At 61.9% G+C, this 40834-nt stretch carries 37 protein-coding genes and 2 pseudogenes; 18 read left to right on the top strand and 21 right to left on the bottom strand.

What is annotated here, in order from left to right:
* Window positions 1–802: 802 nt before the first annotated feature.
* Window positions 803–1967: cadherin domain-containing protein (locus ASD99_RS35520; protein WP_413813949.1), on the bottom strand; the 1165-nt coding region annotated here is incomplete at its 3' end.
* A gap of 928 nt (window positions 1968–2895) precedes the next feature.
* A complete protein-coding gene (locus tag ASD99_RS34920; RefSeq protein WP_244497868.1) occupies window positions 2896–3243 on the bottom strand; it encodes a hypothetical protein in 348 nt (115 codons plus the stop codon).
* Window positions 3244–3639: 396 nt separating this feature from the next.
* Between ASD99_RS34920 and ASD99_RS34915 the strand changes: the two genes are divergently transcribed.
* Complete coding sequence (locus ASD99_RS34915; protein WP_244497867.1) at window positions 3640–3870, top strand: helix-turn-helix domain-containing protein; 231 nt, start codon at window positions 3640–3642, stop codon at window positions 3868–3870.
* On the opposite strand, the gene ASD99_RS22540 is transcribed toward ASD99_RS34915, so the two are convergent.
* Window positions 3867–4064 carry a helix-turn-helix transcriptional regulator gene (locus ASD99_RS22540; protein WP_057144961.1) on the bottom strand — a complete coding sequence of 66 codons (198 nt, stop codon included), beginning with the start codon at window positions 4062–4064 and terminating at the stop codon, window positions 3867–3869. The two genes, ASD99_RS34915 and ASD99_RS22540, sit on opposite strands and share 4 nt — an antisense overlap.
* A 130-nt stretch (window positions 4065–4194) precedes the next feature.
* Window positions 4195–7242 (bottom strand): Ti-type conjugative transfer relaxase TraA, encoded by a 3048-nt coding sequence (gene traA, locus ASD99_RS22535; RefSeq protein ID WP_057144960.1) that lies wholly within the window; start codon window positions 7240–7242, stop codon window positions 4195–4197.
* Between the two features lie 172 nt (window positions 7243–7414).
* Between traA and ASD99_RS22530 the strand changes: the two genes are divergently transcribed.
* The 7 genes and pseudogenes from ASD99_RS22530 (at window position 7415) to ASD99_RS32645 (ending at window position 11904) form a co-directional block, all read left to right on the top strand.
* Complete coding sequence (locus ASD99_RS22530) at window positions 7415–7741, top strand: conjugal transfer protein TraD (RefSeq protein ID WP_057144959.1); 327 nt, start codon at window positions 7415–7417, stop codon at window positions 7739–7741.
* A 1-nt stretch (window position 7742) separates the two neighbouring features.
* Window positions 7743–8006 carry a conjugal transfer protein TraD gene (locus tag ASD99_RS22525; protein WP_057144958.1) on the top strand — a complete coding sequence of 88 codons (264 nt, stop codon included), beginning with the start codon at window positions 7743–7745 and terminating at the stop codon, window positions 8004–8006.
* 138 nt (window positions 8007–8144) lie between these two features.
* A complete protein-coding gene (locus ASD99_RS22520) occupies window positions 8145–9104 on the top strand; it encodes a hypothetical protein (RefSeq protein ID WP_200951030.1) in 960 nt (319 codons plus the stop codon).
* Window positions 9105–9167: 63 nt separating this feature from the next.
* Window positions 9168–9320, top strand: a pseudogene (locus ASD99_RS34910) (transposase); the annotation flags it as partial.
* On the top strand, window positions 9287–10357 hold the full coding sequence (locus ASD99_RS22510) for an IS3 family transposase (RefSeq protein ID WP_244497872.1): 1071 nt from the start codon (window positions 9287–9289) through the stop codon (window positions 10355–10357). The pseudogene ASD99_RS34910 and the gene ASD99_RS22510, both read left to right, overlap by 34 nt.
* 435 nt (window positions 10358–10792) lie before the next feature.
* A pseudogene (locus ASD99_RS22500) lies at window positions 10793–11308 on the top strand (SDR family NAD(P)-dependent oxidoreductase); the annotation flags it as partial.
* Window positions 11309–11607: 299 nt separating this feature from the next.
* A complete protein-coding gene (locus ASD99_RS32645) occupies window positions 11608–11904 on the top strand; it encodes a helix-turn-helix transcriptional regulator (RefSeq protein WP_082583392.1) in 297 nt (98 codons plus the stop codon).
* On the opposite strand, the gene ASD99_RS22495 is transcribed toward ASD99_RS32645, so the two are convergent.
* The 6 genes from ASD99_RS22495 to ASD99_RS22470 all read right to left on the bottom strand — a co-directional run bounded on the left by ASD99_RS22495 (window position 11858) and on the right by ASD99_RS22470 (window position 18070).
* Window positions 11858–13114, bottom strand: a complete 1257-nt coding sequence (locus tag ASD99_RS22495) for a tyrosine-type recombinase/integrase (RefSeq protein ID WP_057144955.1) — start codon at window positions 13112–13114, stop codon at window positions 11858–11860. The genes ASD99_RS32645 and ASD99_RS22495 overlap by 47 nt on opposite strands.
* Window positions 13115–13406: 292 nt before the next feature.
* Window positions 13407–14969 carry a glutamine-hydrolyzing GMP synthase gene (guaA, locus tag ASD99_RS22490; protein WP_057144954.1) on the bottom strand — a complete coding sequence of 521 codons (1563 nt, stop codon included), beginning with the start codon at window positions 14967–14969 and terminating at the stop codon, window positions 13407–13409.
* A gap of 55 nt (window positions 14970–15024) precedes the next feature.
* Window positions 15025–15690, bottom strand: coding sequence for a 5'-methylthioadenosine/S-adenosylhomocysteine nucleosidase (locus ASD99_RS22485; RefSeq protein WP_057144953.1), 666 nt, complete (start codon window positions 15688–15690; stop codon window positions 15025–15027).
* Between the two features lie 4 nt (window positions 15691–15694).
* Complete coding sequence (locus ASD99_RS22480) at window positions 15695–16153, bottom strand: PaaI family thioesterase (protein WP_013530371.1); 459 nt, start codon at window positions 16151–16153, stop codon at window positions 15695–15697.
* Window positions 16154–16251: 98 nt separating this feature from the next.
* Complete coding sequence (locus ASD99_RS22475; RefSeq protein ID WP_056588591.1) at window positions 16252–16704, bottom strand: TspO/MBR family protein; 453 nt, start codon at window positions 16702–16704, stop codon at window positions 16252–16254.
* A 76-nt stretch (window positions 16705–16780) separates the two neighbouring features.
* A complete protein-coding gene (locus tag ASD99_RS22470) occupies window positions 16781–18070 on the bottom strand; it encodes an RsmB/NOP family class I SAM-dependent RNA methyltransferase (protein WP_056588475.1) in 1290 nt (429 codons plus the stop codon).
* Window positions 18071–18387: 317 nt separating this feature from the next.
* Here ASD99_RS22470 and ASD99_RS22465 point away from each other — a divergent pair, with 317 nt between their 5' ends.
* Window positions 18388–19065, top strand: a complete 678-nt coding sequence (locus tag ASD99_RS22465) for an MIP/aquaporin family protein (RefSeq protein ID WP_057144952.1) — start codon at window positions 18388–18390, stop codon at window positions 19063–19065.
* A gap of 118 nt (window positions 19066–19183) precedes the next feature.
* Here the strand turns inward: ASD99_RS22465 and ASD99_RS22460 are convergent, their stop codons facing one another.
* Window positions 19184–20653: a PLP-dependent aminotransferase family protein gene (locus tag ASD99_RS22460; protein ID WP_057144951.1), complete on the bottom strand. Its 1470-nt coding sequence runs from the start codon at window positions 20651–20653 to the stop codon at window positions 19184–19186.
* Between the two features lie 98 nt (window positions 20654–20751).
* Here ASD99_RS22460 and ASD99_RS22455 point away from each other — a divergent pair, with 98 nt between their 5' ends.
* The 5 genes from ASD99_RS22455 to ASD99_RS22435 all read left to right on the top strand — a co-directional run bounded on the left by ASD99_RS22455 (window position 20752) and on the right by ASD99_RS22435 (window position 25783).
* The gene (locus ASD99_RS22455) at window positions 20752–21870 is read left to right on the top strand and encodes a Gfo/Idh/MocA family protein (protein ID WP_057144950.1); all 1119 of its coding nucleotides are present in this window, start codon (window positions 20752–20754) and stop codon (window positions 21868–21870) included.
* Entirely contained in the window at window positions 21867–22766 is a 900-nt protein-coding gene (iolE, locus tag ASD99_RS22450) for a myo-inosose-2 dehydratase (protein WP_056588462.1), read from the top strand. The genes ASD99_RS22455 and iolE overlap by 4 nt, the downstream gene beginning before the upstream one ends.
* 173 nt (window positions 22767–22939) lie before the next feature.
* On the top strand, window positions 22940–23836 hold the full coding sequence (locus ASD99_RS22445; RefSeq protein WP_244482872.1) for a sugar ABC transporter substrate-binding protein: 897 nt from the start codon (window positions 22940–22942) through the stop codon (window positions 23834–23836).
* 55 nt (window positions 23837–23891) lie between these two features.
* Window positions 23892–24989, top strand: a complete 1098-nt coding sequence (locus tag ASD99_RS22440) for an ABC transporter permease (protein WP_056588455.1) — start codon at window positions 23892–23894, stop codon at window positions 24987–24989.
* Complete coding sequence (locus ASD99_RS22435) at window positions 24989–25783, top strand: ATP-binding cassette domain-containing protein (RefSeq protein WP_057144949.1); 795 nt, start codon at window positions 24989–24991, stop codon at window positions 25781–25783. The genes ASD99_RS22440 and ASD99_RS22435 overlap by 1 nt, the downstream gene beginning before the upstream one ends.
* 46 nt (window positions 25784–25829) lie before the next feature.
* Here the strand turns inward: ASD99_RS22435 and ASD99_RS22430 are convergent, their stop codons facing one another.
* Entirely contained in the window at window positions 25830–26408 is a 579-nt protein-coding gene (locus tag ASD99_RS22430; protein ID WP_057144962.1) for a hypothetical protein, read from the bottom strand.
* A 100-nt stretch (window positions 26409–26508) separates the two neighbouring features.
* Here ASD99_RS22430 and ASD99_RS22425 point away from each other — a divergent pair, with 100 nt between their 5' ends.
* A complete protein-coding gene (locus tag ASD99_RS22425) occupies window positions 26509–27417 on the top strand; it encodes a LysR substrate-binding domain-containing protein (RefSeq protein WP_057144948.1) in 909 nt (302 codons plus the stop codon).
* Between the two features lie 46 nt (window positions 27418–27463).
* Here ASD99_RS22425 and ASD99_RS22420 read toward each other — a convergent pair whose 3' ends face one another.
* The 5 genes from ASD99_RS22420 to hisS all read right to left on the bottom strand — a co-directional run bounded on the left by ASD99_RS22420 (window position 27464) and on the right by hisS (window position 34324).
* Window positions 27464–28567 (bottom strand): calcium:proton antiporter, encoded by a 1104-nt coding sequence (locus ASD99_RS22420; protein WP_056588442.1) that lies wholly within the window; start codon window positions 28565–28567, stop codon window positions 27464–27466.
* A 136-nt stretch (window positions 28568–28703) separates the two neighbouring features.
* The gene (locus ASD99_RS22415; protein WP_056588439.1) at window positions 28704–30476 is read right to left on the bottom strand and encodes an AMP-binding protein; all 1773 of its coding nucleotides are present in this window, start codon (window positions 30474–30476) and stop codon (window positions 28704–28706) included.
* Between the two features lie 195 nt (window positions 30477–30671).
* Window positions 30672–31373 (bottom strand): ATP phosphoribosyltransferase, encoded by a 702-nt coding sequence (gene hisG, locus ASD99_RS22410; RefSeq protein ID WP_056588831.1) that lies wholly within the window; start codon window positions 31371–31373, stop codon window positions 30672–30674.
* Window positions 31370–32491: an ATP phosphoribosyltransferase regulatory subunit gene (locus tag ASD99_RS22405; protein WP_057144947.1), complete on the bottom strand. Its 1122-nt coding sequence runs from the start codon at window positions 32489–32491 to the stop codon at window positions 31370–31372. The genes hisG and ASD99_RS22405 overlap by 4 nt, the downstream gene beginning before the upstream one ends.
* Before the next feature lie 243 nt (window positions 32492–32734).
* The gene (gene hisS, locus ASD99_RS22400; protein WP_057144946.1) at window positions 32735–34324 is read right to left on the bottom strand and encodes a histidine--tRNA ligase; all 1590 of its coding nucleotides are present in this window, start codon (window positions 34322–34324) and stop codon (window positions 32735–32737) included.
* Window positions 34325–34579: 255 nt separating this feature from the next.
* Here hisS and ASD99_RS22395 point away from each other — a divergent pair, with 255 nt between their 5' ends.
* Window positions 34580–34834 (top strand): hypothetical protein, encoded by a 255-nt coding sequence (locus ASD99_RS22395; RefSeq protein WP_057144945.1) that lies wholly within the window; start codon window positions 34580–34582, stop codon window positions 34832–34834.
* A gap of 29 nt (window positions 34835–34863) precedes the next feature.
* On the opposite strand, the gene ASD99_RS22390 is transcribed toward ASD99_RS22395, so the two are convergent.
* Window positions 34864–35502, bottom strand: coding sequence for a DNA-3-methyladenine glycosylase I (locus ASD99_RS22390; RefSeq protein WP_057144944.1), 639 nt, complete (start codon window positions 35500–35502; stop codon window positions 34864–34866).
* 215 nt (window positions 35503–35717) lie between these two features.
* Between ASD99_RS22390 and ASD99_RS22385 the strand changes: the two genes are divergently transcribed.
* Both ASD99_RS22385 and ASD99_RS22380 read left to right on the top strand, forming a co-directional pair.
* On the top strand, window positions 35718–36452 hold the full coding sequence (locus ASD99_RS22385; protein ID WP_057144943.1) for a L,D-transpeptidase: 735 nt from the start codon (window positions 35718–35720) through the stop codon (window positions 36450–36452).
* A 269-nt stretch (window positions 36453–36721) separates the two neighbouring features.
* A complete protein-coding gene (locus ASD99_RS22380) occupies window positions 36722–37642 on the top strand; it encodes a bifunctional 5,10-methylenetetrahydrofolate dehydrogenase/5,10-methenyltetrahydrofolate cyclohydrolase (RefSeq protein WP_056588849.1) in 921 nt (306 codons plus the stop codon).
* A gap of 15 nt (window positions 37643–37657) precedes the next feature.
* On the opposite strand, the gene glcF is transcribed toward ASD99_RS22380, so the two are convergent.
* The 3 genes from glcF to ASD99_RS22365 form a co-directional block, all read right to left on the bottom strand.
* On the bottom strand, window positions 37658–38983 hold the full coding sequence (glcF, locus tag ASD99_RS22375) for a glycolate oxidase subunit GlcF (RefSeq protein ID WP_057144942.1): 1326 nt from the start codon (window positions 38981–38983) through the stop codon (window positions 37658–37660).
* An 11-nt stretch (window positions 38984–38994) separates the two neighbouring features.
* A complete protein-coding gene (locus ASD99_RS22370; RefSeq protein ID WP_056588856.1) occupies window positions 38995–40200 on the bottom strand; it encodes an FAD-binding protein in 1206 nt (401 codons plus the stop codon).
* Between the two features lie 76 nt (window positions 40201–40276).
* Window positions 40277–40741, bottom strand: a complete 465-nt coding sequence (locus ASD99_RS22365; RefSeq protein ID WP_057144941.1) for an endonuclease domain-containing protein — start codon at window positions 40739–40741, stop codon at window positions 40277–40279.
* Window positions 40742–40834 lie beyond the last annotated feature (93 nt).

Raw genomic sequence — 40834 nt, 5'->3', positions numbered from 1 at the left:
ACACCTCCGGCGGATCCGCCGGAGGTGTCGCCGGTCAGCGAATAGGTCACCGCCGGTCCGTTGACGTCGGTCGAGGCCGCGGTGACGCCAACGGTTGAGCCGTTGGCCGCACCCTCGGCGACCGTGTTGGCCGCSGCRTTGCCGTCGGTCGGCGTCGAGGGCGCCACGTCGGTGACGGCGATGGTGAAGGACTGCGAACTGGTGAGGGTGCCGTCGCTGGCTTGCGCGGTGACGGTATAGGCGTGGCCCGCCGCGGTCTCATAGTCGATCTTGCTGGCATCGGCGACGGTGACCACGCCGGTCGCGGCGTTGATGGCGAAGCCTCCGCCGGAGGTGTCGCCGGTCAGCGAATAGGTCACCGTGCCGCCATTGACGTCGCTCGACGAGGACGTCACCCCNTAGTCGATCTTGCTGGCATCGGCGACGGTGACCACGCCGGTCGCGGCGTTGATGGCGAAGCCTCCGCCGGAGGTGTCGCCGGTCAGCGAATAGGTCACCGCCGGTCCGTTGACGTCGGTCGAGGCCGCGGTGACGCCAACGGTTGAGCCGTTGGCCGCACCCTCGGCAACCGTGTTGGCCGCGGCATTGCCGTCGGTCGGCGTCGAGGGCGCCACGTCGGTGACGGCGATGGTGAAGGACTGCGAACTGGTGAGGGTGCCGTCGCTGGCTTGCGCGGTGACGGTATAGGCGTGGCCCGCCGCGGTCTCRTAGTCGATCTTGCTGGCATCGGCGACGGTGACCACGCCGGTCGCGGCGTTGATGGCGAAGCCTCCGCCGGAGGTGTCGCCGGTCAGCGAATAGNGCGCGGTGACGGTATAGGCGTGGCCCGCCGCGGTCTCATAGTCGATCTTGCTGGCATCGGCGACGGTGACCACGCCGGTCGCGGCGTTGATGGCGAAGCCTCCGCCGGAGGTGTCGCCGGTCAGCGAATAGGTCACCGTGCCGCCATTGACGTCGCTCGACGAGGCCGTCACCCCGACCAGYGTGCCCACGGCCGCACCCTCGGCGACCGTGTTGGCCGCAGCGTTGCCGTCCGTCGGCTGCGACGGCGCAACGTCGCTCACCGCGATGGTGAAGGTCTGGGTGCTTATTTCACCGTGCCCATCGTTCGCCTGTACGGTGATCGTGTGGCTGGTCGCCGTCTCGTAGTTGAGCAGCGCGGCATTGGCGACCGTCACCACGCCAGAGGTGGCGTTGATCCCAAACCGGCCGCCGGCATTGTCGGTCAGGCTGTAGGTGACTGTGTCACCGTCAGCATCGGTTGCAATCGCCGTGATCCCGACCGTGGCGCCATTGGAAGCGCCTTCCGAGACACTACCGCCGACGGCTCCGTCGCTGTCAGTCGGCGTCGAGGGCGCGTGATTTGTTGTTCCTTGTTCGTTGAGAACTACAATCTGCTCAATACCGGTGATTTTGAGATCGAGCGTCTTGAAAGTGTAGCTCGAGCTATCGGCCTGGCCAGTTTGCGCGCTGATGTGTGCCGGAAGCCAAACGTTTTTGACGTAAGCGATCTCTGCCGCAATAGCCGTGTCGGTGAACTGAGCTGCGCTCAGCCAGATCTGCAGAGTGTCGACGTCGGGTGTGGACCCAGTCTTACCGAGTTGCACCGCGCCGTTTCCGCCATCGTAGGAATCATAGCCCGAAAAAGTGCTCCCGCCCAGCAGGGTTTGAATAGGCACGATCCCGTTGGTGATCTGGTCTGTTCCAGAATACAGCGTCCCACCTGTTACTGTCTGGGTGGAACTCGTGAATGTGCTGCCAAGGCGATACTGGTTTTCATAGGCCTTATAGATCAGCGTGTCCGACCCTGACCCGCCAAGAACAGTGTCAAAGCCGCTACCACCATTGAGGATATCATCGCCCGATCCGCCATTCAGACGATCGTCTCCAGCGCCTCCGGATAGTATGTCGGCTCCGCTGCCGCCAACCAGATTGTCGTTGCTGCTTGTGCCAACAGTCGAAGCCATTTTCATCCCCCTGGGGACGGACGCACTCGGCGCCCACCCTTTTGGCCGCACGTGACGGCCGACAACCCCATGCCGAAGCCTTTCATGGCATTCGGCGCTCAGTTAGGTGAGGTGGGAGTGACCTTGCACCAAGCCGCGACCCCTCGCTCCGGCCCGCGGCTGCCAGCATAAGCATGACTATCCACAGACAGGTGGTGGCTCAATGGTGACAGCTACTGCGGCTATGATCGCCGCTTTGCGTTCCTACCCCAGTAGCGCCATCACTCGTTGTTGCCGGTCGGGAGATGTTAACGCTACCCTAATATTAGGAGATTATTAACTTTGCAGATGCGCGCGTCAACGTGCAATCGAATGAAGGGTTAATGACAGTACTCGTACTTGTACGAGCATGCTTCTTAATTGCGCTTCGGGACCTGACCATCGGCCCTACGACAGAGACCGGACTTGATGCATCATCATGATTCGTCGGGAAATGCCCTTGAACGCCCGCTTCCGGCGCAACCAGGATCTCCAGTTTGACGGCCGCATGTCAGCATCGTGATGACGAGCGACGAGCAAAGAGGCACGTCCAATCAATCGTGCGCAAGGCGCAGAATCGCCCGGTCGGGCGCCTTGCGCAAGACCCGCTGACGGGACTTCACTACCATTGCAGTAACAGCTTGCGACGGGGCAAAAAATAGCCGGGGGCCTCTTACCCAAACGATAGCAGTCGGCAGGATGGTTGCCAGCTATCAAGCATCCCAAGAAAACGGAGCTCCTCCATGCCTCGCAAGACGCGCTCGTGCGCGAGACAAGGTATTCGGCACAATGGGCGCCCGTAAACAGGATGGTAAGGCGTGCTATTGGGACATAGTTCGCCCTGATCCGCTACTCTGGCTCAACCTGTCATAACGAACAACTCTGGTTCGCACGGTGGACAAAAGGACTTCTATCCTGAGCTGATGTCAACGACAGGCGCCTCCCCCAAGCGCAGATACGAGGCCTGCTTTTTCAGACCGACCAGATCGGTCGCTATCTCCTGATAGAGCCTACAGTCCGCGTGAACGACTGATCGATCAGGTCGTTCGAACGGCAAGCGCCCGACGATTTTTTTCAAATCATCAAGCACCGAAGCAATATGCGGCCAGGGGAAGTCTGTTGGATCGTCGATGTCGCGATCCGCGCCAGCGATGATTTCGAGCTTGGCGACGATGCCAAGAAGCGACCGCGCTTGTATGTGGGGGAGTTTGTCCTGAGCTTTAGAGCCGCAGTTGTGGCCTCTACCTCCGCTTGGCAAGCGATTGAATAACCGACCTTCTCATCTATCCCTTCTGGGTCTGCAGCGTCGAGAACGCGCCTCTCTAGGCGCTGCTGAAGTCGGCAGAGGACGTGCGAAACGTGCTCTGCCCGCAACCAGCCTCGCATCAGCAGAATTGCTGGGTCTGTATCCTCCAGATGTCCAGGCTCACTTGCGGTCTGCCGATCGCGGCGACTGGTCGTGACGGAAGGCAAAGTCGTGCTATTGTCGGAATCAGCCATGATCCGAGCTCCTAACAGCTTGGGGCGTGGCAAGGCTGCTGAGGGTGGTCGTAACACCATCAGCAGCCGCAGTAAGCGACTCCCATAATCGTATCAGGGTTACGATATCTCAAGTGACGATGCAGATCAACGCAAATCGTATCGACGTTACGAAATGAACGTCATCCAGTGCAAGATGGCGCGCGTTGCCCTTGGGTGGGGGACGAGAGACTTGGCTCGAAATGCCGGGGTCTCACCTGATACGGTTGCCCGCTTTGAGCGGGGAGAACAACTAAAGGGGACGACCGTTTCTGCACTACGGAACACATTCGAAGCAGCGGGAATAGAGTTCATCCCAGAGAACGGCGGCGGGCCGGGTGTTCGTCTGTCTCGCAATCAGAGCTAACGCTCTGTTCGCCATGCAACGGGATCTCCGACCCATCGGTTGATATCGGATTCACGCCAGCCCGCCCCGTTGACACTGATCTTGATCTGCGCAGGGAACGTGCCTTCGGCAATCTTGCGATAGATGGTCGAGCGGGACAGGCCGGTCCTGGCAAGGACTGTTTTGAGGCGTATGATACGATCCGGCTCGGGCATAGCTTGCCTGCTTCTCAGTGGTCGTTGCTGGTATCTACTGGGACAGACAGGACGGACCGAATGCTGGACGCAATCAGGTTTGTCGCTTCAGCCGGCTGCGGCGTGAAAACGGCGGCAAATCGGAGGGGTGTCAGAGCCCAAGGCCCCGCCCCTTACCGATGCCATGGCTGAATGCCAGTTCCGCACCGAGGCGCCGGCCGGAGTCGATGTTGATACCAAGCTCACGCTTGCGGTTCGCAAGGAGGGATTCAAGCTGCGGATCGCGTTCAAGGCTCCTGGCCATATCGGACATGGCTGAGCGCGTTGACTTATAGCCGGCCATGTCGCCGGCCTGATATTGCTCCCGTCCCGTCCGGTCGAGCTTTTGCCAGCGTTCGACGAAACGGTCGGCGCGGCGGCCCGGATCGATGTCCATCCCGGTGCGGATTTCCGTTTCAAGCTGGAGAGCAAGCACGATGCGGCTGACGCGGCCGGCGCCCGCCTCGCGGACAAGTCCGGGATTTTTCACATAAGCCGCTTCGGCATCGCGCCAGCCATGCGGCCGAACCTTCTCGAAAGCGTTGCGCGCATCTCTCAATTCGCGCATGTGCTCGGGACTGCCCTGTCCGTCCGAATTTCCAGTACTGAGGATTGCGTCGATAGCGCGCGCGTGACGCACGAGCGCCTGGGTGCGGGCTCGGCGCATTTCTGCTTCTGGGTTCCCCAGCACATGCGTGTCGCGCTGCGCTCCCCCAGCAAAAGCTTCTCTTCCAGGCGCGGCGCCAACATCTCCGATCTGCACCCCAACATCTTCCCTTCCCGGCCCGCGCCCACCTTCCTGGCCGGGCTCGCCGTCTCCGGGCGAGCGCAACCCGTCCAGCAGTCCGCCAATCCTGTCGCGCAGCTTGTCTGGAACGATCCGACGCACAATCTCGACCACACGCTGTCGGAAGGTGATGCCGCGCCGCTCGGCATAGTGTTGCGCCGGGTCGATCTGCTCGTAATCCGACGCCATGTCCTTGGCGCGGTCCCGTGACAGCGTACGGTCCAGCCGCTCCCGCGTACTGAAGTCGTCGCCACCATAATGCATTTCCATCCCATCTCGATGCCGCGACAGTGCGACGTAGCTGCCATGCGCATCCATGCCCGGCGTGGCGAGCACATGGGTGCGGTCAACCGTCATGCCCTGAGCTTTGTGAATGGTCGCGGCATAGCCGTGGTCGATGTGCGCGTAGTCCTTCAGCTCGAACCGCACTGCCCTGTCGCCATCGGTGCGCACGGTCATGCTCTGTGCGCTGACTTCTTCCACGATGCCAAGCGTGCCGTTCTTGACGCCGAGCCCGCGCTCGTTGCGCAGGAACATCACCCGGTCGCCGCTGGCGAAGGCGCTTGTACCTCGTTCCACATTCACGTGAACCTCGTCGCCGAGATCGCCGGCAGCGCGCATGCGCTCGCGCGCCGCCTGGTTCAGGGCACGCACCTCGTCGTTTGTGTGGGTGAGGATGATCCGGCTTGCCTCTGGATGTGCCTGCCTGTCGCGATCCCAGCGCTCGACGAGTTCACCTCGCGCCTCATTGCGCGTTGCAGCCTGATGCACCATGCCTTGCGTGTCGTAGGCGCTGATCGCAGCTCCGATCCTGCCGGATGCCAGATCGCGCGTCGCATCGCGCTGCCAGTCCTCGCGCTGCCGGCGCACCTGGCCGATTTCAACGCCGCCGTGTCGCTCGTGGATAGAGCGGAATGCAGCGCCGGCTTCGATCGCCTGCAACTGCTGCGGATCGCCGACCAGCACTACCTTCGCGCCAACGTCCGCCGCATGGGAAAGCACGCGCTCCAACTGGCGCGTGCCGACCATGCCGGCCTCGTCGATCACTAGGACATCGCGCGCGTTGAGCAGATCCCTGCCCTGTCCCCAGCTATGCTCCATGCTGGCGATGGTGCGTGACGAGATGCCCGATCCGCCTTCCAGATTCTCGGCGGCAATGCCGGAGAGTGCCGCGCCTCTAACCTCGTAGCCCGCCGCTGCCCATGCCTGGCGCGCAACGCCCAGCATGGCGCTCTTGCCCGTTCCGGCAAAGCCGACAACGACACCAAGACCGCGGCCGTCGGTGATGTGCGCAAGCGCATCGGTCTGCTCGTCTGACAGGTCAAGCCCGCGTTGCGCAGCCCGCGCCAGTGCTGCCTCGCGATGTGCCTCACTCACCGCGTGGCGGTCGTCCAAATCGATACGCTCCGCCGCGCGGTGAAGGCGCTGTTCGGTGTCGATCATCTGCCTTGTGGTGAAGCGATCTTCGCCGCGCCTGTCCTTGCCGAGCTCGACCAGATCGGGTGCGTTGCCGATGGCTCCCACAACATCGTTGAACTGCTCCATCCCATCGCTGTGGCGATGCGCAAACTTCGCAATGTCTTTTCGGGTGAAGGTCGATTGCTGATGCGTGATGGCATCGAGCGCCACGGAGGGATCAGCAATGATGCGCGCGCCATTGTTGCGCGCAATCTCGCGGTGCAGTTCGGCGCGATCTGCTTCGATGTCGCCAGCGGCAAGGCCGCTGCCCTCAATGCGTTGCGCCGGCGCACCAATCTGGGTCTGCGGCTCGAGCGCAATGCCCTGCGCTTCCAGACTGCGATGATCGATGCGGGCGTCGATATCGAGTTCGGCCAGGCGCTCATTGGCCAACTCCGCCCATCGCTCGCGCCATCGCTCGACCAGCTGGGTAGCGTTCCAGTCTCGAACCTTGGCGCCAAAACCATTCTCGTCGACGGACCGCATGGTGAGCATGACATGAGCATGCGGCTTGGGACTGCCATCTTCTGCCCTGTCCCAATGGACATTGAGATCGGCGACCATGCCCTTGCTGACAAACTCAGCCTGCACGAAGTCGCGCGCCAGTTCGATGCCTTGCGCCTGGCTGAGTTCACGCGGCAGGGCAAACTCGACCTCGCGGGCAAGCTGGGCATCCTTGCGTGCCTCGAACGCCTCGACATCATTCCACAGCCTCTCGCGGTCGCTCCAGGCTTCGGGTGCATTCGCAGGCAACATCACCTCGGAATGGACGACGCCGCGCTTGGCTGAAAAGTCATGGCTTCGATCAATGCGCTCGTCACGCAACCGCGACGCCGAGCGGTAGGCGGCCGACGCGACAGCGCTTGAGCCTGCCTTGCGGCCAATGATCTTGACGTGAAGATGATAGATCGCCATCGCGACCGGATCATTTGCACGGCAAAGCGTACGTCGGCACGACGTATAAGCGCGCCCTCCCTCGAAAAATTCTCGGGATGGACCAGCCCGTCCCGGGCTGTCTCGGCAACCCTGAAGCCTTCCGGCAAGCTCTCACCTATCATCGCTGCATCGACAATCAATGGAGACAGCTATGCGTAAACCACGGGACTTCGACGCCGAACTGAAGGCGCTGGAAGACAAAGCGCGAGAGCTCAAAACGCGAAAGGTGCAGCAACTTGGCGAACTGGTGATCGCTACCGGCGCCGATCAACTCAGCACCGATGAACTTGCCGGCGCGCTGGTCGCACTCGCCGAAACGAAAGACGCGGCAAAGCGTGAGGCATGGGCCAAGCGTGGGGTGATGTTTTTCGAGAGCCGGCCCCGGCGAACTCCTTCGGCATCTCAGCGCAACCCGCGCGGCGCTCCAGCGCAACCGGGCAGCGCGCAATCGCCGGCAGGCGGCACAGGCTCGCAATGACATGCGCACCTGGCAGGTCGAGCGTCGCAAGCGCACCCGACATCTGATCGAACTTGGCGGTCTTGTCTTGAAGGCAGGCATCGTTGAACTGACCAATGACGATCGCGCCACCATATACGGCGCGCTGATCTGGATCGCCGCCAAGCTGCAGAGCGATGAAGGTGAGCATGCGCAAGCCCTTTCGGCCGCGAAGGGAAACCAGGCGTTCGATGCGGAACGGCTTGATGAGACCGGCGAACAAGCGGTGATCGGCGAGCGGCGGTGATGCAATGCTCCACCTGCTTACACCGAGCCAACAACCGTTCAGTGCGAAAATTGGGCATTCACACTGACAGCGGGTTCAACGCATGTGATCTGGCGCCGACGAGACAGCGCACCCTTCACTGGCTTTTGGTGCCGACAGGTGGCAGAGAGAGTGTTCTGCGGTCCTTCACACGTTCGCGAAGCTTGCCAGGCGCTCGGTGGTCGTCAGACTTGCCAATCCATTCGGAAAAACGCGAAAATTGTGTTCGACGGGCACGAACTCGACCCTACCTCGTCAATCGCGAACCAGAAAGAGTTTGAGCCAGTATCGGTCATCTGCCCCAATCGGAAAGTCGAGAATCTGGCCCTACGGGTTATCGAATGGAAACACAGCATCGGTGGCAGGAAAATCCATCTCGGCGGGGAGGCTGGAGTAGTGCTTGGGTCAATAGCGGCCAGCGTGACAGCACCGCATTTCGAGTTTTCGGCATACGCTTATGCGCCCTTCTTTCAAGAGATGGCTGACGCCAATCTGCTGGAATTCGATGATCTGAACGACGTCGACTACCTGCGGGTGCTGGAGCATATCCGCGATACCCTTGGGGACTACTTTCGGGCGCGGCAGGCGGAGCGTTCTGGCGGACTGATTCAGGACCTGAAGGATGCTGGGGTCTATCCATACGAAGGTGAACCGAAATCAGACGTCGAGATCCGCGAACGGCAGGTGTTCGACATCGCCACTCACGCGGTGTCGTCCTATTCGCGCGACTTCAAGCGGGCCGATGATCCGCTGAAGAAGATCACATTGGGGTTGCTGCGTGAGGCGGTACGGCACAATCCGGAGGCCATCCACCATATTCTGCATCATGTTTTCAATCTGCCGAAGAATCGGCAGGATGAGTTTTCCAACCTCCTCTATCGGACGAACCTCGGCAACATCATCTCAGCTTCGACTCTGATCTCCGATCGGATCGTCGCGCTTGAGGTCCTGAAAGGAATGGTGTTTAGCCTCAAGCATCGTACATCGATCAAGGAGCGTGGCGAATTGGACGTTCTGGTCCAGAGCAACACGTGGATGTTCGGCGAGAATTTTCACATCACGCTTCCGGAAGCCGGATGACCTGCCACGGGTAATTTCCTCCATCTGAGATTAGAGTCCGGGCCTTGATTGAAGGACGGACTGATGAAGAGAAAGCGATTTACGGAAGAGCAGATCATCGCGGTTCTGCGTGAGCACGAGGCGGGAGCGAAGACGGGCGATCTGGCCCGCAAGCACGGGATCTCCGAGGCGACGCTGTATAACTGGAAGGCGAAGTATGGCGGGATGGATGTGTCCGACGCCAAACGGCTGAAAGCCTTGGAAGACGAGAACGCGAAGCTGAAGAAGTTGCTCGCCGACCAGATGCTCGAAGCCTCGGCACTGCGCGAGCTTCTGTCAAAAAAATGGTAGGGCCCGCCGCCAAGCGCGAAGCCGTCGCGCATCTGCAGGCCGTCATGGGCCTATCGGAGCGTCGGGCCTGTTCCTTCGTCTGCGCCGATCGCAAGATGATCCGCTACCAGTCTCGCCGACCGCCAGAGACGGAGCTGCGTGGTCGGCTGCGTGACCTCGCCAACGAGCGCCGACGCTTCGGCTACCGGCGGCTGTTCATCCTGCTCAGGCGCGAGGGCGAGGCATCTGGGGTCAACCGTATCTACCGTCTCTATCGCGAGGAAGGTCTGACGGTGCGCAAGCGCCGGGCAAGACGGCGAGCAGTCGGCACGCGGGCGCCGATCCTGGTCGAGGCAAAGCCGAATGCGCGCTGGTCGCTGGATTTCGTCCATGACCAGTTCGCCTGCGGCCGGCGCTTCCGTGTGCTCAACATCGTCGACGACGTGACACGCGAATGTCTGGCCGCGATTCCGGACACCTCGATCTCCGGCCGTCGGGTTGCTCGCGAGCTGACGGAACTGATCGCCCAGCGCGGCAAGCCCGGCATGATCGTCTCCGACCACGGCACCGAGTTCACCTCGAACGCCATCCTTGCATGGCCGAAGGATCACGGGATCGGATGGCACTACATCGCGCCGGGCAAGCCGATGCAGAACGGTTATGTCGAATCCTTCAACGGTCGCATGCGCGACGAGCTCTTGAATGAGAGCCTGTTCTTCGGCCTCGACCACGCCCGCAGCGCCATCGCCGAATGGCGGGAGGACTTCAACACCGCGAGGCCGCATTCCTCGCTCGGCTACCAGACCCCGGCGGCCTATGCCGAGGTCATCACCGCAACCGGCTCCGACGCTGTGCTGATGGAAGGCTCCACGTCTTCGCCGGTTGCTCAACCCGCGCCCCACGGCGTAACAGAAACGGTCGAGGCTCTAATCGCCGTTGGATGAAACTTCAGTGGCAGGTCACGCCATCAAAAGCGTCTTGCTGGACGGAGTAGTCCCAGCAGCGCGCCGGATCGGCCGAAAGGGTCAGCACTGCGCTGCACGCGCTCGCCAAAATCCACATTTTCATCAGATCACCCCACTTATCGCCCAAGGCGTCTGATACCAAACTCCATCGTGCGCGCTGCATCAAATGTGAAGCGAGCGGAAATTTCCAACAGCCTTTTGAACGAACAAATGCTATGTTATTGCTCGCTAATAATTCTAGAATAAAGCTCTACTACTTGCCCTGGGCACGCTTGATTGAGTTGATCGATGCCAGCGCACATATACTAAGGGAACGCGCGTCCTTGCGCCTCTGAAGCGCTCAGCCGAATTTGCCGATGTGCTCACCCCGGCCGTAGCCGGGCTGTCCATCGCTCCACCGCAGCGAGGTGATAGCTGTTCGACGTGAACGTCTTCGGCGTTTTCCGCGTGACCAACGCGGTGTTGCCGGCAATGCGACGCCAGGGAAAGGGCAGAATCGTCAATTTGAGTTCGGTACAGGGGTTCATCCCCGCTCCCTATTTCGCGCTTTACTCATCGACCAAACATGCCATCGAGGGCTATTCCGAATCGCTCGATCATGAATTGCGCCCGTTCGGCATTCGCGTTTCGCTGGTGGAGGCCGCCTATACCCGCACGTCATTCGAGGACAATCTCGCCGCCCCCGATCAGTTGCTTGATGTCTATGATTCCGCGCGCGCCGGCATGGCCATGGCCGTGCGCAAAGCAATGGCAAAAGGCGATACGCCCGAAGTGGTGGCCGAGACTGTTCTGGCCGCTGCGATCGATCCCGCACCGAAAAGACGCTATGCGGCGGGGAAAATGGCGCGCCAAGTCAGTTTCCTGCGCCGTTTCGTCCCCGCGTCCGCATTCGATAAAAGCCTGCGAAAACAGCTCGGGCTGTCGGTCTGACGATTTCGGCCGCGGGCAATTCAAAATGAAATCCTCATCCAAGACAACGGAGCCGGAACTGCCGATGCGACGAGTGGGGGGAAAGGCGGTAGCGCTCTATCGCAACCCACCCCCGAACGACGCCCCTTCACTGCATTGCAAAATAGGCAGTCGTTCTGCTATTTCAGTGGAAAACATCAGCGTAGGTGAACCGTCCTTCTCGCAGGTCGAAACCGCCGATAACGCGACACCTCGGCTGAAGCTCTTTTCTCATCGAAGACGATCACCTTCAATCTCGGCTCATTGTCGAGGAGCTCGAGATGGCCCGACCGCAGGAACAACCCCTGAACCGTACAATCCGAAGGCAGCAACTGCGCGAGATGGTGCCGCTTGCGGACAGTACTATCTACGCGATGGAGCAGCGCGGCGAATTTCCGCGACGTTTTGCTTTGTCCCCGAGATGCGTGGTCTGGGATCTGAGCGAGGTTCAAGCATGGCTCGCGGCGCGCCGGTCAAAGCCAATCCTGCGCGCTCCCAAACCGGACTTGCAGCAGCGTCGAGCCCGGCCGCTCAGAGAGCAGGATCAGGTTCCAGGAGCGGCATCGACGGCGGGATGAGCGTCGGGACGTGCTTCTTGCCACCGACCCAGGCGTCTATGATATCCGACCATTCCTGCATCATGTGGCGACGCTGCGCCTCATACTCGGCCTTGTTGTAGACCCCTCGCGATGAGCGTCCGTCCTCGTGGGCCAGGCATTTCTCGATCCAGTCGCTGTTGAAGCCAAGCTCATTCAACAGAGTCGAGCCCGTTCGCCGCAGGTCATGAACCGTGAACGGCTCTAGAGGCAGCCCATTAGCCCTTGCCCGTTCGACCACCGCGTAAGTGATCCGATTGAACGTGGCGCGCGACATCGGAGCATCCGCGTCGTACCTCGATGGCAGCAAGAACTTGGAATTTCCGGCACAGGTCTTCAAGGCGATCATGATGTCCAGCGCTTGGCGAGACAGGTAGACGTTATGCGCCTTTGATCGCTTCATGCGTTCCTTCGGGATCGTCCAGACCGCGTTTTCGAAATCGACCTCCTCCCACACCGCGTCTTGCAGCTCGCTCTTGCGCACCATTGTGAGCAGGTAGAGCCGCATTCCCAAACGGATGGTGGGAAGTGTGGCGATGTGCTCAAGCTGTTTCAGCATCACGCGAATTTCCGATGGCGAAAGCGAGCGGTCCTTCGGCACGAATGTAGCAATCGATGCAGGCCCAACGTCATCAGCCGGGTTGGCGACCTTCTCCCCGTGGAGAATCGCAAAGCCGTAAATCTGCTTCAGGATGTCTCGTACGTGGATAGCGGTCGCCGGAGCACCACGTTCGACAATGCTGCCGCAGTGGGCTCTAAGATCGTCCGGAGTGATCTCCGTCAGTAAGCGATTGCGCCAGACCGGTAGAAGCTCTCGCTCGAAGATGGAGCGCCGCATGGCGCGCGTACTGTCGGCCATCGGCGCGGCAGTGAGCCACTTCTCTCCGAACTCGCCAAAATTCTTAGCCTCTTTCAGGCGGCGCTTCTCGCGCTGCTTCTCGATCGCTGGCGACCGTCCTTCTCGGATGAGGCGCTTTGCGTCCAGGCATTTCTCTCGCGCGAGCGCGAGCGAGATTCCGTCTCGTCCATATCTGCCTAGCTGCACCGTCTCTCGCCGTCCATTGAGCCTGTAATCCAGCAGAAAAGAGATCGTGCCACTCGGCATGACTTTCACATACATGCCGTCACGGTCCACAACTTTGTACATTTTCTGTTTTGGCTTCAGCCACTTAAGGGCAGTATCCGTCAACATGCCTATTTCCTCGCGAAAAGTACCGTCGGTACAATTTTGAGGCTTCTCGGCAGAAAATACCTTATGCTTTCAGCGCGTTAAGGCAAAAAAAGTACCGTCATGAGCCTCGGTGGTCGTGACGGTACTTTGAAAACTCGGAGGAGGCAAGACGCCGGGGGTCCGTCAAGCGGTCCGTCACGGCCAAGCTCTGCGTGCCGATTGTCGCTGAATGTCCCTGAAAGGATTTATATTTGTTTTCAGTTGGTTACGTCGCATATTGGCGTGTTTTCGGCGGCGTTTGAGTAGGCCTGAATCACTCCCACTCGATTGTTCCCGGCGGCTTCGAGGTGACGTCGTAGACGACGCGGTTGATGCCGCGGACTTCGTTGATGATGCGGGTGGCTGCAGCGCCGAGGAAGGCCATGTCGTAGTGGTAGAAATCCGCCGTCATGCCGTCGACCGAAGTGACGGCGCGTAGCGCACAGACGAACTCGTAGGTGCGACCGTCACCCATCACGCCGACCGTCTGCACCGGCAACAGCACGGCGAAGGCCTGCCAGATGGCATCGTAAAGGCCGGCCTTGCGGATTTCGTCGAGATAGATGGCGTCGGCCTCGCGCAGGATCTCCAGCTTTTCGCGGGTGATGCCGCCCGGGCAGCGGATGGCAAGACCGGGGCCCGGGAACGGATGGCGGCCAATGAAGCTTTCGGGCAGGCCGAGTTCTTTGCCAAGCGCCCTTACCTCGTCCTTGAACAGTTCGCGCAGCGGCTCGACCAGCTGCATGTTCATGCGCGCGGGCAGGCCGCCGACATTGTGGTGCGACTTGATCGTCACCGACGGGCCGCCGGTGAACGAGACGCTCTCGATGACATCGGGATACAGCGTGCCTTGGGCCAGGAAATCGGAGCCGCCGAGTTTCTTGGCCTCTTCCTCGAACACCTCGATGAACAGCCGGCCGATGGTCTTGCGCTTCTTCTCCGGGTCAACCTCGCCTTCCAGCGCCGAGATGAATTTTTCGGAGGCATCGACCAGGATCAGCGGCAAATTGTAATGCTGGCGGAACATCGCCACCACGCCGGCGGCCTCGTCCTTGCGCATCAGGCCGTGGTCGACAAGGATGCAGGTCAACTGGTCGCCGACCGCCTCGTGGATCAACAGCGCCGCGACGGAGGAATCGACGCCACCCGACAGCGCGCAGATGACCTTGCCCTTGCCGACCTGCTTGCGGATCGTCTCGACCGCGTGCTCGCGGTAGGCGCGCATGGTCCAGTCGCCTTCGATGCCGGCGATGTTGTGGACGAAGTTCCTGAGCAACCGGGCACCATCGGGCGTATGCACCACCTCTGGGTGGAACATGATGCCGTACATCTTGCGCTCGATGTTGCCGAAAATGGCGAAGGGCGAGCCTTCCGACTTGCCGAACACTTCGAACCCCTTGGGCAAGGAGATGACGCGGTCGCCATGGCTCATCCATACCTGATGACGCTGGCCGGGTGCCCACAGGCCCTCGAACAGCGGGCTGTCCTTTTCGATCTCGACGAAGGCGCGGCCGAACTCGCGATGGTCGGAGCTTTCGGCGACGCCGCCCATCTGCACGCACATGGCCATCTGGCCATAGCAGATGCCAAGTACCGGCACGCCGGCGTCGAAGACGATCTGCGGCGCGCGCGGGCTGCCAATATCGCTGGTCGAAGCCGGGCCACCGGACAGGATGACGGCTTTCGGATTGATGCGCTTGAACGCCGCTTCGGCCGACTGGAACGGCACGATCTCGGAAAACACGCCGGCCTCGCGGATGCGGCGGGCGATGAGCTGGGTAAACTGGCTGCCGAAATCGACAATCAGGACGGTGTCGGGATGATTGGCTGTTTTCATGGCGAGCGTTTAGAGAAAGAAATGAGTCGGCGCAATGGGTTGCGAGGCCTGACTTTCAGACTCGTCTTGCATCGTCACGAGACGGTTCCGTCCGAAGCGCGCCCGAGCCAATAGCCTGTTCGAGCCTTATGACGGCGTCCGCCAGCTTCGCGTCGATGACATGCAGATATTCGGTCCAGTCGCCCACGTGCCTGAGATCGGCCGCGCCGTCGGAGATGCCGCGCAGCCCGACCAGCGGGATGTCGAACAGCTGGCAGGCGCGCAGGCAGGCGAAGGTCTCCATGTCGACCATTTCCGCGGCGATCGCATCATAGGCCGCACCGGTGATGATTGCGCCGCCGGTCGACAGCGTCGCCTGCCTGATTTCAGGAATCCTAAACGGCAGCGGCACCGTCACCGGCAGATCGAGAAACGGGGTCGCCCCTTTCTCGAAACCAAGCGGCGAGGCGTCGATGTCGCGGTAGCTGACCGAAACGGCCTGGTAGATTTCCGTCTGCTCCAGCGTCCGGCTGCCGGCTGAGCCAAGTGAAACGACGAGATCCGGCAGCGCCTTCTCCGATTTCAGCCAGGAGAGTTCGACACCCAGCCTGACGCCTGCTTCGACCGGACCGACGCCTGTCATCAATGGCGTGAACAGCTGTTTGAGGTGCGGGCCATATTCTGCCTGCACCGCCATGACGAAGAGGACGTCCTTGCCGCCAATTCGCACAACGTTACCCATCAGATCAACCTTCTATGCCGTCGCGGCCAACCACCGTCATCATCGTTCCGGTCATCGTCGCGATCAGCTTGGCCTCGCCATCCGCGGCGAAGGCATAGGCCTGGCCATCGGCGACGATGATGGTGCGGCCGGGCTTGGTCACCGAGCCGCGAAACAGGAAGCGCTCACCGCGGCCGGGCGCCAGCAGATTCACCTTGAACTCGATGGTCAGCACGCCGGAATTTTCCGGCATCAGCGAGAAAGCGGCATAGCCGCAAGCCGAGTCCAGCGCCGTCGAAATGACGCCGGCATGGAGGAAGCCGTGCTGCTGGGTGAGTGCTGCTGAATAGGGCATCTCGATCTCGATGATGCCGGGCGTCACCAGCGTCAGCTCGGCACCGATCGTGGCCATCGCCTTCTGCCGCGCGAAGGAGGTCCTGACGCGATCTTCATAGTCCGGGGCGGGTACGATCTTTGCTGCCATGGCCGCTGCCTTCCTTTACGCGGATAAGCTTATTGCAGAGGCATGGGCGGCAGGCAAATGCTTTTGCTGCACTGCAACAAAACGATCCAAAGGCCGCCCTAGTTCAACCAGAGAAGCGAAGCGTTGAGCAAAGTGGCGAACGCCACCCATGCCGCGTATGGCACAAACAGCCAGCCGGACGGCCGGTCGCGGTTCCAGACCCTGGCGATGAACAGGACGATGGTGGCGAGAAGAAGCACGATGACAAGCAGAGCCGGCCCAATCATCCTGGCGCCGAAGAACGTTGGCGACCACAAGAAATTCAGGACAAGTTGGGTGCCCCAGACCTTCATCGCGGCCCCCGTGGACTCCCGCTGCCATGTCCGCCAGCCGGCCACGGCGATCAGCACATAGAGCAGTGTCCAGGCCGGTCCGAATACCCAGTTCGGCGGGTTGAAGGGCGGCTTGGCCAACGACGCATACCATTCGCCCGGCAGCGTCGTGTAGCCGATCAGCAGGCCTCCTCCCAACACCACGATGAGAAAGAGCAGAAGCGACAGATATCTTTGCAAGGATTCCCCCATTGATGGGCGGCCCGACGCCGCGCATCTGCAACTGGAGCGCAGTCGTCGCCTGTCAACGGCAGCGTCAGTTTGCCCTACGCAACGCACAGAAGAAAAACCCGTCGGTTCCGCTAAGCGCCGGCGACAGGGAGATGTCGCCTTTGGCACCGATGCGTGCGGCTGCCTCATGGCCGGGAAAACGGCTGTCCCAAAGCGCGCGATGATCGACCGGGACAAAACCGCTGTTGCGGTCCCGGAAGGCCGCCACCTGCTCGCCATTCTCCTCGTCGAAGACCGAACAGGTGATGTAGACCAGCAGGCCACCGGGTTTGACATAGGCCTTGGCCGCATCGAGGATCGCCAACTGCTCGCCCTTGCGGGCATCGAGCTGTCTTTGCGTCAGCCGCCATTTGGCATCGGGACGGCGCCGCCAGGTGCCACTGCCGGTGCAGGGCGCGTCGACCAGCACAATGTCCATGTGATTGCCCAGCTGGGCGAGTTCGGCTGGCTTGGTGACGATCTGGACATTGCGGTTTTCAGAGCGGCGAATGCGGTCGAAGATCGGCGCCAGCCGCGCCTTTTCGGCATCGTGGGCAAAGATCTGGCCGCGGTTGTCCATCGCAGCCGACAATGCCAACGTCTTGCCGCCGGCGCCGGCGCAGAAATCCAGCACCTGCATGCCGGCTTCGGCCCCGGCAAGGGCTGCCGCGATCTGCGAGCCTTCGTCCTGGACCTCGAACCAGCCTTTCTGGAAGGCCGGCTCCGCCTGGACGTTCGGGTGCCTGCCGTCGCCGTCGATCGGCGGGATGCGGATGCCGTGCGGGGCTATTGCAGCGGGTTTCGCCCCGGTTCCCGTCAGTTCGGCCAGCACCTTGTCGCGATTGGCCTGCAAGGTGTTGACCCTGAGATCGAGCGGCGGGCGTGTCGCCAGCGCCGCACCCTCGTCGACCCAGCCGGCACCAAAGGCTCGCTCGAAAAGCGGCGCGCACCAGTCAGGAACATCCGCCCGCACCGCGTCCGGCGCATCGGCAAGCCGGCGCCCGGCGATTGCCTGAAGCTCAGCGGCGGTCAGCAGCGGCGGTGCGAACTTGTCGCCATCGAGCGCGTCGTTGAGCGACTGGGCCGTCTGGCCCCATTCGAGCAGCAGCGCGCCGAAGCCGATGGCGCGCGGCGTGTCCTCGCCCAGCAGCCAGCCGGCGGAACGCTTGTGGCGCAGGGCGTCATAGACGATGTTGCCGATCGCCGCACGGTCGCCGCCGCCGGCGAAGCGATGCGACAGGCCCCAATCCTTCAGCGCGTCCGCCACCGGCCGGTGGCGCCGGCCGATGTCTTCCAATACTTCGATGGCCGCTGCCAGCCGTCCGCCCAGTCGCATTCGTCATTCCATCAAATCGAGCACGTGATCTCTGAGCCTGCTCTTAGAGCCTTTTAGGTCTGGATTGAACCCCGCTTCCGTCCAGCGATGATGAGGCCCCTAACCGGCCAAAAACCGACCGACCAGTAAATGTCCTCGACCCGTAACAGCAGATCGACCAATAGATGACGGGTCTCTAATGTTCGCAACGACCGAATACAAGCACGCAATCTGGCAAAGCTGCTCTGCTTTCCAAGTTTTTCGCCAGGTAATACTCTTGCCGACATGATTCGCGGCGCGGAAAACGCGGACCGGCGGATCGACACGAGGAGAGGGCAATGAAGACTTATCTGGCGGAAGTTCTAGGCACATTTCTATTGGTGTTCATCGGTACTGCTTCTGTGGTGACGGGCGGCTTCGGCGGTGCGCTGCCGCTCGGCCAGGAAGGCATCGGTCTGGCGTTCGGCATCGGCCTCATTGCGGCGGCCTATGCGATCGGCCCCATTTCGGGCGCGCATCTCAATCCGGCGGTGACGCTCGGCGTCTTTCTTGCCGGCCGGCTGCCGGCCAAGGACGTCGTCCCTTACTGGATCGCACAGATCATCGGCGGCGTCCTTGCTTCGCTGGCATTGTGGATCATCGTCTCCGGCCAGGTTGGCGGACACACCACCGGCTTCGGCGCCAATGGCTGGGACGTGACGAAATGGGGTGTCAGCTCGGCATTCCTATGGGAAGTGATCGGCACCTTCACGTTCGTCACCGTGATCCTGGGCGTCACGGCTGAAAAGCACTCGACGGCGTTCGCCGGGCTGGTCATCGGCCTGACGCTGGCGGGGTTGCACTTCGCCATCATCCCGGTGACGGGTACGTCGCTCAACCCGGCCCGTTCGATCGGTCCCGCGCTGTTTTCGGGAAGTGCCGCGATCGGCCAGCTCTGGCTCTTCATCGTCGCACCGCTGATCGGCGGCGCTATTGCCGGCGTCGTCGCCAAGGCGCGCATCTTCGAGAAGGACTGAGCTCCGAACGCTCGGGCATCGAAAGGCGCGGGTCAGGCCCGCGCCTTTTTTGTTGGCGATAGACCCATCTAATTCTCGCCAAAGGCTCGGCCTCAAAACAATGATTAGTCTCGGCATTTTACCCGAGATCAGGTGTTTTTGAGAAACAGGTTTTCAGCAGGGTCCGAAATTTCTGCATAGTCTTTTCGGTTGTCTGCGCATCGGCAGCCGCAAAGCCCATGACAAGACCGTTCTGTTTCGTGCCATGACGGTACTGAATCGACAAGGCCGATACATTGATCCCGTGCTGGAGCGCCGCCTCGGCAATCGACGTGTCGTTACATCTCTCGCGGAAAATGCCGACAACCTGGATGCCGGATTCGGTGGCGTGGAAATCCAGCCATTCTCCGAGATATCTCTGCGAGCTTTCCAGGAAGAATTGCCGCCTTTCCGAGTAGAGACGCCGCATGCGTCGAAGATGGCGAGTAAAGTGCCCCTCGTTCATGAAGTCGGCCAGTGCTGCCTGGGTAAGCAATGGGGCAAACTGGCCGGTCACGCTCAGCGCCGAGACGATAGTAGGGTCTATGGCCTTGGGCGCCACCAGAAAGCCGAGGCGCATGGCTGGAAACAGTATCTTCGCGAAGGTGCCGACATAAACCACGCGATTTGACGCGCCGATGCCCTGCAGCGCAGGAATCGGCTGTCCTTGAAAGCGGTATTCGCCGTCATAGTCATCCTCGATGATCCATGACCGCCAAGTCTCGGCCATGTGCAGGAGATTGAGCCGCTGTTCCATCGGCATGGTTATGCCGAGAGGGTGATGGCAGGAGGGCGTCACAAAAATCATGCGCGGAATGACAGGCGGTGGGTCAAGGTCCCACCCTGCATTACTCACCCGCAGCGGGGCCAGTTTCGCTCCCGCCGAGACGAAAGCCGAACCCGCGCCGTAGTATCCTGGTTCCTCCATCCATACCGTGTCGCCTTCATCGATCAGCAGCCGGGCCAGAAGATCGAACGCCGACTGGGCACCATTGGTCACGACGATCTGTTCGGGGCTGCACTTCACGCCCCGCGAAGCCGTGAGATAGCGAGCTATGGCTTCGCAAAGAGGGGGATAGCCTTTGACGTGATAGGTTCCGAAAAGGTCGATGTGCGCGAATTTTGCACGGCGACTGAGCAGCTTGGACCAGGTGTTGAAAGGAAAGTTATCCGGGTCCGGCATGCCGGGGTGAAATGCCAGCATACCGGGCCGGCCATGATGGTAGGGTTGGGCAAGCATGATCTGCCCACGCAAGGATATCGGGTTCTCGTCCGCTGCCGAGACATGTTCCTGCACGGCCGAACGGGTTGGTAGATCCATCACCACCGAGGGCGTGCGCGGCCGCATGGCCAGGTAGCCTTCCAGCGCCAGTTGGTCGCAAGCAGCAATCACGGTGTTGCGGCCAACGTGCAGATCCCGCGCCATAACCCGTGTCGAGGGCAACGCGTGACCGCTCGGCAGCACGCGGTGCTCGATCAGATCACGCAACTGGACATACAGCTGCCGATGCAAATTGGCGGGGCTGTCGCGATCCAGTGAAATGCCGTCGATTGGAAAACTGGTCTTCACTGTGGTTCCAAAAAATCAAAGCGATCTGGTTCTAACAATGGAACCAAAGCAGTCCTAGGCTCAAGAAAAATGCGATCAGGTTCAGATGGGGCTGACCGATGCAATGCATAAGGGTGGGTGTGATCGGTGCCGGTGGCGTTGCCCAGGTCGAACACATTCCAAATCTGCTCAAGTTGCACCGGCAGTTCGAGGTCCTCGGGGTCTATGATCCGTCGCAGAGAGTCCGCGCCTTTGTCGAAGAGGAGTTCGGCCTCAGGACATTTGCCGAGCTCGATGAGCTTCTTGCCATGCCGCTTGACGCCGTAGTCATAGCTTCGCCGGATGCGTTGCACCTGGAACAGAGTCTCGCTGCCCTCGCCAGGGGCCTACACGTCTTCTGCGAAAAGCCGCTTTGCTACAGCGCCGAGGACATTGACGAATTGATCGCCGCCAGGAGCCGCGCCGGAACGGTGCTTCAGGTCGGCTACATGAAGCGTTTCGATCCGAGCTACGAAGCGGCACTGAAAATGCTGCCGGGCACGGCGCAAGCGCTTCGCTACGTTTCGGTCGAGGCCAATGATGCCGACGCGTGGCCCTTCGTACGTCACCACTCCACATGCCGGGGGGAAGACGTCGCGGCGATGTTGATTGCCTCGACCGCCGCCAAGCAGCGCGAGCAAGTGGAGCGCGCCTTGCCCGGAATAGACGACGCCGACGCCTTTCGCGGCTTCGTTGGCGCTTACTGTTCGTCGATCGTGCACGACGTGAACGCCATCCACGGGTTGCTCGACGCGCTCGGAGTCTCGGACGGCGAAATTGTTGGTGCCTCGCTTTTTGCCAAGGGCGGAGGCGGCCAGGGTGCCGTACGGCTGCTCGACGGCCAGGCGCTTTGGAACATGGTGCACCTGGCCGTACCGGGACTAGCCGACTACCGCGAGCGCATCACTCTCTACTTCGACGACGCCTCGCTGGAACTGGAATTCCCCTCGCCTTATCTCAATCACCAGCCGACGCGCCTGACCCTGCGCACAAGTGACGGCCACACCCTCTCCAGCCGGGAGATTCGAAGCGGCTACGAAGAGGCGTTTGTCGAAGAGTTGAAAGGCTTTTGGTCGGCGATCGTCGAAGGCACGCCGGTGCGCAACACGGCCGAACACGCTCGTCGCGACATGGTGCTTCTGGTCGGCCTCGCCCGGCATCACCTTGCCCAACTCAAGCAATCAGGAGTTCGCCCGTGAAGGTTCGCATCGGCATCAATCCGATCACCTGGACCAACGATGATGTGCCGGAACTCGGCGGCGATACGCCACTCGAGGTCTGTCTTAGCGAAACCAGACAGGCCGGCTATTCCGGGACCGAGCTTGGCGGCAAGTTTCCGCGCCGGTCGGCTGAACTGAAGCCGATCATGGAGCAGTATGGACTTGCCGTGATCTCCGGCTGGTATGATGGCCGTTGCGACGAGAAGGACGTCAGCGCGGAAATGGATGCGATCACGCCACATCTCCAGCTTCTGAAGGATATGGGATCGACCCATGTCGTCTATGCCGACACCTCGCGGGGGCGCCACAATGCCATTTGGGGGCCGATCTCGCAGCGCCCGGCTCTTGGCCCTGAAGAGTGGCCGGCCTACGGCAGAAAACTGACCGCACTGGCCGAGAGAATGGCGGATTTCGGCGTGCGCATGGCCTTTCATCACCATATGGGGACCATCGTCGAGACCGATGCCGAGGTGGGCTCGCTGATGCGGCAAACCGGCGAGGCGGTCGGCCTTCTCTACGACACCGGCCATTCGATGTTTTCAGGCGGCGACCCGCTGGCTTTGATCAAGGCGCATGTCAAACGCGTCGTGCATGTGCATTGCAAGGACGCGCGCAGAGCCGTCCTTGATCGTGCCCGCGCAGGCGACATGAGTTTCATGGGCGCGGTCATGGAAGGTATCTTCACGGTCCCCGGCGACGGGTTCATCGATTACCCGGCCATTTTGCGGGTGCTTGCCGACAACGGTTATAGTGGCTGGATGGTCGTCGAGGCCGAGCAGGATCCCAACAAGGCCAACCCGCTGACCTATGCGACAATGGGATTCCAAAATCTCTCGCGCATGGCCAGGCAAGCCGGATTTACCGTCATGGAATGATCGAGGCCGCGATGCGGCCTCCAAGGAACCAGTGCTGATGAATGAAACTGGACTGAAGGGGCAACTGGACTGCCGACCGTAACTGCGGCGGCGGAAAACAAACAGGAGGTTCTATGTTTTCGCTCGCGAAATTAATAAAGCCTGCGCTCGGCCTTTTGGCCGGCGTCATACTGATGACAGCGGCCACGAGCCTCGCGGCCGCCGACGATACGCGCGTGGTATTTGTGACCCACGGCCAGAGCGGCGATCCGTATTGGTCGGTCGTGAAGAACGGCATGGACGACGCGGCCAAGACCCTGGGCGTCAAGGCTGAATATCTGGCGCCCGAAACCTTCGACATGGCCAAGATGGCGCAGATGATAGACGCCATTGCAGCCTCGAAGCCTGACGGAATGGTTGTTTCGATCCCCGACGCGGCGGCTCTGTCAGCGCCGGTCAAGAATGCCATTGCCGCCGGCATCCCGGTCATCGTCATCGATTCCGGTGGCTCCAAACTGACGCATGACCTTGGCGGCCTGCTGTTCATGGGCCAGGACGAGTTCCAGGCGGGCGTCATGGCGGGCGAGCGCATCAAGGCGCTCGGCCTCACCAAGGCAGTCTGCGCCAATCACGAAGTGGGCAATTCGAGCCTTGATGACCGCTGTGCCGGCTTCGCCAAAGGTCTTGGTGTCGATGTTCCGGTGATGAACGGCGTCATTGACCCGACTGAAATGAAAAACCGCGTGATCGCCTACATGACTGCCCATGGGGATACGCAGTTCGTTCTCGCAGTCGGCGCCAGCGGTGCCGAACCGACGCTGGCCGCGCTCGATGAAATGGGCCTTGCGGGCAAGGTGAAAACCGGCACATTCGACCTGTCTCCCACGATCCTGCAGGCCGTGGTTGCCGGCAAGATGGAATGGGGTATCGACGCCCAGCAATATGCCATGGGCTATATACCGGTCGCCATGTTCGACCTTTGGAAGAAGTACAAGATCATGCCGATCGCCGACTATCCGACGGGGCCCGGCTTCGTCTCCAAGGATACCGCCGCCTCGGTCATCGAGCTGGCAAAACTGGGCAAGCGTTGACAGTTCGCGGCCGGGCATCAGCCCGGCCGCCTTCACTGACGAAGGTAACGCATCCATGACTGCAGAGCTTCGCGACGAGCGGGTCCGCTCCGTCTCCCGTCTGAGCCGTCTTCTCAGCAGGCCGGAGCTTGGCGCGGCGGCCGGAACCGTTCTGGTCTTCGTGTTCTTCGCCATCACCGCGGGGAATACCGGGCTTTTCAGCGCCAAGGGCATCATCAATTTCCTCGAAGTCTCGGCCCAACTTGGCATTCTCGCCGCGCCCGTTGCCCTTTTGATGATCGCGGGTGAGTTCGACCTGTCGGTTGGCTCGATGATCGGGTTTGCCGGAATCCTGATCGCCATCCCGTCCGTGTTCTGGGGCTGGCCGATCTGGCTTTCCTTGCTGTTCTGCTTTGCGGTTTGCGGCGGCATCGGGGCGCTGAACGGGCTCGCCGTGGTCAGAACCGGATTGCCCTCCTTCATTGTGACGCTCGGAAGTTTGTTCATGCTGCGCGGCCTGACACTCGGTCTCACGCGCGGCATATCCGGGCGAACGCAAGTTTCAGGCGTGCACGAACTAGCCTTGAACGATCCCCTCAACAGCCTGTTCTCGGGACAGGTATTTTCCGGCCCCATCGCCTGGCTTTCGGACATCGGCCTGATTGGCAAGCGTGCGGACGGCCTGCCGTCGATCTCCGGCATCCCGGTGTCCATCATCTGGTGGATCGTATTGACTTTGGCCTGTACCTGGTTGCTGACGCGCAGCCGCTTCGGCAACTGGATCTTCGCCGCGGGGGGTGAGGCCAATGCCGCGCGCAACCTCGGCGTGCCGGTTGCACGCACCAAGATCACCCTGTTCGTCATGACGGCCATGGCGGCCGCACTCTTTGCGGCGATCCAGGTTCTGGTCACGGGCTCGGCCGACACGCTACGCGGCACCCAGAAGGAATTCGAGGCCATCATTGCCGTCGTCATCGGCGGCACGCTTCTTACCGGTGGCTACGGATCGGCCATAGGCGCCATGTTCGGGGCGCTGATCTTCGGCGTGGTGCAAATGGGCATCTTCTACACCGGCATCGACACAGACTGGTTCAAGCTATTCATGGGTGCCATGATGGTCATCGCGGTGCTGTTCAACAGCTATGTGCGTAATCGCGCCATGAGGAGCCGGTGATGGCCGAGCCCTATGTCGAACTGAAATCGGTCAGCAAGTATTTTGGGTCGGTCGTTGCGCTGAAGGACGTGTCTTTCGATGTACGTCCCGGCGAGGTGCATTGCCTGCTCGGCGACAATGGTGCCGGCAAGTCGACGCTGATCAAGACGCTATCCGGCGTCTACACCCCCGACGAAGGGGAAATCCGCGTACAGGGCAAGCCTGCAAGGTTTGCCTCGCCGGCCGATACGCGCAACAGCGGCATTGCCACCGTCTACCAGGACCTCGCCCTCGTGCCGCTGATGAGCGTGGCGCGAAACTTTTTTCTGGGGCGCGAGCCGATGCGGAAATTCGGACCGATCCGACAGTTTGACACCGAGTTCGCAAACCGCACCGCGTATGACGAGCTGGCTGCGATGGGAATCCAGCTGCGCGATCCCGAGCAACCCGTCGGCACGCTTTCAGGCGGCGAGCGTCAGTGCCTGGCTATCGCCCGCGCCGTCTACTTCGGCGCCAAGGTTCTTATCCTGGACGAGCCGACGTCGGCGCTGGGAGTCCATCAGGCATCCGTGGTTCTGAAGCTCATCATGCAGTCCAAGGCGCGCGGCATCGGAGTCATCTTCATTTCCCACAACGTTCACCACGCCTATGTGGTTGGCGATCGCTTCACGTTGTTGAAGCGCGGCAAAAGCACTGGCACTTACGCAAAAACCGAAATTGATCGTGATCAGTTGCTCAATCTGATGGCGGGTGGCAAGGAACTGGTCGATCTGGAGCAGGAACTGACCAAAGCGGCCAAAAGCACGCCGACCTGAGGCGTCCCGCCGGTCGTGTGCCAACTTGCCTGGCAGACTCGATCCCTCAAACATCACAGTTGAAAAGTTCGACGGCGTCCGCCGGCCGGGCGTCGGGATGGTCAGGAAGCAGCCCTTTGTCCACGATGGCTTGGGTCGCGTTCTGGTGAGGACGTAGCAGAAAATAGAATGCGGCAATGTGCGTGATCATCAACAGCGGCACGTAGATGATCGGGATCGCGTAGGCGGCGCCCAGCTGCTCCGCGTGTGCAGGAAGGCCGACCTCGATGGCGTGGCAATAGTCGATGACGAGCTCGACTGTCCCGACGAGATTGAAGGCGACGACGAACAGCCAGAAGAGCCGAGGCAGCCTCACCGTGAGCAGCGCCAGCATGGCCAGCAGACCTGTAGCGAAGTCACCGTAAGCGGCAGACACGGCGAAATGGGCTGGGAGATCGGGGCTTACGACGCCCGGCAGGATGAAGACGAGCCCGAAGAAGCGGAAGCTGTGCAGAGTTGCGATGGTACGTTGCGCCGCGACCCGGTCCATCGAACTCAGCCACGGCAGACCGTACGCGCCGAAGCAGAGAAGCCACGCGATGTAGCCTAGAACGAGATGGGTTTGGAACACCATTTCCGTGGACATTTGACCTCCTGTCAGCAACTGGCTCAGGCCGTCCAGCTTCAATCGGTTACCTCTAAGCCAGCTTCCATAGTTCGACTAGGCGGTGTAATCACAACAACCTATGAAGCAGGACTACACAGTCCGACACGGTGCGCTGGAGGGCGTCGAGGTGTTCCTGGCAGTCGCCAGGCGCCGCAACTTCCGCCGTGCCGCCGCCGATCTCGGCGTGACGCCGTCCGCCGTGAGCCAGGCGGTGCGCACGCTGGAGGCCCGCATGGGTGCGGCGCTGTTCGTGCGCACGACACGAAGCGTCGGTTTGACCGAGGCTGGTCAGCGGTTCCTCGATCGTGCGGGCCCTGCCTTCGAGGAACTCGTCGCGGCAGGCGAGGCCGCGCGTGATGTCGGCCAACGGCCGACCGGCCTGCTACGCCTGTCCGTACCCCGCGCCGTCGTGCCGTTGATCCTGGAGCCGATGATCGCGTCATTCTGCCAGGCCTATCCCGAGATCGAACTGGAGATCGCCGCGAGTGACGAGATGGTCGATCTCGCGGCCGGCGGGTTCGATGCCGGCATCCGCCTTGGCCAGTTCATCGCGCCCGACATGGTCGCGGTGCGGCTGACGCCGTCGTTCCCGTTCGTGGTCGTCGGCAGCCCGGACTATCTCGAGCGCCACGGCAGCCCCGAGCATGTCGAGGATCTGCGCCACCACGCCTGCTTGCGCTTGCGCCGTTCGAACGGCGCCATCGCGCCCTGGTCCTTCGTCGACGGTAACGGGGAGGTCGAAGCGATGGTCTCGGGCCCACTGATCGCGCACGACTACCCGACGCTGCTGGGGGCCGCGATGCAGGGCATTGGGCTGGCACAGACGCCTCGACCCGTCGCCGAAGGTCCGATCGCTCAGGGAAAACTCAGATCGGTGCTGGACGGCGTCGCCGCCACCACGCCGGGCGTCTTCCTCTATCATCCCGGCAAGCGCCAAGTCCTGCCGAAGCTGCGCGCCTTCATCGATCACCTCAAATCCGCGGTCTGAGGTAACGAAGGATGCCGCCCCCGGCGCTTCGCTTACACCAAAGCTCTCATGGTATAAATATCAGAAATGCATAAGTAAAAAATACTACAAGATGGACCATTCCGGTCAAGAACGTCGTTCTTTCAGTGCTGAAGCTTACATTGCATATGAAAAGCGCCAAGACCAAAAGGACCGCATCAGCAGCCGGCAGCCCCAGGGTCAGTCCTCTCCCCGTCAACAGGCTGGCGGCTGCGACTCCCGGTATGGTCAGGCCGATCGTGGCGCAAGCCGAACCCATCGCGACATTCAAGCCGCGCTGCAGCTCGTTCTTGAGTGAAGCGCGCACCGCCGAAATGGCCTCCGGCATCAACACCAGCCCCGCGATCATTGCCCCCACAATGCTGTCAGCCTGCGTCACCTGGTAGGTAACGAGCGTATCTTCGACGCTTGCCGCGACCTGCTCGGCGAGCATGACAATTCCGATCAGGCCGGCCATCAGCAACAGAGCGCTGGCAGAGATGTTCTCGTGAGGGGCAGCGCGCACCGAAACGTCGTGTGGTTGTCCCTGGATAAAGTCCTCCCGGTGCCGAACAGTCTGCGCGAACACGAAGCTTGCATAGAGCAGCACTGAAAGGACGCTGACGAAACCAAGTTGGGCTGCCGAAAACGTGCCGGGATCCGTGGTCTGGGTGTAGGTCGGCAGAATAAGCGTCATGACGGTCAGCGCGATCAGAACCGCCAGATAGGCACTGGTCCCTTGCCGCAGGATGGCCTGCTTGCGATGACGCCAGCCACCAAGCGCGAGACACATGCCGACAACGCCGGTGGATGTGATCAAAACCGTCGAGAAGACGGACTCCCGTGCCAGCGTCGGGTTGTTCTCTCCATGCAGCATCATGGAAACAATGATCGACACTTCGATTGCCGTGACGGCAAACGTCAGCACCAGCGTGCCGTACGGCTCCCCTACCCGCCGAGCTACCGCCTCGGCGTGGTCGAGCACCACGAAAATGGTGACGAACATGATCGCACTCGACAGCGCACCGACAAGGATTCTGGCGTTCAGCGAACCCTGGTCCACCGACAGCCCGCTGGCTCTGACCGCGACAGCCATCGCCAGCGCAGTGATGGGCATCGCGTAGGAAATCGCCGATCGTCCGAAACCAGTCATTCAAGCCCCCCATGTGTTTCTGCGAACCTTCCGGAAAGCCTGTGGGGAGCGCCTCAGCCAATGTCATCGCAAAGCCGGCAAGCCCATCGCCCGGCGTTCGACTCCGGCAAACGACACCATCGAGGCACCCTGCCCCTCACGCAGTCTTCTGCGTCACCAGCCCCAATTCCTCGACCATCGCATTGCGCATCAGGAATTTCTGCGGCTTGCCGGTCACCGTCATCGGCAATTCGGTGCGGAAGCGGATGTGGCGCGGAATCTTGTAGTGGGCGATCTGGCCGGCGCAGAAGTTTTTGATCTCCTGTTCGGTGGCGATCTGGCCGGGCTTGAGCACGATCCAGGCGCACAGCTCCTCGCCATACTTGGTGTCGGGAATGCCGAACACCTGCACTTCCCTGACCTTGGGATGGCGGTAGAGGAATTCCTCGACCTCTCTGGGATAGACGTTCTCGCCGCCGCGGATGACCATGTCCTTGACCCTGCCGACAATGTTGCAATAGCCCTCGGCGTCGATGGTGGCGAGGTCGCCGGTGTGCATCCAGCCGTCGGTGTCGATCGCCTCGCGGGTCTTCTCTTCGTCGTCCCAGTAGCCCTTCATCACCGAATAGCCGCGCGTACAGAGCTCGCCCGGCGCGCCGACGGCGACGGTGGCGCCATCGGCATCGACAGCCTTGACCTCGACATGCGGATGGATGCGCCCGACGGTCGAGACGCGCTTTTCCAGCGGGTCGTCAACGCCGCTCTGGAACGAGACCGGGCTGGTTTCGGTCATGCCGTAGGCGATGGTCACCTCTTCCATATGCATCAGCGACACCACCTTCTTCATCACCTCGATCGGGCATGGCGAACCGGCCATGATGCCGGTGCGCAGGCTGGAGAGATCGAAGGATGAAAAATCCGGATGATCGAGGAGTGCTACAAACATGGTCGGCACGCCATAGAGCCCGGTGCAGCGTTCCTGAGCCACCGCCTTCAACGTGGCGCCGGGGTCGAACCCCTCGCCCGGGAAAACCATGGTCGCCCCTTTCGACACGCAGCCCATCGTCCCCATCGACATGCCGAAGCAATGATAGAGCGGCACCGGGATGCAGAGCCGATCATCGACGGTCAGCTTGATGGCCGAGGTGACGAAATTGCCGTTGTTGACGATGTTGCTGTGGGTCAGCGTCGCGCCCTTGGGCGCGCCCGTAGTGCCTGACGTGAACTGGATGTTGATGGCATCGCCGGGCTTCAGCCCCTCCGAGATGCGGTCGAGGCTGTCATGCTCGTCGCGCCCGGCCATGGCCAGCACATCACCGAAATTGAACATGCCGGGCGAGTTCTCATCACCCATGCGGATGACGATCTTCAGCGCCGGCAGTACTTGCGCCTTGAGCTTACCGGGCGTGGCCTTGGCGATCTCCGGCGCCAGCGTCTCGATCATGCCGAGATAATCTGAGGTCTTGAATTTGGCCGCCGTGACCAACGCCTTGCAGCCGACCTTGTTCAAGGCGTATTCGAGTTCGGTCAGCCGATAAGCCGGGTTGATGTTGACCAGGATCAGGCCGATGCGGGCGGTGGCGAATTGCGTCACCAGCCATTCCCAGCGGTTGGGCGACCAGATGCCGACGCGATCGCCTTTTGCGAGGCCCAACGCCAGGAAGCCGGCGGCCAGCGCGTCCACCGTGTCCGACAGTTCGCTCCAGGTGAAGCGCTTGTCCTGGTCGACGAAGACGGCGGCGTCTTGCGTGGCGTATTTGCTGGCTGTGTCGGAAAACAGTGCGGGAATTGTCTTGTCGAGCAACGGCATCGTGAGCTCGCCTGAGACATGCGCCTTGCCGTCGACGGGTGCGACGAAGGTGCCGCCATTGCGCGCTCCGCGGCCGCGCAAATTGGTGGCGTTCTTCAGCTCGTCGAGATTGACTGGCATCGCTCTCTCCTCCCGGGACTGGCCGAGCCTATCAGCCTCCCGGGGTGGAGGAAATCCCGTCGATGGTACTGGACGATCCCCTCCCCCTTGAGGGGAGGGTGCCGAGCGAAGCGAGGCGGGTGGGGTCGTCTCACGTCGAGCACGGCCGCAACGACCCTCCCGTCCATCCGCCTTCGGCGGCTGTCCACCCTCCCCTCAAGGGGGAGGGAGGGCGCTCATCTTCGCAGCAATGTCGCGCAACAGAGCCTCATCCGTTGCCGACCGCGTCTTCCTTGACGCCACGAGACAGGCCTGCGAGCGCAGGACGAGGCCATCGCCCAGCACCTTGAGATGATTGGCGCGCAGCGTTGAGCCTGATGTGGTGATGTCGACGATGACATCGGCCAGTCCCGCCGCCGGCGCCCCTTCGGTGGCGCCCAAGCTCTCGACGATACGGTAGACCTGGATGCCGTGCTTCTGGGAGAAGAATTGCTGGGTCAGCCGCCAGTATTTGGTGGCAATGCGCAGTCGCCTGCCATGGCGCTGGCGGAAATCGGCGGCGACGTCGTCGAGGTCGGCCATGGTGTCGACATCGAGCCACATGTCGGGCACGGCCACCACGACATCGGCATTGCCGAAGCCGAGACGGGCGACGATTTCGGCGCGGGTCTCCCAGTCGGCGAGGTTTTCGCGCACCAGATCCTCGCCGGTGATACCGAGATCGACCGCACCCTGGCCGATCTCGCCGGCAATCTCGGAAGCCGACAGGAACGCCACTTCGACATTGTCCAGGCCCTCGACGCGGGCGTGGTACTTGCGCTCGTCGCCGGGCAGGCTGACGGCGAGCCCTGCCTTGGCCAGCACGTCCAGCGCCTGTTCCTTGAGCCGGCCTTTCGACGGAACTGCCAGCGTGATCATGGCCTCGTCTCCCGCAACGCCTCGATGCGGTCGAGCCAGACGGAAAAGCCGACGCCGGGGATCGGCGTCTTCGCGCCGAGCAAGGTCAGCAGCCGGTCATAGCGGCCGCCACCGGCCAACGGTCGGTCGCCATTGTCAGCCGCGATTTCGAAAACCAGGCCGGTGTAGTAATCGAGCGGACGGCCGAAAGCGGCGTCGTAACGGATTTTTCCAGCCGGCAGGCCATGCGTCTCGATCGCCCTGGCGCGGGCAGCGAATTTCTCCAGCGCGGTATCAAGCGAAAGCCCGGCATCGCTGGCGAAGGAATCCAGCGCCTGGGCCGCGCCATCGAGTGGCACGTCGATCGCCAGAAAACCCTTCAACGCCGCGAAGGCCTCGTTCGACAGCCGCACACTGCGCAATTCGGCTTTCTCGATCAGCCGTCGGGCGATGTCGGACGGCGCGCGTCCGGCGGAGGCCGAAAGGCCCGCCTCTTCCATGCCACTGGTGATGTGCGCGGAAAGACCGTCTAGGTCACCGTCGAGGACAAGGGCAGCGACTGGTCCGGAGAGCTGGCTGTTGCGCGGCGGATTAGCGAGATCGGCGAGTGCCGCCTCAAGCATCGGCACCGAGCCGAAAGCGCGGGCAAGGCGCATGCGCCAGCCGCGCGGCAGGCCAAGGGCGGCCAGCACAGCCTCGAAAATCGTCTGGTCGCCAAGCGTGACCGCTAGCGCCTGGCCAGGCAGCACCAGCGACAGCAGCGCGTGGGCGTCGGCCAGCGAGCGGGCATCGGCCTCGGCGGTGTCGCGGTCGCCGAGATCCTCGATGCCGGCCTGGAAGAATTCGTTGCCGCCTTCGCGGCGCTGGCGAAACACCTCGCCGAGATAGGAATAGCGGCGCGGCGTGCCGGCCTGCGAACTTATGTGATCAAGGCAGACCGGAATGGTGAATTCCGGCCGCAGACACAGCGTCTGCCCGGTCTCGCTTTCGGTAAGGAAAATCCGGCGGCGCAAATCCTCGCCGGCCATGTCGAGGAACGGGTCGGCCGGCTGCAACACGGCAACCTCGACCGCATGCGTGTTGCGGGTAGCGAAGAGGTTTATGATGTCGGCTGATATGGCGGGGTAGCGGGAGGTCAATTTGGCCTCCGTATCGAACGACCCACTGGTTTGAGATCAGCGGGTCGACTTAAGGTCGGCGCTCTACGGCGCCCCCCTCTGTCCTGCCGGACATCTCCCCCACGAGGGGGGAGATTGGATGTCGCGACGGATTTCGCCAATCGCCTACGTTGCAAGAAAAGCGAGGCGGATGAAACGGCCAATCTCCCCCCTCGTGGGGGAGATGTCCGGCAGGACAGAGGGGGGCGCGACAGAACCCGGCCTCTACTTGCCACGCGCCCTCTCCTCAGCCTGCGCCGCCAGGATCTTCTTCACTTCCACGACCAGTTCGCCCTCCGCCACCGTCACCTGTGCCGGGCGCGCGGCGCGCCATTCGGCGTTGTCCGTGATCTCTGCTGACATGCGCGCGCCTTCGATCAGGTCCTTGATCTGCAGCTCGCCCTTGGCGCGCTCGTCACCGCCCTGAATGATTGCGACTGGGCAGCCGCGCCGGTCGGCATATTTGAGCTGCGCCTTCATGCCGGCGCCGCCGAGATACATTTCCGAGCGGATGCCGGCGGCGCGCAGCTCGCTCACCATCTTCTGGTAGCGGCCGAGGCTGTCGATGTCCCTGTCCATCACCAGCACGACGACCGGCGCGATCACATCCGAGGCGTCGAGCTTGCCGAGGTTCTTCAGCGCCGTCATCAGTCTGCTAACGCCGATGGAAAAACCTGTCGCCGGAACCGGTTCGCCACGAAAGCGCGAGACGAGGCCATCATAGCGCCCGCCGCCACCGACCGAGCCGAAGCGCACGATCTGGCCGTCCTCGTTGGGGATTTCGGCCAGCAGCTCGGCCTCCAACACAGGGCCGGTGTAATATTCGAGACCACGCACGACGGAGGGGTCGATGCGGATTCGGTCAGAGCCGTAGCCTGCCGCTCGTACTAACCTGCGAATATCCTCAAGTTCTTGCAATCCTTCCTCGGCGATACGCGGAAGAGATTCGAGACCCAATATCTCAAGGATATACCTTTTATATACGTCAATCGAAAAAGGCTTCCTCCATCCCCTGCTAAAGAATTTATGAACCCTCTCAAGTCTATTTCTACGCTCAAAGAACCAAGGCTTGATCAAAGTTATCGAGCTAATCACCGCGTTATTTGCGGAGGTTGCAAGACCAGCTCCTTTTGTGATGTCCCCACTTTCGTCAAGACGACCAACGCCAAGCAATTGCTGAACACCGAGTGGCCCAAACTTGTCTAACTTGTCCATTGCCCGCAGCACTATCAGCTTTCGTGCCGCGCTTTCGTCCTCACCAAGGCCGATCGCCTCCAGCACGCCGTCCAGCACCTTGCGGTTGTTGACGCGGATGACATAGTCGCCGCGCTTGATGCCAAGCGCTTCCATGACGTCGGCCATCATCATCGCCATCTCGGCGTCCGCGGCCACGCCCGGCGTGCCGATCGTATCGGCGTCGAACTGCATGAACTGGCGGAAGCGGCCGGGACCTGGCTTCTCGTTGCGGAAGACCCAGCCGGAGCGATAGCTGCGATAGGGTTTTGGCAGCCGCTCGTAATTCTCGGCGACAAAACGCGCCGTCGGCGCGGTCAGGTCGTAGCGAAGCGACAGCCACTGGTCATCATCATCCTGGAAAGAGAACACGCCTTCGTTCGGCCGGTCCTGGTCGGGCAGGAATTTTCCAAGCGCCTCCGTGTATTCGATCAGCGGCTGGTCGGCCGGTTCGAAGCCGTAGAGCTCATAGACCGAGCGGATCGTCGCCATCATCTTCTCGACGGCGCGGATGTCTTCGGCGCTGCGGTCGGCAAAACCGCGCGGCAGTCGCGCTTTCGTCTTTTCCGATTTGTCGGCCATGAGCTGGAGTCTTTTTTGTTGGATAAATGCGGACTTGTTTCGAGTGCGCGTGTCCTAGCCGAAGCGGCTTTGTGCGGCAAGGCCGCCGAGGTGCACCCATCTCCACTCTCTCGGCAAGATGGGCGCGGGCGCTCGCCTTCGTTTCGGTCGCCTCTGAAACAAACCGCACCGAAACGAAACAATCCCGCCATGAGCGCGGCATCGTGCCGACACAATCGCAAGAGATAACCGCGCCGAAATGAGGGGTTCGCGGCCATGCCCAGCACAGCAAGATTCCATGCCATCGACAGCGATGCAGGCGAATTGCCAGCGCGCCTGCGCCCGGCCGACATCCACGCTCCGAAAATGGTCAGCCAGGCTGCCGGCCCGTTCGAAGTACCCGCCGACACCGGCAAGGGTCCATCCATGCGCGACGCGTTGATGACCGGTCTGCTGGTGATCTATCCGACCGTGGCCACGGTGGTGGCGATCGTCGCCGGGCTGATGCTGGCCAGCGCCAACGGCACCTGAAATTACCCGCTTCGCCGGAAGCAGGGAGGCTACTTCGGCCTTTTGAAGGCTTTCCGCTCCTTCTCGACCTCTTTGCGGCAGACGCAGCCATCGAGGTGGTCGTTGACCAGACCCATCGCCTGCATGAAGGCGTAGACCGTAGTCGGCCCCACGAAGCTCCAGCCGCGCTTCTTCAACTCCTTCGAAATCCGCACCGAGACCGCTGTGGTCGGGTTGGCGCGCAGATGGGCGAGATCGACGATTTCGGGCCGCTCGTCCTTGCCGGGTTCGAACTTCCAGAACCAGGCGGCCAGCGAGCCGAATTCATCGGCCATCTCGCGGGCGCGCTTGGCGTTGTTGATGGTCGAGACGATCTTGCCGCGATGACGGATGATGCCGGCATTGCCGAGCAGGCGCTCGACATCCTTGTCGGTGAAGGCGGCGACCTTGTCGAATTCGAAATTGGCGAAGGCCTCGCGAAAATTCTCCCGCTTGCGCAGGATGGTCAGCCACGACAGGCCCGACTGAAAACCTTCGAGACAGATCTTTTCAAACAGCCTGCGGTCGTCCGCCACAGGCCGGCCCCATTCATGATCGTGGTAGTGCAGATAGTCGGGCAGATTGCCGTGCCAGAAGCAGCGCGCGACACCGTCTGGACCGGCGAGCAGGCCGGTGTTTTCCTTGTCCATAAGCCAAAATCCGTTCGTTAACGCGCTTTTGCGCTGCATTTACTGCGGCTTTACCAGATTCCTGAACCCGGCGGTAACCACACCAAAAGGTTTACTGACACTTGCGCATTTTACGCATTCCGATTCATGTTTCGGTTGCTGCTTCCACGCCAATGATCGCCGAACCGGGAGGACGTTTCCACCCGTTTTGTGTTCGACGATCAAGGTGCGTTCCGATGAAGACCGTTCTGTTTCCCGTGCTCGGCGCGGTGGCTGTGTTTGCCGCCGGCGTCACGCCCTCCACCGCCGGCGACCGCTATGCCGACAGGCCACCGGTGATGGTGAGTCCCGACCTTTCCGCCCCCTGGGTGCTGCAACTTGGCCATGCGCCCGGCATCGTGCGGCAGAACCGCCAAGTGGTGCAGCAGCAGCGCCTGCGTCCGGCGCGGCCCGACCGGGTGCAGACGGCTGCGGTGCAGCCACCGGCCAAGCGCATGGTCATGCGTCCGCAGATCAATCCGATCTACCTGCCGCAGGAAGTCGCCTATGACGGCGCGCAGAAGCCGGGCACGATCGTCATCGATACCACGCAGAATTTCCTCTATCTGGTCGAGAAGAACGGCAAGGCGCGACGCTATGGCGTCGGCACTGGCAAACCTGGCTTCGAATGGTCGGGCACGCACAAGATCACCAACAAGCGCGAGTGGCCGGACTGGCGTCCACCGGCGGAAATGATCAAACGCGAAGCCGCCAAGGGCCGCTATTTGCCGACCTATCTGGCCGGCGGCATGGAGAACCCGCTCGGTGCCCGTGCGCTCTATCTCGGCACGACCGAGTACCGCATCCACGGCACCAACCAACCGTGGACGATCGGCGGCGCGGTGTCATCGGGTTGCATCCGCATGCGCAATGAGGACGTTGTCGACCTCTATGAGCGGGTCAATGTCGGAACCACGGTCGAGGTGATATAATAGTTCTTGCGAATCACTTGGCCGGCAAAGCAGTCCGCTTTTCGAGGCCAGTCTGAGATAACGGGGGACGGGCCGTATGGGGATGCGGCCAGTCAGGAAGGGCAGCACGGGAAACCGCGCTGCCCTTTCCGTTTTGATCGGAGCCTGACGGTTAGCGACACAATGCCAGAGAGACACGTCGCGCAAGAGGCATGACGGTTCGCTTTCATGCTGCCCTTGCCGATGTTCTTTTGCTATGTCGGCGGCAACGTTCCATTAAAGAGTCCACCATGTCCCTGTCCGAAGACAGCCGCTATCTCAAGGGCGGCCCGGTTGCCCAGCGCATCATCGCCGCTGTGCGCGAAGATGCCGCGATTGCCAAAGCCGAGGGTTTTCCGCCCAAGCTGCTCTCGATCACCGTCGGCGACACCAATGCGGTGGATGTCTATGTGCGCAACCAGCGCTCCAAGGCGCAGCTGGCCGGCATTGATTTCGAGGAACGGCGCTTTCCCGCCACCGTCACCTCAGGCGAACTGGAAGCGGCGATCCACGGCCTGAACGCCGATCCGCGCGTCACCGGCATCATCATCCAGCGGCCGGTTCCCGCTCATATCCCGGTCAGAATGCTGCAGGCGGCGGTGCATCCGCTCAAGGATGTCGAAGGCATGCATCCGGCTTCGATCGGCAACATCGTCTACAACCAGCTCGACCTCGCCCCCTGCACGGCGGCCGCGTCGGTCGAGTTGCTGAAGGAGACCGGCCTCGACCTCAAGGGGCTGGAAGTCGTCATCGTCGGGCATTCCGAAATCGTCGGCAAGCCGATCGCCTTCCTGTTGATGAGCGAAGGCGCAACAGTGACGGTCTGCCACCACATGACGCGATCGGTCGCCGCTCATGCAAGGCGGGCCGACGCGCTGTTCGTCGCCGTCGGCAAGCCACGGCTGATCAAGGCCGACATGGTCAAGCCGGGTGCTGCCGTCATCGACATCGGCATCAATTCCGAGATCGGGCCTGACGGCTCCAGCCGGATCGTCGGCGACGTCGACACCGAAAGCGTGCGCGAGGTCGCCTCCTGGATCACCCCGGTGCCGGGTGGCGTCGGCCCGATCACAGTAGCCATCTTGCTGCGCAACACGATGGTGGCGCTCAGCCGGCAGCGCGCGCTTTACGAGGCGACCTACGGCACAATCGACCGGCTCGCGGCGGAGTAGCGCCGGACGGGCGCCCTATTCCGCGGCGATCAAGTCCCCTTCCAGAATACCTTCCGGCTTCGGCCCGCCATAGGCCCAGTCGAGCAGCTTGATCGTGTGCGCCACCGGCAGCTTCGCCGCCGAGGCGATCTGCGTGATGCAGCCGATGTTGCCGGTGGCAACGATCGACGCGCCCGTCGCCTCGATGTTTTTCACCTTGCGGTCGCGCAGCTTTGCCGAAATCTCGGACTGCAGGATGTTGTAGGTGCCGGCCGAACCGCAGCACAGATGCCCTTCGCGCGGCTCGCGCACGATGAAGCCGGCCTTGGCCAGCAACTCCTTCGGCTGGCGAATGATCTTCTGGCCGTGCTGCATCGAGCAAGCCGAGTGATAGGCGACCACCACGCCGGGCTTGCGCACCGGTTCGGGCAGGTCGAGACCCGAGAGATATTCGGTGATGTCCTTGGCTAGTGCCGAGGCGCGCGCGGCCTTGTCGGCATAGGCCGGGTCGAGCCGCAGCATGAAACCGTAGTCCTTGATGGTGGTACCGCAGCCGGACGCGGTGATGACGATGGCGTCGAGCCCGCCCTGCTCGATGGCGTGTGTCCAGGCGTCGACATTTTGTCTGGCCGAGGCAAGGGCGGCTTCATCGCGTCCCATGTGATGGACCAGCGCGCCGCAGCAGCCTTCGCCCGGCGGCACCACGACCTCGACGCCGAGTCGCGTCAGCAGCGAAATCGTCGTGTCGTTGATGGCGGGATCGAGCACCGACTGCGCGCAGCCGGTGAGGATAGCGACACGGCCTTTTTTCGTCCCCTGCCCGGCATGGATGCCAGGTGAAGCCATCGGCGAGGCCGTCGGGATCGCGGCCGGCGCGAGCCTGAGCATTGCGCTGAGCGGTTTCAGCGCCGGAACCTTGTCGAACAGGCCAATGAACGGCTTGCCCAGCTTCGCCAGCTTGAGCGCTGCGCGAAAGCGTGCGGGATAGGGCAGCACCAAGGCCAGCATGGCGCGGGTCAGGCGGTCGAGCAGCGGCCGCTTGTAGGTCTCCTGGATATGGGCGCGGGCATGGTCGACCAGATGCATGTAGTTGACGCCCGACGGGCATGTCGTCATGCAGGCAAGGCACGACAGGCAGCGGTCGATGTGGGTGACGATCTCCTTGTCGGCGGGACGGCCGTTCTCCAGCATGTCCTTGATCAGGTAGATGCGCCCGCGCGGTGAATCGAGCTCGTTGCCGAGCGTCACATAGGTCGGACACGTCGCGGTGCAGAAGCCGCAATGCACGCATTTGCGAAGGATCTTCTCCGATTCCGCGACATGCGGATCGGCGAGCTGGGCAAGCGAAAAATTGGTCTGCATCGCGTTGGATCCTAGGCCATTCGGCCGGGATTGAGGACGTTCTTCGGGTCGAATTCCTGCTTCAGGCGCGCCGCCAATGCGGCAAGTGCGGGCGGCTGCGGCTCGAACACCGGCAAGGCGGCGCGATGGGAAGGTGCCGCGCGCACCAGCGTCGCGTGGCCGCCGCCATGTTTCCTCAACAGCCCGCGCAGCAGAGCGGCTTCCGGGTCGCCCTCTTCCATGCGCAACCACACCAGCCCGCCCTGCCAGTCATAGAAGGCGCTGACCGCCGCCTGCATGCGCAGCGTCAGGACCATCTGGTGGCCCTGTCCCGGCGTCATCGACACGCGCCAGACCGGTTTCTCGCTGTTGTCGGCGAAGGGCCTGCAATCGCGCACATCGCGCCAGATCAGCCGGGAAGCCTCACTGGCAATCTCCTCGAGCGGCCCGGCATTGCCGAGCAGCGTTTTCAGCGCGGCGATGCGGTAGGCGACGGAGGGGCCAAAGCCCTCGACACGCAGCAGCGTTGCGGCCTCGCTGCCGAGACTGCCGGCGGCGACGCGCGCGGCGATCCGCTCCGGCAGATGGGCGGCACTCGACACTTCAGCACTCGAACCGAGCGCCATGGCCATGGCGGCAGCCGCCGCATCGTCGAGCAGGCCACGAATGGCGAGCGTGACTTCGGTTTCGGCGGCGGGCAGCACCTTGAAGGTGACGTCGGTGGACACGGCCAGCGTGCCCCAGCTGTTGGCCATCAGCTTGGACATGTCATAGCCGGTGACGTTCTTGACCACGCGGCCACCTGACTTGAAGGCCTCGCCGCGGCCGGACACCACATTGATGCCCAGAATATGATCGCGCGCCGCACCCGCCTTCAACCGGCGCGGGCCGGAAAGGTTGGCGCCGAGCACACCGCCGATCGTGCCTCTGCCAGCTTCGCCGCCGAGCAGCGGGCCGTAGTCCATCGGCTCGAAGGCAAGTTGCTGGCCGTTTTCCGCCAGCAGCTTCTCGATGTCGGCCAGCGGCGTGCCGGCCTTGGCCGACAGCACCAGTTCAGCCGGTTCATAAAGCGTGACGCCGGTGAGCCTCGACAGGTCGAGCGTGTGTTCGGTTTGCAGCGGACGGCCGATGCCACGCTTGGAACCGTGGCCAAGGATTTCGAACGGCGAACCTTCCGCCACGGCCCAGGCCACGGTGGACAGGACTTCGTCTGACGTGGTTGGCGTGAAAGTGGTCATGGTCGCCCCCTGTTCCTCGCCCCCGCGAAGCGGGAGAGAGGTGGCTCGGGCGAAGCCTGAGACGGAGAGGGGGCTATCATAGGGCGTCGCCTTCGATCTTCTTGGTCACGAAAACGAACCTGAGGTCTGAGGCGATGACATCCCGGTGGAGCCGCCCTTCCAGCGCAGCAAGAATGGTCTCGCAAACGCTCCGACGGCTCTTGAGTACGTCGGCGTTCCAGACCCGCACCACCGATAACCCTTCGCCTCGCATGAATTCGTCGCGTCGCCTGTCGTAGGAGTTGTCAGCATGCTGACTTCCATCTAGCTCGACGACAAGTTCTTTACTTCTGCAGGCGAAGTCCGCGAAATACGGTCCGATCGGCATCTGTCGGATGAATTTGTAGCCGCCTAGCCGTTTGGCCTTCAATTCGTTCCAAAGGGTTGCTTCCGCTTGGTTGTCGCCATGGCGAAGCGCGCGGGCACGGGTGATCTTTTCTGGCGAGCGTCGGCTTGGGACATCGGGCGTCCCCCTCTCCGTCTCGGGCTTCGCCCGAGCCACCTTGTATCTACACGAGAGAGATTTCGTGGGATTAGAGCGATTGAGCCAAGGTCCGGGTGGCCGCCCGGACCTTGGCTTGGCGAAGTCGCCCGT

Origin of the sequence: Mesorhizobium sp. Root695 (assembly GCF_001428185.1) — a bacterium.
GTDB lineage: Bacteria > Pseudomonadota > Alphaproteobacteria > Rhizobiales > Rhizobiaceae > Mesorhizobium.
Note: the sequence above shows the minus strand (reverse complement) of the source record. Positions and strands in the feature narration are given on the sequence as shown.

Excerpts from the sequence above, each read along its gene's own strand:
- ASD99_RS22430 (WP_057144962.1), bottom strand. The coding sequence starts at position 26,408 with ATGTCCACGGAAATGGTGTTCCAAACCCATCTCGTTCTAGGCTACATC.
- ASD99_RS22495 (WP_057144955.1), bottom strand. The coding sequence starts at position 13,114 with ATGTTGACGGATACTGCCCTTAAGTGGCTGAAGCCAAAACAGAAAATG.
- ASD99_RS22530 (WP_057144959.1), top strand. The coding sequence starts at position 7,415 with ATGCGTAAACCACGGGACTTCGACGCCGAACTGAAGGCGCTGGAAGAC.
- ASD99_RS22425 (WP_057144948.1), top strand. The coding sequence starts at position 26,509 with ATGAAGCAGGACTACACAGTCCGACACGGTGCGCTGGAGGGCGTCGAG.
- hisS (WP_057144946.1), bottom strand. The coding sequence starts at position 34,324 with ATGGCCGACAAATCGGAAAAGACGAAAGCGCGACTGCCGCGCGGTTTT.
- glcF (WP_057144942.1), bottom strand. The coding sequence starts at position 38,983 with ATGCAGACCAATTTTTCGCTTGCCCAGCTCGCCGATCCGCATGTCGCG.
- ASD99_RS22390 (WP_057144944.1), bottom strand. The coding sequence starts at position 35,502 with ATGGACAAGGAAAACACCGGCCTGCTCGCCGGTCCAGACGGTGTCGCG.
- ASD99_RS22465 (WP_057144952.1), top strand. The coding sequence starts at position 18,388 with ATGAAGACTTATCTGGCGGAAGTTCTAGGCACATTTCTATTGGTGTTC.
- ASD99_RS22480 (WP_013530371.1), bottom strand. The coding sequence starts at position 16,153 with ATGGCAGCAAAGATCGTACCCGCCCCGGACTATGAAGATCGCGTCAGG.
- guaA (WP_057144954.1), bottom strand. The coding sequence starts at position 14,969 with ATGAAAACAGCCAATCATCCCGACACCGTCCTGATTGTCGATTTCGGC.
- hisG (WP_056588831.1), bottom strand. The coding sequence starts at position 31,373 with ATGATCACGCTGGCAGTTCCGTCGAAAGGCCGGCTCAAGGAACAGGCG.
- ASD99_RS22380 (WP_056588849.1), top strand. The coding sequence starts at position 36,722 with ATGTCCCTGTCCGAAGACAGCCGCTATCTCAAGGGCGGCCCGGTTGCC.
- ASD99_RS22485 (WP_057144953.1), bottom strand. The coding sequence starts at position 15,690 with ATGGGTAACGTTGTGCGAATTGGCGGCAAGGACGTCCTCTTCGTCATG.
- ASD99_RS22435 (WP_057144949.1), top strand. The coding sequence starts at position 24,989 with ATGGCCGAGCCCTATGTCGAACTGAAATCGGTCAGCAAGTATTTTGGG.
- ASD99_RS22470 (WP_056588475.1), bottom strand. The coding sequence starts at position 18,070 with ATGCGACTGGGCGGACGGCTGGCAGCGGCCATCGAAGTATTGGAAGAC.
- ASD99_RS22445 (WP_244482872.1), top strand. The coding sequence starts at position 22,940 with ATGACAGCGGCCACGAGCCTCGCGGCCGCCGACGATACGCGCGTGGTA.
- ASD99_RS22395 (WP_057144945.1), top strand. The coding sequence starts at position 34,580 with ATGCCCAGCACAGCAAGATTCCATGCCATCGACAGCGATGCAGGCGAA.
- traA (WP_057144960.1), bottom strand. The coding sequence starts at position 7,242 with ATGGCGATCTATCATCTTCACGTCAAGATCATTGGCCGCAAGGCAGGC.
- ASD99_RS22370 (WP_056588856.1), bottom strand. The coding sequence starts at position 40,200 with ATGACCACTTTCACGCCAACCACGTCAGACGAAGTCCTGTCCACCGTG.
- ASD99_RS22415 (WP_056588439.1), bottom strand. The coding sequence starts at position 30,476 with ATGCCAGTCAATCTCGACGAGCTGAAGAACGCCACCAATTTGCGCGGC.
- ASD99_RS22455 (WP_057144950.1), top strand. The coding sequence starts at position 20,752 with ATGCAATGCATAAGGGTGGGTGTGATCGGTGCCGGTGGCGTTGCCCAG.
- ASD99_RS34915 (WP_244497867.1), top strand. The coding sequence starts at position 3,640 with ATGAACGTCATCCAGTGCAAGATGGCGCGCGTTGCCCTTGGGTGGGGG.
- ASD99_RS22440 (WP_056588455.1), top strand. The coding sequence starts at position 23,892 with ATGACTGCAGAGCTTCGCGACGAGCGGGTCCGCTCCGTCTCCCGTCTG.
- ASD99_RS32645 (WP_082583392.1), top strand. The coding sequence starts at position 11,608 with ATGGCCCGACCGCAGGAACAACCCCTGAACCGTACAATCCGAAGGCAG.
- ASD99_RS22420 (WP_056588442.1), bottom strand. The coding sequence starts at position 28,567 with ATGACTGGTTTCGGACGATCGGCGATTTCCTACGCGATGCCCATCACT.
- ASD99_RS22525 (WP_057144958.1), top strand. The coding sequence starts at position 7,743 with ATGCGCACCTGGCAGGTCGAGCGTCGCAAGCGCACCCGACATCTGATC.
- ASD99_RS22540 (WP_057144961.1), bottom strand. The coding sequence starts at position 4,064 with ATGCCCGAGCCGGATCGTATCATACGCCTCAAAACAGTCCTTGCCAGG.
- ASD99_RS22385 (WP_057144943.1), top strand. The coding sequence starts at position 35,718 with ATGAAGACCGTTCTGTTTCCCGTGCTCGGCGCGGTGGCTGTGTTTGCC.